This is a genomic window from Reyranella sp., from assembly GCF_004297405.1.
GTDB lineage: Bacteria > Pseudomonadota > Alphaproteobacteria > Reyranellales > Reyranellaceae > Reyranella.
Genome location: NZ_SCVC01000032.1, coordinates 112758 through 167984, shown reverse-complemented (window position 1 = coordinate 167984; position 55227 = coordinate 112758). Strand labels below are relative to the sequence as shown.

Here is a 55227-nt window from a genome sequence, read left to right as displayed (position 1 = left end):
CGAATGGGGTCGCAATGGCGGAGTGTTTCAAGGTCCTGCACCAGAGCCATGCTGGCAAGCTCTCGCTCTGCCGCGTCTGGTCGGGCACGCTCACCGAAGGCCAGTCGCTGGGCGGCCAGCGGATCGGCACCCTGCTGCGGCCCTTCGGACAGCGCCTCGACAAGACGACAGAAGCGAAGGCCGGCGAGATCGTAGCGCTGGCCAAGGTCGAGGCGATCTCGGCCGGACAGACATTGTCCGCGAGCGGCATCGCTGCATCGGCTGACTTCCCGGTCGCCGATCCGCCGGTTTTCACCTTGTCGCTCGCCGCCAAGAACCGCAACGACGAGGTCAAGCTCTCGGGCGCGCTACATAAAATCGTCGAGGAGGATCCCTCGCTCTCCTTTGAAGCACGCGGCGAGACGCACGAGCTGCTGATCAAGGGCCAGGGCGAGATGCATCTCAAGGTCGCGGTCGACAAGCTCGCGGGCCGCTACAATGTCGCGGTCGAAACGACGACACCGCGCGTCGCCTATCGCGAAACCATCCAGGCTGGCGCGCAGCAACATGCCCGCTACAAGCGCCAGACTGGTGGTCACGGCCAGTTCGCCGACATCAAGGTCGAGATCAAGCCGCTGCCGCGCGGCTCGGGCTTCCGCTTCGTTGACAAGATCGTGGGTGGCGTCGTGCCGCGCAACTTCATCCCGGCCGTCGAGGACGGGCTGATCGATTATCTGAAGGAAGGACCGCTCGGCCAGCCGGTCGTCGATCTCGAGGTGACGCTGTTCGACGGCCAGTATCACTCCGTCGACAGCTCCGAAATGTCGTTCAAGATGGCCGCGCGCATCGCCATGAGCGAGGCCATGCCCAAGTGCAAACCGGTATTGCTGGAGCCAATCCTGAAAGTCACGGTGGTTGGGCCGAGTGAATCGACACCGCGGCTGCAGCGGCTGATCTCCGGACGGCGCGGCCAGCTTCTCGGCTACGATACACGGTCGGGCTGGACCGGCTGGGACGAGGTTTCGGCGCTGATGCCCGAGGCAGAAATCGCCGACATGATCGTGGAGATCCGTTCGGTCACGCAGGGCATCGGCAGTTTCCGCACGGAATTCGACCATCTTCAGGAGTTGGTCGGGCGTGCCGCTGAACGCATTGTCGAGGAGACCAAGAAGCGCGCGGCGTGACGCGCTGGCGCCGTCACAAGCCGGTGAAGCCACCTCCTGGTGGCTTCACTGTCTGTCCGTGGCTCACCATAGTCCTCCTGTTCACGAGACAACGGGAGAAGTTTGCAATGTTCAACAGACGGTCTCTGATGGCGGGTGGCCTGGCGATGGCTACCGCGTCGTCACTGGCCCGCGTCGCGAATGCCCAGGCTGGGCGTCCGACGCTGGTGTTCGTCGGCCACGAACTCTGAGGTGGCTGCAAGATCTGGCGTGCCCAGTCCGAGCCTGAACTCCTCAAGTCCGACGCCTTCAAGAAACTCGACTATCAAGTCGTTCACCCGGCCAATGCCGACCTGGTCATGGTCGAGGCAAGCTGGCCTGCCGCGGCGCGCCCTGTCCGGGAGGTGTTCCTGGCAAGCGACGAAGGCAAGAGCCGGCCAAACGCCACGCCGCGCTTCATTCTCTACAAGGACGGCAAGATCCTCCTGACCGTGACCGGCAATGCCGGCTGGAAGGACAAGATGTGGCCCGCCCTGCAGGAAGTGACGGGCACCAAGGCCTGATTTGGTTGTATAATCTCCCCGGGGAGTTGTTCTCGGGGAGATTCTGTTGATGCTGAAGAGACGCAAGCTGGTCGCGGGCGGTGTGATGCTCGCGGCCCTACCGTCGTTTGCGCGTGTTGCGTCGGCGCAGGCGGCCGGCAAGCCGATCCTGATCTTCGCCGGCGACGAGACGTCGGAAGCCTGCAAGGTCTGGCGCACGCAATGGGAACCCCTCTTCAAGCAGGCCCCCGTTTTCCAGAAAGTGGACTACCGGGTCGTCTTCACCCGAACCCCCGCCCTGCTGATGAAACCCGCGAACTGGCCGTCGGACCTGCGCTGGGTGCTCGACGCCTTCCTGATGAGCCAGGTCGGCGTGGAACAGGGCGCCGAGACGCCGCGTTTCTTCCTGATCCAGGGCGGGCAGATCACCATGACCGCGGTCGGCAACAATGCCTGGCGCGACATCATGTGGCCGACCCTGCTGGATGTGACCAACTCGAAGCCGTAGACTCCGGAGGGCAAGATCGGAGGCTCTCGATGGCCAATGACCTCTTCCGCCGCCAGCTCCGCGCCTATGCCTCGGTCCATCGCGACTGGCGCAACAAGGCAACGCACTTCGTCGGCATTCCTCTCATCGTCTTCTCGCTGCTGCTGATCCTGTCGCTGTGGCGCTTTGAGTTGGGTGGCCGCGTATGGACACTGTCGCTCGCCATCGCGATTCTAGCGGTGCTGGGCTGGATGGCGCTCGATCTCGGTGTCGGCGTCCTTATGGGCATCATCATGGCGCCAGCCTGGTACGCTGCCGAAGCACTCGCCGGCGCATTGGGTTCGACGTCAGCCGTGTGGGCAGCCTTCGCCGTTCTGTTCGTTGGCGGTTGGATACTGCAGTTCCTCGGTCATCACTATGAAGGCAAGCGGCCGGCACTGATCGACAATATCTTCCAGGGCTTCATCGGGCCGATGTTCCTGGTTGCCGAAACGTTGGTGGTGTTGGGCCAGCGCAGTGATCTCGCAGAGGCCATGGGAGAAGGTAACGTCACGGCGCGGTGAGCAGGGTTGATTTGCGGCTTCTGTGTCTCGCGGCCATGACAGCAGGGCCGATACGAGACCAGGCGATGCAGGAGTGAGTCGAATGTTGATCAAGCGCAAGCAAGGCTGGGAACTGCCGGAAGCCGCGGTGACACCCGAAGGTCGCTATCTGCAGCGCCGCGAACTGGTGCGCGCCATGGGACTCGGCGCGGCAGCACTGGCGTTGCCGGGCGCCGCTTTCGCCCAGGGCAAGGCAGCCGATCCGTCGGCTGGCCTTTATCCCGCGAAGCGCAACGACAAGTACGGCGTGCCGACGCCGATGACGGCCGAGAAGCAAGCCACCACCTACAATAATTTCTACGAGTTCGGCACCGACAAGAGCATCTGGCGCGACGCCCAGAAGCTCGAGGTCAGGCCCTGGACGATCAAGGTCGGTGGCATGGTCGAGAAGCCGTTCGAGATCGGCATCGACGATCTTCTGGCCAAAGTGCAGCTCGAGGAGCGCGTCTATCGCCATCGCTGCGTCGAGACCTGGTCGATGATCGTGCCGTGGAGCGGCTTCCCAGTGCGCTCGCTGGTCGACGTCTGCAAGCCGCTCGGCAGTGCCAAGTTCATTGTCATGAAGACGCTCAGCAAGCCGTCGGTAATGCCCGAGCAACGCGATCTTCTTTATCCTTGGCCTTACACTGAAGGGCTGGCGATGGACGAGGCGATGAACGATCTCGCCTTCATCGCGACGGGGCTCTACGGCAAGCCGATCCACAAGCAGAATGGCGCGCCGCTGCGCCTCGTGGCGCCGTGGAAGTATGGCTTCAAGAACGTGAAGTCGATCGTCAGCGTCGACTTTACCGACAAGAAGCCCGTTTCGTTCTGGGAGAAGCTGCAGTCCAGCGAGTATGGCTTCTGGGCGAACGTGAACCCGCAGGTCCCGCATCCGCGCTGGAGCCAGGCCACCGAGAAGCCGCTCGGCAGCAACGAGCGCATCCCGACCCTGCTCTACAACGGCTACGCCGAGTTCGTGGCCGGCCTCTACACCGACCGCAAGGCGGAAAAGCTCTTCATGTAGCCACCTCCCCGGGGTGAGGGTTACCCTCACCTTTGCCTGGGCGTGTCGGGCCGGTAAAACGGAGATCGACCCGTCAGGGCTGGTGGAGGAAACGTGAAAATCAATCGTCGTACGACCCTCGCCGGTGCAGCCGCACTGGCGACCGCGCCACTTTCCAAAGTGGCTTTCGCCCAGGCGTTTCCCAACAAGCCGATCAAGATCGTGGTGCCCTTCGCGGCCGGCAGCGCCACCGACCTCACGGCGCGCGGGCTCGGTGCCAAGCTGCAGGACATCCTCAAGCAGCCGATCGTGATCGACAACAAGCCCGGGGCCAGCGGCCAGCTCGGCGCCGCCGCCGTCGCGACCGCCCCGGCCGACGGCTACACGCTGTTGATGGGCACCAACACCACGAACGCCGCCAACGGCGCGCTGTTCAAGAAGCTCAGCTACGACATCGAGAAGGACTTCGCGCCGATCATACGCTGCGTGATGGGCGTCAACGCGCTGGTCGTGAACAACGACCTGCCTGTGAAGACCGTCGCCGAGCTGATCGACTATGCCAAGAAGAACCCCGGCAAGCTCAACTACGCCGAGGCCAGCGCCTCGCAGCGCCTTTCCGGCGAGATGTTCAACAAGCTGGCCGGCGTGAAGATCGAGCGCGTGCCCTACAAGGCGAGCCCGCAGGCGCTGGGCGATGTTGCAGCGGGCCAGGTGCAGGTCATGTTCCCCGACCTGCCGCAGGCGCTGACGCAGATCGAAGCCGGCCGCGTGCGCGGCTTGGCCACCACCGGCCCCAAGCGTACCTCGGTCACGCCCAACCTGCCGGCGATCGCCGAGACAGTGCCGGGCTATTCGCTGGTCTATTGGCTGGCCGTCTTCGCGCCGGCGGCCACCCCCAAGGATGTACAGAAGGCTCTGGCCGATGCCATCGGCGAGGCGCTGAAGGACCCTGCCACGGCCAAGGCCATGACCCAGGGCCGCATGGAAATAGCGCCGCTCGCGCTCGACCAGTTCGCCGACTACGTGAAGAGCGAGACGGCTTGGTGGACCAAGGAGATCAAGGCGGCAGGCATCGAACCAGAGTAACGGGCCGGAGTGAGCGTCATGAGCAAGGTCATCATCGAGAAGAACGGCCCGGTCAAAACCATCTGGATGAACCGGCCAGAGAAGCGCAATGCCCTCGATAGCGAGCTGCTGCAGGCCATGATCGATGCATTCCGTGCACCGGTGGCGCCTGAGGATCGCGTCGTCATGATTCGCGGCAAGGGCGATGTGTTCTGCGCCGGCCTCGACATGGCCGAGCGCCGCGAGACGATCGGCTCGGGCAGCGCCAGCGGCATCGAAGTCATGCTGCGGGCCATCGAGCTTTGCCCGCTGCCCGTCGTGGCCGTGGTGCAGGGCGACGCCATCGCCGGCGGCAACGAGCTTGCGCTCCACTGCGACCTCGTCGTGGCGAGCCAGAAGGCGCGCTTCGGCATGTCGCTGGCGCAGGTCGGCCTCGCGCCCAACTGGTTCCTGGCCAAGAAGCTGATGGAAGTGCTGGGCCCGGTCACGACCCGCGAGATGCTGCTGCTGGGCGATCCCCTGCCCTCGACCAAGCTGCACGCGCTGGGCCTGATCGCGCGTTGCGTCCCGGCCGCCGAGCTCGAAGCGGAGGCCAAGAAGGTGATCGACCGCCTGGCCGCCAATGCACCGCTGTCGCTGAAAGCCATGAAGGCGTTGACGGTGAAGCAGCTCGAATTCCGCGACGGCATCAAGCACGACGACGTCGATGCGCTGGTGCAGGCGGCGATGAAGAGCCAGGACGCGCAGGAAGGCATGAAGGCGCGGCTCGAGAAGCGCACCGCGAAGTTCCAGGGCCGCTAAGCCCGTGTCGATCCGGCTTCGCCTCGACAAGCCCTGGCGGCCACTCGTCGCCGAGGAGATCGCCCGCCTGCCCGGCCAGCTCGGCATCTACCAGATCGCCGATGCCAAGGGTGAGATCCTCTATATTGGTCAGGCCGGTGCGCGCTCACCCTTCGGCCTGCGCAGCGAGTTGCAGCGCGAGCTGACCGAGCGCGGCGCCGGCTGCCAGTTCCGCGTCGAAGTGAACATGCAATACCGCTCGCGCTGGTTCGAACTGCTGATGGTCCACAAGGCCGACCACGGCACCCTGCCGCCCGACAACGCCAAGAACCCGCCGCCCAATCTCGGACGGCTCAGTCCTGCCTGAAGAGGCCACCCAAAGAGGCCAGTAGATGGATTTCGAACCGAACTCCGAACAGCAGATGCTGATCGACCAGGTCAGGCGCTATGTGCGGGAAGAGATCATCCCGCTCGAAGCCAAGCTCGACCCGGATGCATCGGAGCTGGCGCCGGAAGATCACGCGAGGCTGGTCGAGAAGACCAAGGCGATGGGCCTGTTCGGTATCGACATTCCCAAGGAGTTCGGCGGGCCAGATATCGATATCGTGACGCGCACGCTGCTCGCCATCGAGATGGCGCAGCATCGTGCCGGTCTCTACGTGCCTTGCTACGGCACGTTCGGCGGCGCCGGCCTCGCCCAGATCTTCGAAGCCAACGACGACCAGAAGGAGCGTTACCTCTACCCGACCTTGCGTGGCGAGAAGAAAGCCTTCTTTGGCCTGACCGAGCCATCGGGCGGCAGCGATCCGGCGCGCGCCATCCAGACCAAGGCCGAGCGCAAGGACAATGGCTGGGTGCTGAACGGCGCCAAGATCTTCATCTCCAACGCCGATCGGGCGCAGTACGGCATCGTCTTTGCCCGCACCGACGCCTCGAAGGGCCGCGCCGGCATTACCTGCTTCATTGTCGATTCCGACACGCCGGGCTTCCATGTGCGAAGGGTGGTGCACACGCTGCGCTCCTCGCACTACGCCACCGAGCTCGAATTCAAGGATTGCTGGGTCTCCGATCATCAGGTGCTGGGCGAGGTCAACAAGGGTTTCGCCGTCGCCAACGACCGGCTGACCCGCCAGCGCATCCCCTACGCCGCGGGCTGCATTGGCGTCGCCATCGCCGCCCACGAGATGGCCATCGAATGGGCGAAGATGCGCACGACCTTCGGCGAGAAGCTCGCCAATCGCCAGGCCGTGCAGTGGATGCTGGTCGACAACGAGATCGACATCCGAACGGCCCGTCACTTCACGCTCGAAGCCGCCGAGAAGGCGCGGCAGGGCGTGCCGTTCCGCACGGAAGCCGCCATCGCCAAGCTGACCGCGTCGGAAGGCGGCGGTCGCGTCGTCGACCGCGCGATGCAGATCCATGGCGGCATGGGCATGACCAAAGATCTGCCACTCGAACGCTGGTATCGTGAAATGCGCATCCGTCGCGTCGGCGAGGGGCCGAGCGAAGTGCAACGCATGGTGATCGCGCGCGAAATCCTGGGAAGCAATCTGCGATGAGCACACCTCAAGGCCCGCTGGCTGGCATCACGGTCGTCGAATTCGGCCAGAACCTCGCCGGTCCCTACTGCGGCCAGATCCTGGCCTTCCTCGGCGCCGAGGTGATCAAGGTCGAACGGCCCGAAGGCGACGATGCGCGCAAATGGGGCCCTCCGTTCATCGAGGGAGACGCGACGGGTTTCATCGCGCTCAATCGCGGCAAGAAGTCGATCACCTGCGATCTCGCCGATCCCAAGCAGCGCGAGGCGTTGATCGAACGCATCGGCTCGGCCGATGTCTTCGTGCACAATCTACGGGCCGACGTGCCGGCCAAGTTCGGCTTCGACGGGGCCACCCTCACCAAGCGCTTTCCACGTCTGATCTACGCCGATCTCGGCGCGTTCGGTCACGCCGGTCCATGGAAAGAGCGGCCCGGCTACGAGCCGATCATCCAGGCGGTCGCGGGTCTCATCTCCTTGAACGGCGATCCGACCGGACCCGAGGCGCGCATTGGCGTGTCGATCATCGACCTCTCGACCGGCATGTGGACGGCGATCGGTGTGCTGGCGGCGCTGGCCAAGCGCACCGCGACCGGCCAGGGCAGCCTGGTCAACACCTCGCTGTTCGAGAGCGGCCTGATGTGGGCCTCGAACCATGTCGCCGGTTGGTCGGTGACCGGCCGGATGCCGCCTCGTCAGGGAACCGGCCATCCCTCACTGACACCCTACCAGGCGTTCGAGTGCAGCGACGGGCCGCTGATGATCTGTCCCGGCAACGACCGGCTGTGGCGCAAGTTCGCCGAGGCGCTGGGCCATCCCGAATGGCCGGACGAAGAGCGATTCAAGACCAATGTGCAGCGCTCGGAGCGACGTGAGCTGCTGCTCGGCCTGATCGCCGACATCATGAAGACGGAAAGCCGCGCCCACTGGTCGGCCAAGCTCGACGCCCTGGGAGTCCCCAATGGGCCGTTGAATTCGGTGCCGCAGGTGATGGAGCTGGCGCAGGTCGCCGCTCTCGGCATGTTCGCCCAGCCCTACGCCGGCTCGAATGCCCTCTTCCACGGCCTGCCGCTCAGCATCGATGGCGAGCGCGCCGGCGGCACCGAGAAGGCGCCCAAGATCGGCGAGCACAACGGGAAAATCTAGCCGGCGAAGCTCAGGCAGTAATCCCGCACCTGATCGAGCGGGATACGGGCGTGGCTCTGGACGATAATGAACTTACCGCCAGGGTCGTTGCCGTTGGGCAGCCGCACGAGACGCTCGAAATCGTCGGCGCCCCAGACGCAGGACCGTTCGGAGAAGAGGTGAACGTCTGACGAATAGCAGGTGTCCCACTCGGCGTGATAGTCGAACAGCGTGCCGTTGATCTCGGCCGCACTGGTGTAGAGCGAGTACTCTGTCCAGGCGGTGTTGAAGGGCGACCGCAGCTTCCACCAGACCAGCGCCGACAGCGGGTCGAGATAGCGGCCACGAAGGCGCTCCAGCGTCTGCGCCGCCAGATCTCCGTGCAGGATGTTCGGCGTCACCGACAGTCCATGCGACTTGGGATCGTAGGGAACACCGATGACCTTGGACGCCTGCTGCCACCAGCCGTGATGGCGCTTGGGTTCCCAGCGCGACAGTGCGCGATTGTGCTCCAGAAAGGTCTGGGAATCGAAGTCGCCGACGCAGCAGACGTCGGAATCGAGCGTCAGGTAGCCGCCGAAGCCCAGCAAGGTCGGCACGTGCAGCTTCAGGACTTGCTGACGGTACCAGCCGGTCAACAGGTAGAACGGACTGAAAACCGGGAAGAAGTCGCTTTCGGGCCGGACCGACACTTCGATGTTGGGGAACCGCGGCAGGTTCTGGCGCAGGAGGCTGGCGTCGCGCTTCGGGGAAATGATCAGCAGTTCGAACGGCTTGCTGTCGCGCCAATGTTTGGCGAGCGATTCGATGAGAAGGCCGGCACGCTCCAAATCGCCCCGGCGCTGGATATTGCGCAGGGCCAAAGGAAGGATGCCTTGGCGAATCTCAGAGAACATTGGTTCGTTTCGTGCCTGAAGCTACATATGGTTAGCGGTCGCAGCCACATCAATTGGTGGCTTTTGCCTTAAACACCCCCAATCAGCGGCACTTCGCCCCACGATAAACTTGGCTGAATCGCAGGTGCCGTGACCCAAAAAAGACGCCGGGCACGAAGGCCCGGCGAGTCAAACAGGGAGGCTTCACGTCTGGGAGACGTGGGATCATGAGGATCCCGAGTTTCGAACGCGATCAGCCGAAACCTTTCGTGTCGAAGACCTGCCTCTAAAGTAGGCTTCGGTAGTGAGATTGGTAGAGGTGAAGTATTGGACACTGGCATGCGAGAGACGCATGCCTTTCACTTGATCTGCATTCCTGCAGATCTCGCCTCTCAAAATCGTGTCTCTGCGACCTTTCGCAGAAGGAAATCGCGGAACACGGCGATGCGCTTGGAATGCCGCAGCTCCTCCGGGTAGGTGAAATACACATCGGTCGTACGGACATTGAGGTCCGGCAGCAGCATTTCGAGCTTGGTCGACTCGCGGGCGAGATAGTCCGGCAGCGAGGCGATCCCCAGCCCGGATTCGACGGCGCGGAAGATGCCGTAAACGTTGTTCACCCGCAGCACGACGGTGCGGCCCGTCTGGTCGAGATTGCCCTCGCGCAGCAGCCAGTTCACGTCCTGCACCGGCGAACGCGCATCCTCGCCGAAAATGATCAGGCGGTGCTGATCGAGCTCCTCGATGGTCGCGGGCTTGCCGTACTTCTGCACATACCCGTGCGAGGCATAGACGTGGCTTCGCACGGTGAGCAGATGGCGCTGCACGAGACCCGGCTGGCGCGGCATGACCATGCGGATCGCCACATCGGCCTCGCGCATACCGAGGTCGAGCTCGTTGTCCGAGAGCACGAGGCTGACGTCGATCTCGGGATAGAGCGCGATGAACTCGTGCATCTGGGCGGTGAGCCAGGTCGAGCCGAAGCCGATCGTCGTGGTGATCTTGAGCCGGCCGGCCGGCTTGTCCTGATTGGCGCGCAGCAACGCCTCGGCCGTGTTGACCTTGGCAGCCATGTCACGCGCCGTGCGGTAGAGCAGCTCGCCCTGCTCCGTGAGGATCAGACCACGGGCATGGCGATGGAACAGCATGACGCCGAGCTGCTCCTCGAGCGCGCCGATCTGGCGCGAGATCGCCGACTGGCTGAGCTTCAATGCCTCGCCGGCATGCGTGAAGCTGCCGGCATCTGCCACGGCCTGGAAGATCCGCAGCTTGTCCCAGTCCATTTCCATGCCTCCCCTGCCTCTCCGCGCGGCCTATTCGGCGGCCTGCGCGAGCCGTGCCTCCTGTGTTGCCAGCCATTTCTCGGCTTCGAGCGCTGCCATGCAGCCCGTACCGGCGGCTGTCACGGCCTGACGGAAAATCTTGTCCTGCACGTCACCGGCCGCGTAGACGCCTTCCACATCAGTCGCCGTCGAATCGGGCCTGGTGATCAGATAACCTTCGCTGTCCATCGCGAGCTTGCCCTTGAACAGCTCCGTGTTGGGCGAGTGCCCAATGGCGATGAACACGCCGTCGGTGGCAAGTTCGCGCTCCGCGCCTGTCTTCACGTTGCGCACACGCACGCCCTTGACCAGCGGCGCTGGCGACGCCTCGCCGGTGATTTCCTCGACCGTGTGATCCCACAGCACCGTCACCTTGGGATTCTTGAACAGGCGGTCCTGCAGGATCTTCTCGGCACGGAAGCTGTCGCGGCGATGGATCAAGGTCACCTTCGACGCATGGTGCGTCAGGTAAAGCGCTTCCTCGACCGCCGTATTGCCGCCGCCGACCACCACCACTTCCTTGCCGCGGAAGAAGAAGCCGTCGCAGGTCGCGCACGCCGAGACGCCGCCGCCGCGGAAGGTCTGTTCGCTGGGCAGGCCGAGCCACTTGGCAGTCGCACCGGTGGCAATGACCAGCGCCTCCGCCTCGTAGCGATCACCCGAATCGCCGGTGCACACGAACGGCCGGCGCGACAGGTCGACCTCGACGATGGTGTCAAAGAAAAGCTGCGTGCCGACATGCTCAGCCTGCTTCTGCATCTGTTCCATCAACCAGGGACCCTGGATGACGTCGGCAAAGCCCGGATAGTTCTCAACATCGGTCGTGATGGTGAGCTGACCGCCGGGCTGAATGCCCTGGACGAGCATCGGCTTCAGGCTGGCGCGCGCGGCATAAATCGCCGCCGTATAGCCCGCCGGCCCGGAACCCAGGATCATTACCTTACTATGATGAGTTGCTGCCATGTGCGCCCCGCATCCCGCCAACCGCATATCTTCGACATATATGCAAACCTCGCCAGGGATGCACGGGTTGATGTCACTTTTGGGCGCAATTGTTCACAGAAGCCGAGCGAAATCTCGCAACTTTATTGCGCGCATGGCATGGTTCTGGCATAGACCGCGGCCAACGGAGGAAAACGATGGCTCGCGCAAAGCTCGATCGAATCGACCGGCGCATTTTAAGTGACCTGCAGTCCAACGGCCGCATGACCAACGTGGAGTTGGCGGAGCGCGCGGGAATTTCCGCACCTCCCTGTCTGCGTCGCGTCCGCGCCCTGGAACGGGCCGGCATCATCAAGGGCTACCATGCCGATCTCAGCCCCGAGGCGCTGGGCTATAGCGTGTCGGTGTTCGCCTTGGTGGGGTTGAGCAGCCAGGCCGAGACCGACCTCAAGGCCTTCGAAGAACTGATCGCCCACTGGGACGAGGTGCGCGAGTGCCACATGCTGGCCGGCGAGGCCGACTTCCTGCTGAAGATCGTGGCCGAGACATGGGACGAGTATCAGAAATTCCTGACCACGCGACTGACCTCGGCGCCCAATGTCAGCCACGTCAAAACCATGATGGTTTTCCGCACGGCCAAGCAGGTGCCGGGAGTGCCGATCTCGACCGAGTGAGCCGACGGGCAAACAGGACAGGCAACAGGAGGATGGGCCATGGATGGTAGCACGGCAGCCGATGTCACTCTGGACCGCCTGCACGAAATCGCCGACGCCTTCGCCCGCCGCGACGTCGACGGCATCGTCAATTCCTTCGCCGACGATGGCGAGTTCCGCAACGCCAAGGGCCCCGACTATTGGGGCCAGAGCTTCAAGGGCAAGGCGGCAATCCGCAGCTACTTCGAACCGCTGTTCGCCAACGCGGGCGACGTGAGGTGGCTCCACACCAGCGAGTTCATCTGCGGTAACCGCGCCGTCACCGAATGGCACCGCACGGCGACGCTGAAGAGTGGCGAGCGCCAGGAGTGGCTGGGCTGCGACCTCTATACCTTCCGCCGCGGCCTGATCGTCATGAAGGACACCTACATCAAGGTGGTCGCCTAACCGCCGCAAGGCCCTTGCGGCGAGCGGCGCGTACGCATAGCCTGCGTTAAATACACAGTGTTGTCACTAAGATAACACGGAGACCGCAGGTATGAAGAACCTCTTCCAAGCATCGCGCGTCCTGTTGCTCGACATGGCGTCGACGCTGTTGTTCCTCGGCGTCTACCTCGCGACCGACAACCTCTTCCTCGCGGTCGGGCTGGGCATGGCACTGGGGCTCGCCCAGATCGCCTGGCACCTCTTCCATCGGGAGCCCGTCGAAGCCCTGCAATGGCTGAGCGTGGTGATCATCCTAGCCTCGGGCACGGCGACCTTCTTCACCAGCGATCCGCTGTTCATCATGCTGAAGCCCACCATCATCTATGTCGTGGTCGGCGTAGTGATGCTGAAGCGCGGCTGGATGAACCGCTACCTGCCGCCGATCGCACAGGCGACCGTGCCCGATCTCGGCATCCGGTTCGGCTATATCTGGGCCGGGCTGATGTTCTTCTCGGCCGTGCTGAACATCGTTCTGGCGCTCGCCCTCGAACCCGCGAGCTGGGCCGCCGTCAAATCAGCATGGGCGATCGGTAGCAAGATCGCCCTGTTCCTGATCCAGTATGCCGTGATGAAGTCGACCGGCATCCGCCGCGCCAGGGCGGCGATGGCCGCCGCGGCCTGACCGGCGGCTCCGTCCGCTCTACTTGAACTGAACTGTGACGACTTCGTAGGACTTGGCACCCCGCGGCGTCTGAACCTCGACCGTATCGCCCACGGTCTTGCCGATCAGCGCCTTGCCGATGGGCGAGGTGACGGAGATGCGCCCCTTCGTCAGGTCGGCCTCGTAGGGCCCAACGATCTGGTACTTCACCTTCTCGTCGGTATCTTCGTCGGCCAGCCGGACGGTAGCGCCGAACTTCACGACCTTCCCCGTCAGCTTGGAGAAGTCGATCACTTCGGTACGCGAAATGATGTCCTCGAGCTCGGCAATGCGACCTTCGATAAAACCCTGCTTTTCGCGCGCAGACGTATACTCGGCATTCTCAGAGAGATCGCCGTGTTCGCGCGCCGCCGCGATCGCCTTGATGATCGCCGGGCGCTCCACGCTCTTCAGCACTTTCAGTTCGTCCTCGAGGCTCTTCAGCCCCTCGGCCGTCATCGGAACCCTTTCCATTGCCAAATCGTCCTTGATCAATCGTACGGCGTCAACGCCGAACGCAACCCGAACTGGGCTGCATTCTGCAAGTTGTCCGGAGGTTGAGAGGTCTAGAAAGTGGTCTTGAAGTAGGATTGCAGGGGTGCCACGTCGAGAGCCCCCTCCTTCAATGCGGCGATGCCTTCGACCGATGCCTTGGCGCCGGCGACGGTCGTGTAGTAGGCGATCTTGTGCATCAGCGCGGTGCGCCGCAGGGTGAAGCTGTCGGTCAAGGCACTCGCGCCGTCGACCGTGTTGAACACGAGCTGCACCTTGCCGTCCTTCATCAGATCGACGATGTGCGGCCGGCCCTCCAGCACTTTGTTCACGCGCTGGGCTTCGACGCCGTGCTTGCGCAGGAACTCAGCCGTCCCGCCGGTCGCCACCACCTTAAAGCCAAGCTCGGCCAGCCGCTTCATCGGCTTGACCATCGCCTGCTTGTCCTGGTCCTTGACCGAGACGAACACCACACCCTCGACCGGCACCTTGCTGCCGGCGCCGAGCTGCGACTTGGCGAATGCGCGGCCGAAATCCATGTCGAGGCCCATCACCTCACCGGTCGAACGCATCTCCGGCCCGAGCACGACGTCGACGCCGGGGAAACGCGCGAAGGGGAACACCGCTTCCTTCACCGCGATGTGCTTGCCCTTGGCCTTCTTGATGCCGAGCGACTTCAGCGGCTCGCCGGCCATCAGGCGGGCGGCGTACTTGGCGATAGGCTGGCCGGTCGCCTTGGCGACGAAGGGCACGGTGCGGCTGGCGCGCGGATTGACCTCGAGCACGTAGACGTCGCCGTCTTTGACAGCGTACTGCACGTTCATCAGGCCGACGACGCGAAGCGCCTTGGCCATCGCCTCGGTCTGGCGCTCGATTTCGGCCATGATCTTGGACGGCAGCGAGTAAGGCGGCAGCGAGCAGGCCGAATCGCCGGAGTGAATCCCGGCCTCCTCGATATGCTCCATGATGCCGGCGACGAAGACGTTCTGGTCCTTGTCGGCCAGCGCATCGACATCGACCTCGATGGCGTCACGCAGATAGGAGTCGATCAGCACCGGATTGGAGCCCGACACCTGCACGGCTTCGCGCATGTAGCGCTGCAACGCGGCGAGATCGTAGACGATCTGCATGGCACGGCCGCCCAGCACATAGGATGGCCGGATGACCACCGGATAGCCGATCCGTTCGGCGACAGCGATCGCCTGCTCCTGCGAGGTCGCGGTGCCGTTGTCGGGCTGGCGCAACTTCAGTTCGTGGATCAGCTTCTGGAAACGATCGCGATCCTCGGCAAGGTCGATCGCGTCGGGCGACGTGCCGAGGATCGGGATGCCGGCGGCCTCCAACGGCTTCGCCAGCTTGAGCGGCGTCTGGCCACCGAACTGAACGATCAGGCCCAGCAGCTCGCCGTTCCTGCGCTCGACTTCGACCAGCTCGATCACGTCCTCGGCCGTCAGCGGCTCGAAATAGAGGCGGTCGGCCGTGTCGTAGTCGGTCGAGACGGTTTCCGGGTTGCAGTTGACCATGATGGTCTCGTACCCGGCATCGCGCAGCGCATAGACGGCGTGCACGCAGCAATAGTCGAACTCGATACCCTGGCCGATACGGTTCGGCCCGCCGCCCAGGATGATGACCTTCTTACGGTCGGTCGGCTGTGCCTCGCACTCCGCAGGCCTCAGCCCGTCACCCTCGTAGCAGGAGTACAGATAGGGCGTGCGCGATTCGAACTCGGCGGCGCAGGTGTCGATGCGCTTGAACACCGGACGGACGTCGAGCGCGCGGCGCTTCTTCGCCACCTCGGCGGCGCTCTGCCCCGTCAGCTCGGCCAGCCGCTCGTCGGAGAAGCCCTTCTTCTTGAGGTCGAAGAACGCCTTGGCGTCGGTCGGCAGACCGTTCTTGCGGACGGCGGCTTCGACCTTCACGAGCTGTTCGATCTGGCGCAGGAACCACGGCTCGAACTTGGAGGCCTGGGCGATCTCCTCGACCGTGAGGCCATGGCGGAACGCCTGGGCGATCACCAGCACGCGGTCGGGCGTCGGCGTCGCCAGCGCGCCCACGATGGCGGACTTGTCGGGCGCACCCTTGATCTGGATCTCGTTGAGGCCGGTCAGGCCGGTTTCCATCGAGCGCAGCGCCTTTTGCAGCGACTCCTGGAAGGTCCGCCCGATCGACATCGCCTCGCCCACGCTCTTCATCGAGGTGGTGAGCAGCGCCTCGGCGCCCGGGAACTTCTCGAAGGCGAAGCGCGGGATCTTAGTGACGACATAGTCGATCGTCGGCTCGAACGAAGCGGGCGTCGTGCCGGTGATGTCGTTCAAAAGCTCGTCGAGCGTGTAGCCGACGGCCAGCCGCGCCGCGACCTTGGCGATCGGAAATCCGGTCGCCTTCGAAGCCAGCGCCGAGGACCGCGACACGCGCGGGTTCATCTCGATGACGACCATGCGGCCAGTCTGCGGGTCGACCGCGAACTGCACGTTCGAACCGCCGGTATCGACGCCGATCTCGCGCAGGCACGCGATCGAGGCGTCGCGCATGATCTGGTATTCTTTGTCGGTCAGCGTGAGCGCCGGCGCCACCGTGACCGAGTCGCCGGTGTGGATGCCCATCGGATCGACGTTCTCGATTGAGCAGATGATGATGCAGTTGTCGCGGCGGTCGCGCACGACCTCCATCTCGTATTCTTTCCAGCCGAGCACCGACTCCTCGACCAGCACCTCGCCGACCGGCGAGGCGTCGATACCGCCCTGCACGATGTCGAAATATTCGTCGCGGTTGTAGGCGATGCCGCCGCCGGTACCGCCGAGCGTGAAGGACGGGCGAATGATCGCCGGCAGGCCGACATGGTCGAGCGCGTTGACCGCTTCCTCGCGATTGTGCACGACCTCGCTCTTCGGGCATGTCAGCCCGATCTTGGTCATGGCCTCGCGGAACAGTAGCCGGTCCTCGGCCTTGTCGATGGCCTCGGCATTCGCGCCGATCAGCTCGACCTTGTACTTCTTCAGCCGGCCATCGCGATGCAGCGACATTGCGGTGTTGAGCGCCGTCTGGCCGCCCATGGTCGGCAGGATGGCGTCCGGCTTCTCCTTCTCGATGATCTTCGCCACCATGTCGGGCGTGATCGGCTCGATATAGGTCGCATCCGCCAGACCCGGATCGGTCATGATCGTGGCCGGGTTGGAGTTCACCAGGATGACGCGGTAGCCCTCGTCCTTCAGCGCCTTGCAGGCCTGCACGCCCGAATAGTCGAACTCGCAGGCTTGTCCGATCACGATCGGACCGGCGCCGATGACCAGGATGCTCTTGATGTCTGTGCGCTTGGGCATGATGTCTCTACTTGCCCTTGCTCTTGTCGATCATCTCGACGAAGCGGTCGAAGAGATAGTGACTGTCGGTCGGGCCGGGCGACGCCTCGGGATGGTACTGCACGGAGAAGGCTGGCTTGTCAGTGCAGCGAATGCCTTCGTTGATGCCGTCGAACAGCGAGACGTGAGTCACCTCGACGTTCTTGGGCAGCGATTCGGGGATCACGCAGAAGCCGTGGTTCTGCGAGGTGATCTCGACCTTGCCTGTCGTCAGGTCCTTGACCGGCTGGTTGGCGCCGCGATGGCCGCGCTCCATTTTGCGGGTCTTGCCGCCGAGCGTCAGCGCCAGGATCTGATGGCCGAGGCAGATGCCGAACAGCGGCACCTTCTTGTCGAGCACCGCCTGGATGGCCGGCGAGGCGTAGACGGCCGTGGCCGCCGGATCGCCCGGACCGTTGGACAGGAAAACACCGTCCGGCTTGTGGCGCAGGATGTCCTCCGCCGTCGCGGTCGCCGGCACCACCGTGACCTTGCAGCCGGTGTTGGCCAGGCAACGCAGGATGTTGCGCTTGGCGCCGTAGTCGACGGCAACGACATGGTACTTGGGCTTGTCGAGCTTGCCGTAGCCCTTGCCCAGCGCCCACTTGGTCTCGTTCCAATTGTAGGACTGCTTCGAGGTGACCTCGATGGCGAGGTCCATGCCGTCGAGTCCGGGCCAATCCTGGGCGATCTTGCGCATCGCCGGAATGTCGAACTTGCCGTCGGGGGCGTGGACCACGACGCCGTTGGGCGGGCCGCCGTCCCGGATGCGCCGCGTGATGGCGCGGGTGTCGACGTCGCACACACCGGGCAGATTGTGGCTCTTCAGCCAGTCCTCGAGCGGCTTGACCGAGCGCCAGTTCGCCGGCTCGGTGATGTCGCCCCGAATGACCACACCTCGAGCAGCCGGCGTGATCGTCTCAATATCCTCGAGATTGGTGCCGACATTTCCGATATGCGGAAATGTAAAGGTGATGATCTGCCCAGCGTAAGACGGATCGGTGATGATCTCCTGGTAGCCGGTCATCGAGGTATTGAAGCAGACTTCGCCGACCGCATGGCCGGCGGCCCCGACGCCCTTGCCCCAGAAAACCGTGCCGTCAGCCAGCACCAGCGCGGCCGTGGCCCAGCGCGGCACGGCGTCGGTCGCGCCTGCGGTCTTTGGAGGTGTCATGATGAATTTTTGCCCGTTCGTGAGGGCTCGCGCTTCGCCTTGGCCCTCCGTGGCCTTGGCGTCTGCGAACCGCGCGGGTTGTAACCAAGCGGTCGCAGAGGGTCAAGGTGTGGCCTGCTGCTAATTCACAAGCATTTTCAATAGCTTATTTGCTTTGCCAATAGCGTCGCAGGCGATTAGTTTCCGCTCTTCGACCCAATGGAACCGAAACAATGCTGCGCGACAAGCTGAACGACGCGATGAAGGATGCCATGCGCGCCCGCGACACCGCGGCGCTGGGCACGATTCGCCTGATCCTGGCCAAGCTCAAGGAAGTGGACATCGCCGCCCGCACCGAGGCGAACCGCGAGGGCGTCGCCGACGACCGGATCCTGTCGATGCTGCAGGGCATGATCAAACAGCGCAACGAATCGGTCGCACTGTACGAGAAGGGCAACCGCGCCGACCTGGCTGACAAGGAAAAAGCCGAGATCACTGTCATCGAGCGCTTCCTGCCACAGCAAATGGACGAAGCCGCTGTCGAGGCCGCCATCCGCGAAGCCATCGCGGCAACCGGCGCCGCGTCGATCAAGGACATGGGCAAGGTCGTAGGCCAGCTCAAAGCCAAGTATGCCGGCCAGATCGATTTCTCCAAGGCATCGGCTGCGGTGAAAAAGGCGCTGGGCGGCTGAACTGACGACAACCGGAGCTTCTCAGCCCCGGTAATGATCCCCGTTATCCCTTCTGGCGCGGCCGCCGACCGAGGGCCATCTTAGATGATGGCCTTCCCTCCAGGCTTCCTCGATGAATTGCGCGCGCGCCTCAGCATGTCCGACATCGTCGGACGCAAGGTCGTGCTGAAGCGCCGCTCGGGGTCGGAGTATGCTGGCCTCTGCCCGTTCCACAACGAGAAGACGCCGTCCTTCACGGTCAACGACAAGAAGGGCTTCTTCCACTGCTTCGGCTGCGGCGCGCATGGCGATGCCGTGGGCTTCGTGATGAAGACCGAAGGTCTTTCCTTCCCTGAGTCGGTCGAGAAGCTGGCCCGTGAGGTCGGCATGCCGGTGCCGCGCGCCACACCGGCTGAGCGCGAGCGGGTCGAGCGGGCGGCAACCCTGCAGCAGGTCGTCGAGCTGGCGGCACGCTGGTTCCAGACACAGCTGCGCCTACCGGTCGGACGCCACGGGCTCGACTATCTGCGCGGTCGTGGCCTCAGCGACCAGACGATCGACGACTTCCGGCTGGGCTTTGCGCCGGACTCGCGCGACGGGCTGATCGCGGCGCTGAAGCGCGAGAACGTGCCGATCGAAAAGATCGTCGAAGCGGGTCTTGCCATCCAACCGGACGATAACCGCGAGCCTTACGACCGCTTCCGCGGCCGCGTGATGTTCGTCATCAACGACCGCCGTGGCCGCGCCATCGCCTTCGGTGGTCGCGTCATGGGGACGGGCGAGCCCAAGTACCTCAATTCGCCGGAGACTCCGCTCTTCCACAAGGGCGCCAACCTCTATTGCCTTGACCGCGCACGCGAAGCGGCCACCAAGGATCAGCCGGTCATCGTGGCCGAAGGCTATATGGACGTGATCGCCCTGCACGGCGCGGGCTTTACGGGTTCGGTGGCGCCACTCGGCACGGCCTTGACCGAAGGCCAGCTCGGCGAGCTGTGGAAACTGGCCGACGAGCCCTACCTCTGCTTCGATGGCGACAATGCCGGCCGTCGCGCCGCCGCCCGCGCCGCCGAGCGGGCACTGCCGCTGCTGCGCGCTGGCAAGAGCCTGCGCTTTCTCGCGCTCCCGGCCGGCGAGGATCCCGACAGCCTGATCCGCTCGCGCGGCCCCGAGGCGGTGCGTCGCGTGCTCGATCTGGCGCGGCCGCTCTCCGATGTCGTCTGGGACATGGCGACAGAGAACAAGCCGATCGACACGCCCGAGCGCCGCGCCAGCTTGCAGCGCACCGTCGAGCAGCAGGTCGCCGAGATCGCCGACCCGGTCGTGCGGGACTTTTATCGCAACGAGATGCGCAGCCGGCTGAACCGCCTGCGCCGGCCGGATGCTCCCGCCTGGCAGCCGGGAGGCGGGCGCCGGCCCTTCCGCCGCCCAGGCGACCCACCACCACCACCCTTTGCCGCTGGCTCCGCCGCCCGGCGCTCGGGTAGCGACCTCGACGGTTCCCGCCAGGAGCGCGCACTCCTGGGCGCCCTGATCGAACGGCCGGCGATGTTGCACATCCTAGCGGAGGACTTGGCCCACCTGCCCATTGCCAGCCCGGAGCTGGCCCGCCTGCGCAGCGGCCTCCTCGATGCCCTGTCGCTGGTGCCGTCGGGCGTCGATCCGGCAGCAGATGAAGCTGTGGCCGGCGACCTCCCCCTTGAAGCGCAGCTGATCGAGGATCATTTGAAGCGTTCCGGGTTGGGGCGCGTGGCCGAAACGGCACAGGCCAAGGCCCGGGAAGTCTTCCGGGACGATCCGGCCGATGCCGACGGCTGGGTCAACCAATGGCGCCGAGCTGCCCGCCACCTGACCCAGCTCACGGCCGATCCGGAGGAACTGAAGCGGGCTGAGGAAGCCCTGGCGGAGGATCTGAGTGAGGAGAATTTGCGGCGGTTGCAGGCCATATTGGACCGCATGCGACGGGAAAGCGCAGACCACGGGCCAGGCTAGGCTGGATAGCTGGCTTGCGGCGGAATAAGGGACTTCCCCCTATCGCTGCTTGCGCTTAAGTCCCATATAGTAGAAGGGTAGTTTTGCGGGGTCGCCCTCCCCGCCTCCCCTTCTTGCAGCCAAATTCACGGCCAGACCGGCCGTTCTATCTGTTTGTCGCATCCAAGGATTAGTAATGGCGACCAAAACCGCAACCGTAGCCCAGCCTGAAGCCACTGACGCCCGCGAAGAGGGTCCCGACGCTCCCCTGCTCGATACGCTCGGAGCCGAACTCAAGAAGCTGGTTCAGAAAGGCAAGGAGCGAGGTTACATCACCTACGACGAGCTGAACGCCGCGCTGCCGCCAGACGAAGTGTCCTCTGAGCAGATCGAGGACACGATGGCGATGCTGTCCGAGGCAGGCGTCAATGTCGTCGAAGCCGAAGAGCAGGAAGACACCACCACCGCGCCGACCGAGCCCGCGAAGACCGCCGTGGTCGCCGCCGAGGCGACCGGCGAGGATGAAGAGCTCGGCCGCACCGACGATCCCGTCCGCATGTACCTGCGTGAGATGGGAAGCGTCGAGCTTCTGAGCCGCGAAGGCGAAATCGAGATCGCCAAGCGCATCGAGGCTGGCCAGGACAAGATGATCGGCGGCATCTGCGAAAGCCCCATGACGATCACGGCGCTGCTGCACTGGCGCGACGCGATCAACGAGGGCCGCATCCTGCTGCGCGACGTGATCGACCTCGAGGCGACGCAGGGCGGCGGCGCCCCCGGCGAGGGCAAGGGTATCATGCCGCCGGCAGCGGGCGCGCCGGGAGTACCGGGCGTTCCCATGGCTGCGCCGATGCCGCGTCCGGCAATGCCGAAGCTTGTGCGCCCGGCTGCGCCGCCACCGGCGGCGAACGGCGAGGGTGGCGGCGAGGCTGCCGCTCCGGCCGAAGGCGGTGAGGAAGACGATGAGAACGCGCTGTCGCTCTCGGCGCTCGAGGAGAAGCTCAAGCCCGAGGTCCTGCGCACCCTCACCAAGATCTATAAAGTCTACATGGAGATGTCGAAGGTCCAGAACCGGCGCCTGTCGACTCTCGCCCGCGGCCAGAAGCCGAGCACGGAATTCGAGAAGAGCTACGAGAAGCACCGCAAGAAGATCGTCGAGCTGGTGCGGACGGTGCATATCAATGCCAACCGCATCGAGCAGCTCAAGCTTTCGCTCTACGACCTCAACCGCAAGCTGATGCTGCTCGAAGGCAAGCTGCTGCGCCAAGCGGAGACCTTCCGCATCCCGCGCCAGGACTTCCTCGACAACTATCTCACTCACGAGATTGACCCCAACTGGCTCGAGAAGGTCGGCAAGTTGTCGGGCCGGGGCTGGAAGGACTTCGCCAAGAAGCGTGGCCCCGAAATCGAGAAGATCCGGGCCGAGATCAGGGAGATCTCGGATCACGCCGGCGCACCGATCTTCGAGTTCCGCCGCATGTGCAAGACCGTCCAGGACGGCGAGCGCGAGATGATGCGGGCGAAGAAGGAGATGATCGAGGCCAACCTGCGTCTCGTGATCTCGATCGCCAAGAAGTACACCAACCGCGGCCTGCAGTTCCTGGATCTCATCCAGGAAGGCAACATCGGTCTCATGAAGGCGGTCGACAAGTTCGAGTACCGCCGCGGCTACAAGTTCTCGACCTACGCCACTTGGTGGATTCGTCAGGCCATCACCCGCTCGATCGCCGACCAGGCACGCACCATCCGTATCCCGGTGCACATGATCGAGACGATCAACAAGCTGGTCCGCACCAGCCGCCAGATGCTGCACGAGATCGGCCGCGAGCCGCAGCCCGAGGAGCTGGCCGAGAAGCTCGGCATGCCGCTCGAGAAGGTGCGCAAGGTCCTGAAGATCGCCAAGGAGCCGATCAGCCTCGAGACGCCAATCGGCGACGAGGAGGATTCCCATCTCGGCGACTTCATCGAGGATAAGAACGCCGTGATCCCGCTCGAGGCGGCGATCCAGGGCAACCTGCGTGAGAGCACGACGCGGGTGCTGGCGACGCTGACGCCGCGCGAGGAGCGCGTGCTGCGCATGCGCTTCGGCATCGGCATGAACACCGACCACACGCTGGAAGAAGTCGGCCAGCAATTCTCGGTGACCCGCGAGCGTATCCGCCAGATCGAGGCCAAGGCACTGCGCAAGCTGAAGCATCCCAGCCGTTCGCGGATGCTGCGCTCCTTCCTCGACCAGGGCTGAGGATCGGCGTGGCGGGAGGCCTTCGTGAGTTCGCTGCGCGCGAACTCGCGGCAGACCGTATTGTCCACTTGGTCGGCGTCGCGCTCGGCGTCACCGGCGCCATAGCCATAATCGTCATCGCCGCCGTGATGCGGCGGCTGGATGACCTGCCGCCGATCCTGATCTACGCCATCGGCCTGCTCGCGATGCTGGGCTGTTCGGCAGCCTACAACATGTTTCACACCAGCCGCTGGCGGGACTGGCTACGCCGCTTCGACCATGCCGCGATCTTCGCCATGATCGCCGGGACCTATACGCCCTTCACCCTGCTCGGTCTCAAAGGCGCCTGGTCGATCGGTCTGACGGCAGTGATCTGGGCCGTAGCGGCGGCGGGAATTGCGATCAAGCTCTTGAAGCCAGACCGCATCGAGACAGTCTCGATCGGGCTTTATCTTGCTCTGGGCTGGATTGGCGTCGTGGCGGCCGGACCGTTCGTGGCGGCCTTCGATCCCGTCATTCTCAGCCTGCTGGCGGCCGGCGGCGTCCTCTATTCCTCAGGGGTCGTGTTTCACCTCTGGCATCGCCTGCCCTACCACAACGCGATCTGGCACGGCTTCGTGCTAGCCGCCGCAGCGGTCCACTACGCGGCCGTAGTCGGCGTTGTCGTGGAAGCCTGACGGCTCACTCGCGATCGGCGATCCGGACCAGTGACGGCAGCAATTCACTCACCGTAAGGTGGAGCTGGCGGACCTCCTCCAGCACCGCTGCGAGATTTTCCTGCACGGCTGCGCAGTGACGCGACGCTTCGTTGCGCACGTCATCCAGGCCGGGATCGATGCCATAGGGATGGCCGAGAGTCCGGCTGCATTCGGTCAGGACATGCAGGAGTGCCGTCGGCGCATCGGGCTTGCCGGCTGGATGCATGAAGTCGCGGGCGGCGTGTTCGATCCGTTCCAACGCCGTGACAAGGCCATCCACCTCCATAGGCGTCTCCTCGGTCATCAACGATATACAGTGATCAGGAAGATGCTGGCACCGCGCGGCGTCCAGCACAAGCCGCCTTCGGGGAAAAAGCGCGCTCTCATCCCATCCGGCTCGCGAGCCACGACGACTGGCTGCGCAGAAAGGCTTCCAGCCTCGCTTCATAGTCAGTGACGACAGCGTTCTTCACCGAGGGCCGCGCCGCCAGCGCTCGCCGCCAGACCTGGACTTTGGCAAGACCATTGAAGACGCCGAGATCGATGAAACGATCGAACACGTCGAAGTAGCGAAAGGCTGGCGCGAACACCGCGTCGACCAGGCCGAAATGCTGGCCGCCGAAATAGGGGCCGTCACCGAGCTCGGCTTCCAGGCGCTGGAACTTGTCGCGCAGCGCAACGATCTTGGCGTCGAAGGCCGCGCGATCGGGCGTCGTCTCGATCGTCCAGATATCGGCAAGGATCGAGGAGCCGACCTCCATCCAGGCGCGATGGCGGGCGCGAGCCAGCGGGTCGGCCGGATGCAGTGGCGGCGCCTGGGTATCTTCCAGGTACTCGACGATGACGGTGCTTTCGAACAGCACCTCATTGCCGACCTGCAGGAGCGGTACCATGCCCAGCGGCGACATTGCCTTGAACCAATCAGGCTTGAGGTCGAGATCGACGTCACGACGCTCGAACGGCACGCCCTTCTCGGCGAGCGCAATCGCTGCACGCTGCACATAGGGACAGAGATCGAAAGAAACCAGGGTCAGCATGGCGGTCTCCATAAATATGCAGTTGCATCTAAATAGGTTCGACATCTTCGTCCGTCAATGTTGATGCACCTGCATTTATCTATAATCTGTGCTCATGCCTCCCCCTTCCTCCTCGCCGTCCGAGTCGGTAGTACGCGCCTGGGCTCGCCTGGAGCGCGCCCATCGAGCCGCGCAAACCACCGTCGAAGCGCGCCTCAAGGAGGCAGGGCTGCCTGCGCTTGCCTGGTACGACGCCCTGCTCGAGCTGGAGCGCGCCGGGCCGGCCGGGTTGCGTCCCTTCGAACTGCAGCGCGAGATGCTCTTCGCCCAATACAATCTCTCGCGCCTGATCGATCGCCTGGCGGCAGCGGGCTATGTCACCCGCGCAGCAAGCGCGGAAGATGGCCGCGGCCAGGTCCTGACGATCACCCGGGAAGGCAAAGCGATACGGAAACGGATGTGGCCCGTATATGCCGCCGCCATCGAGGATGCGGTCGGCCGGCATCTCTCTTCGGTGGAAGCGGCGACGCTGGCCGATCTGCTTGGTCGGCTCTACAGTCGGCAGGCTTCGTGATGAACGGGGATATCGGGCGAAGATGAAGGACATCGTCGAAGAGCTGCGGGCGCAATGCCACGAACACGAAAGCGATGCGAGATGGCAGGCCGCGGCCGAAATCGAGCGCTTGCGGCAGGCCCTGGCCGCCACGTGGCAGCCGATGGCCAGCGCGCCGAAGGACGAAGGTCCCCTGCTGCTCTTCTGCCCCGGACTCGCTGGGCATGTCGCCGATGAGATCGTCGTCGGCACCTGGCGCTTCGACGAAAACCGGCGCTCGCTCGGCTACTGGGTGAGCGACGTCGGCCGGCTCGATCCCGGCTTTGCCGAGACCGGCCCCTGGATCGAGTATCGCGAACTGCAGCCCGAGCGTTGGGCGCGGCTCCCCGCGCGGCCCTCCAAGGCAGAATAGTGCACATCAAAAAAAGGCGGCCACCAGGGCCGCCTTTTATCGAATGCGTGGCGAATTCAGGCGCGCGGCGGCAGCGGAACCCTGGCGTCCGTCAATAGCTTCACCAGCGTCGGAATACCCGCCGCATAGTCACCGGCATCGCACTTGGCGATCGCCTGCGGGCCCGGGCCAGAAGCGTCCGTGCGGTCGTAGCTACGCCACTTGGCAGCCAGCGCCCTGCAATAGGCGGCATCATCCATGGGGCTTGCCGCCATTGACGGCCCGTCGATGACGATTTCGACGCGGCGGTTCTGCGGCTCGCGAACATTGTCACCGGTCTGCACCAGCAGCCCCCGTTCGCCACGGCCGACCACGGAGATCGCCGCCGCCGGCACACCTTCCTTTACCAACGCAGCCTTCACGCTGTTGGCGCGGCGCAGCGACAGCGCCATGTTGTACTGCTCCGAACCTGATGTATCCGTGTGGCCGGTTGCCGTGATGCGTGCACTCGACCTCGACTTGTAGGTCGTGGCTGCTTGCTGGATCGTATTCAATGCCTGCGCCGACAGGTTCGAGCGATCCCAATCGAAGAATACCATGTACGATGGCGGCGCGACGGCCGCTGGCGGCGGCACCGTCGTGGCAGTCTGGGGCTCGTCACAGGCACTCAGCAGGAAGGCAGCCGTGGCAACTGCCATCAGTTTTCTCAGCATCGTCCTTCTCCCCTTGGCTACGATAGCCAAGGAGATCATGGGTGATGCGCATGGTGCCTGCAACTACAAGTCGTTGTTGCAGGTATTTGTTCGCATTTAGTGAAATTTCATACGCTCAGAACACAACGTTGTTTTGAGCGCAGGGATCTTATGCCGTGAGCTTGTAGAGTTCAGCGACGTTGTCCCGGAGAATCCGCTTCTTCAGCTCCGGCGTCAGGTGGGATGTCTGCTCGGCAATGACGTCCTGACTCCACGGCCAAGTCGAATCGCTGTGCGGGAAGTCGTTCGCCCACATGAGCTGGTTGGGCGCCATGTGATCGGCAAACTGGAACGCCGTCCAATCGTCCTGGAAGGTGAGCGCGATGTGGTCGCGGAAATATTCCGACGGCAGACGTGCCAGTTCCTTGCCCTTCATCCAGTAGCGGTGCCGCTTGTAGGCGTGGTCCATGCGATACATGAAGTGTGGCGCCCAGCCGGCATCGGCCTCGACGCAAACCACGCGCAGCTTAGGATGACGTTCGAAGACTCCGCTGTAGACCAGCATTCCCATGATGTCCTGGCAGCCGCGGATGATCGAGAGGAAGCCGTTGATCTTGGGGCCGCGTGGTTTCACCAGCGAGTTGTCGCCGCTCGATGTCAGGATGTGGAACGACAGCGGCATCTCGAGCGCGACAGCAGCCTCCCAGAACGGATCGTAGGCATCGTGGTCATAGTCGTGCTCACCGGGGTTGCCCGGCATCATGACGCCGCGAAATCCCATCGCCTTGATGCGCTCCAGATCGGCGATGCCTTCCTTGACCGTTCGCATTGCCGTCTGGCCGAGCCCCACCAGGCGATCGGGGGCATGCGCACAATAGGTCTGGAGCCAGCGGTTGTAGGCGTCGAAGCAGGCTTTCTTGTAATCGAAGTCGGGATGGTTGCAGATCAACATGCCGACCGTTGGATAGATGATCTCGGCGGCAACGCCGTCGCGCTCCTGGTCGGCAATACGTGTGCTGGGATCCCAGCCGCTGCGATGGAGATCGTCGAATTTCGCACCGCCGATCCGGATGTCCTTGGGCTCCACGCCAGCCGCTGCGACAAGTCCCATCGGCACGGGCGTTTTCATGCCGTCGACGATGTAAATATCACCCATGCCTTCCTTGTGGATGATGCGCGGCGCCCTCTCGCGCCAGGCCGGGTCGATGTGGTCGATATAACAATTGGGCGGTTCTGTGATGTGCGAATCAGCAGAAATAGGGCGCCATTCCATGGGGGGTTCCTCCTGTGTTCGTTGGCAAAATGGTAGGCAGAGGCCGAGCGGCGCGGCAAGCCGCCGCGCGACGCCCGTTTCGGTCGGCGGCAGCGGTTGAATGGCCTTCAGTGCTGTGGCATACCCCGCCCCGCACGCTGCCGTAGCTCAGTGGTAGAGCACTCCCTTGGTAAGGGAGAGGTCGACAGTTCAATCCTGTCCGGCAGCACCAGCGCACCCTTGCCCTAGTCGAGGGAAGCGGGCTTTCTAAGGGTGTGGAAAGCAAATCCGAGATGGCGCAGACCAACAAATTCGCATGGGTCGGGGTGGTAGCGATTCTCGCCGCCGCGATTGGCGCCGTCGTGCTGACGGGGCTGTCCGAAGGCCAGATCGGCAACGCCCAGAACAAGGCTGAGGTGATCGGCCCGCTGATTTCGCGTGGTTATACCGAAGCGCCTGCCGGAACGGCGGTGATCGCCGGCGATCCGATGGGCGGCGACGTGGTGGTCGAGCTCAAGATCGTCGAAAGCCAGGAGGTCAAACGCGACCAGATCGTCGCCGTGCTCAACAACTACGCCACGGCCGACATCGATGTACGGCGGCGCGAAGCCGAACTCACCAAGGCTAAGCAGCAGCGCGAGACGATGGTTTCGGGGTATCGCACCTCGGAGATCGCCCAGCAGGAAGTGTCGGTGAAGGCCGCCTCGGAAGAGAGCCGCCTCAAGGACCTCGAGCTGTCGCGGTCGAGCGCGCCGCCCGACCAGAAGCAGCTCCAGTCGACGATCGCCCAGCAGGGCCTCGAACGCGAGCAGGCCAAGCTCAAGTTCCTGAAGGACGTGCTGGCCGCCGACTTGGCCCAGATCGAATCGGAAATCACCATCATCAAGGCGCGGCTCGATGCAGCGAAGCTCGAGCGTGAATCCTCGCTGGTGCGGTCACCGCTCGACGGCGTCGTGGTCGATATCTACACGCGCGCCGGTGAGCGCATCTTCCCCTACAAGGGCATCGCCAAGATCGTCGACCTCAGCCAGATCCGCATCTTCGCCGACGTCGACGAGATCCACCTTCGTAGCCTCAAGCTGGGCGGCAAGGTCGAGTTCACCTTCCAGGGCAGCCGGACCGCGCATATCGGAACGATCGTCCGCACGCCGCTCACGATCAAGCGGAGCAAGCGCTCCGAAGCCGACCTCGGTGAGCAGAACACCCGCCTGGTCGAGGTCGAGATCAAACCCGACAATCCGTCGGGCATGCCGCTGATGCTCGGCCGCGAAGCTCGTGTCACCTTCGAGTAGAGGCGATGCCCCGGCGTGAGCCGGCATATTCGTAGGCGATAACGCCCGCCAGAACGATCAGACCGAGCAGGCGGGCGATGACCATACCGCCGACCCAATCGTCGACAATCTCCGGAAATGTCAGCGCAATTCCCGCCAGAGCCGCGACCACGCGTGTTCCGAGGCTGAGCGGCCGCCACAGATGGCCTTGGGCCGCGATCGCGAGCGCCAGGATGCCACCGGCGGCGCCCACAGTGACCCAGGGAATCCAGGCCCAGCTCATGTCCTTCGGTACTTCCAGCAGGAGGCCGATACCGATCGGGTCGAGCACGAAGATGAACGGTACCAGGAAGGCCGGCAGTGCGTATTTCCAGCTCTGCAGAGTGGTGACGTAGGGGTCGGCGCGGGTGAGCGTGGCGGCCGCGAACGGTGCCAGCGCCGTCGGCGGCGACACTTCCGAAAGGACCGCGTAGTAGAAAATAAACATGTGCGCGGCATAATCCGGGATGCCGAGCTTGATCAGCGCCGGCGCCGCGATCACGGCGCACATGATGTAGGACGCCGTCACAGGCACGGCGAGGCCGACGACCCAGACGATCAGTGCCGTGTAGAGCGCCGTCCAGAAGACCGAACCGCCGGCGAGATCGATCACGATCGACGAGAACTTGAGCGCCAGACCGGTCTTGGTGATGACGCCGACGATGATGCCGGCGCAAGCGCAAGTGGCCGCGACGCCCAGCGCCTGGATGGAACCGTCGGCAAGGGCGCGGAACAGCTTGCCCGGCCACAGTGCCGTATCGCTGCGCAGGTAGCTCACCAGGATGGCCAGCAGGATCGACCAGAACACCGCATAGGTCGCCGAGAAGCCCCATATCATCAGGACGACGACGGAGATCAGCGACGTGAAATGGAAGCCGTAGCGGGTCAGAAGCTGGCCCATGGTCATGTCGATGGCCGGATCGACGGCGCGCAGGCCATACTTGCGTGCATCGATCTCGGTCATCACCAGCAGACCGAAGTAGTAGAGGCAGGTCGGGATGAGGGCCATCCGAACGATGTCGAGGTACGACATCTTCAGATACTCAGCGATCAGGAAGGCAGCAGCGCCCAACACCGGCGGCGACAGGATGGCGCCGAGGCCGCCCGCGGCCAACAGGCCGCCCGCCGCCGATTTTCCGTAGCCCGCCTCTTTCATGATCGGCCACGCCACCGTGCCGATGGTGACCGTGGTGGCGACACCAGAGCCCGAGGGGCCGCCCAGCAGGAAGGAGGAAAGCACGACCGCGCGGCCTGCCGCGTTCGGCTGGCCTTTCATGGCACGCAGCGAAAAGTCGATGAAGAAGCGCCCGGCGCCGGACGCCTGCAGGATCGCGCCGAAGATGGTGAACAGCACGATCAGCGTCGCCGAAACGTCGATCGCCGAACCGAAGATGCCGTTCAGCGTCATGTAGAGCTCGGCGATCATGTCGGACAGCGGATAGCCCTTGTGCGTCCACGGAGCCGGCAGGTAGTTGCCCCACAGCGCATAGGCCAGGAACAGCATCGACAGTATCGGCATGATCCAGCCGGTGGCGCGCCGCGTCGATTCCAGCACCAGCAGGATCAGCAGGCCGCCGATGATCAGGTCGGTGGGCGTGGGCGAGACATAACGGTCGAGGAAGTCGTCGGACGCGCTGAGATCGGTCCAGGTGCCGCCCGTCATCATGTACCAGATGACGACGATCACCAGGCCGGCAGCCACGATATCCCAGGGAGCGATCCTGTTGCGCCAGCTCTTCACCGCCGGGAACAGCAAGAAGACTAGCGACAGCGCAAAGGCGACATGGATCTCACGCAGAGACTGCGTGTCGACGGTCGAAGCTGCCGCATAAAGGTGGAACAGGGTCATCAGGAAGGCGATGAAGGTGAGGACCTTGCCCCACCAGCCCACGAACTTGTGGATTGCCCCATCTTCCTGCTCGATGAGTTCCTCGACTTTGCGTCGTTCCTCGTCGCTCAGCAGCTCGGCCTGGACCGTCATGTCGCCCCCACCCCAAATGGAAACGGGGCTCCCATGGCATCGGGAGCCCCGTTCATTGTCGATCGCGTTACGAGAGCTTGATGCCCTTCTCGTTGAAGAACTTGATCGCGCCCGGATGGAACGGCACCGACGAATTGGCCGTCTTCTGATTCTCGGGCGTCATGTCGGTCGACGCCTTGTGGGTGGCCACGAGGTCGCCGTGGTTGTCCCACAGGGTCTTGATGATCGTGTAGGCCTGATCGTCCTTCATCGAGGCCGGCACGATCAGGATGTTCCAGATGGCGATGACGGGCACCGCGGCATCCTGATGGGGATAGGCCTTGGCCTTGATCTCGCTCGCGGCGAAGACCGGGCCGTACTTTTTGTTCAGGGCGGGCACCAGGTCGGCCGTCGGGATCAGCTTGATCTTGATGCCCTGCGTGGCCGCCAAGTCGGTGATCGCCGCGACCGGCGGGCCGCCGTTGAAGAAGTAGCCGTCGAGCTTACCGTCCTTCATGGCGTTGGTGCTCTCGGCCGGCGACAGGCGCTCACGCTTGATGTCGGAGAGCTTGAGGCCGAGTTCCTCGATGATGCGCAACGCCATGACTTCGGAGCCGCTGACCGGCGCGCTGGTCGAGATGCGCTTGCCCTTGATGTCGGAGAGCTTGTTGATGCCGGTACCCTCCATGGTCACGAAGTGCACCAGGTTCGGGTAGACGACGCAGAGCGTCCGCGAGTCGACGGGCTTGTCCTTGAACTTGTCGAGGCCCTTGATGGCATCGTAGGCGGTATCGCACTGGGTCAGCGCCATCTGCGCCTTGCCGTCGCGAATCATGTGCATGTTGGCGACCGAGCCCGCCGTCGCTTCGGCGGTAACCGCCCAGCCTGGCACCTTCTTGCTCAGGATGTTCGCCATCGCCCCGCCTAGCGGATAGTAGACGGCGCCCGTGGTGCCGGTGGCGATCGAGAACTGCGCCTGCGCCGCGGCGGGAAGTGCCCATCCAGCGGTAAGGCCCAGCGCGCCGGCGGTCGTGCCGGCGGCGATGAATTGGCGTCGTTTCACTATTTCCTCCTGTTTGCCCAACTCCCCAATGGGGGCGGACCAAACCACGACTGTGGCAACGAGGCAACATTCAGTCGTTGCGCCAGAAAGCCATGCCGTCGCAGGATCGCCGGCAGATCGCGGGGGAGATCATGAGAATCGCTGCAATTCTGTTGGCTTTGGCGGCCTTGGGCGGTGCAACCGAGGCAGCCGCACAGCAACGCCGGCCCGGACCGCCCGGCTTCCAGGTCTGCAACCAGACCGCCAGCGAAATCGAAGTGGCCAAAGCCGTGAACACCGGTGCCACCGAAAACGGCCAGCGGATCATCATTTCGGAGGGGTGGTACAAGCTCCCGCCCGGCGCTTGCACGATGCTATGGCAAGCCCCTCTCAGATACCTCTCCTACCTTGTCTATGCGCGAGACAAACGGTCCGGCCGGGAATGGAACGGTACGGTACCGCTCTGCATCAGCCCCCAGGCCTTCACCATCCGCTCCGATACATGCGGGTCGGGCTACGAGCGCCGCATGTTCACGCAGGTAAACATGGGCAACGAACGGACGTCTTGGACGCACGTCTTCCACCCCTGACTATGCCCGGGATGGATTGACGAGCTGGCTCAGGGCTTCGACCACTTCCGCAGACTGAAATGGCTTGTCGAAGAAAGGCCGGTCGCTGTGCTTGAGCGGCATCAGAGCTGCCGAGCGTCCGGAGGCGAAGACAAAAGGGATGCGAAGGGCTGCCAGGGCATCGGCCACGGCAAAGACCAGCTCATTGTTCTTCAGGCGGATGTCGAGAATGGCGGCGTCCACCGCCTGGTCGGCCAAGGCGGCGAAGGCTGCCGCCACTGAACCCGCCGGCCCGACGATGACGGCGCCGACACGGGTCAATGCCATCCGCAGGTCCAGGCCAATTGCCGGATCGTCTTCGACGACCAGCACGGTACGTCCTTCCAAACTACTCAATCCCCTACCTTTCCAGGGTTTTGTGGCAACGACACCCCTATAACGGGCATAGTGGGATAGTGGCTGCATGGTGGATTCAACGAGTCTTCTTCGTGGCCGCCGGAGTCGCCGCCGGCGGCTTGATGACACTCGCCGCTGCGGTCGCGTTCAGCTCACCCCAGCAGCTCAGTCCCGCCAGCGCCCGGGCTCCGGCACCCCCGGATTTCCCGTTGGCTTGGGTACCAACGCTCAACATCGTAACAGCGCGCGACGGTGCGCCGCTCGCTTATCGTCTCTATCCCGGCCAGGAAGGGCGAATCGTCGTCCTGATCCATGGCTCGACGGGCACCAGTTACGATGTGCACGACGAGGCCGAAACGCTGCGTCGCGCCGGCGCGACGGTCTACTCCCTGGATCTGCGCGGCCATGGCGGCAGCGGCACGCGCAACGGTGATGTCTCCTATGTCGGGCAGCTCGACGACGATCTGAAAGACTTTCTACAGGCCACTGGCCTCCAAGGACCCGGCACGCACCTGACGCTGGCCGGTTTTTCGGTTGGCGGAGGATTCGCGCTACGTATCGCCAGCGGTCCAAACCGCGATCTGTTCGACTCCTATCTCGCGCTGACGCCGTTTATTCCCCGCGACACGGCTCTGTCGCCCAGTAGCGGCAACGCGTGGGTGGCCATCGCCAAGCCGCGCATTCTCGCTTTACGCACCCTCGAATGGCTCGGCCTGCCTTGGTTCCAAGATTTGGTGGTTGCTCGATACGCACGGCCCTGCCAGCCCGATGCACGCTGTTCGCCAGCTTACACGTATCGGATGCGCATGAGCCTCCACGTCGACGGGACATGGCCGGAAGCGGCGGCACGAATCAATCGTCCGACCACTATCGTGGCTCTGCCGGATGACGAGGTGTCGCCGGCACATCCGCGCGCCCGAAAGATGGCTACCGCCAACCCACAAGTCGTTATCATGGCTGTGGACGGCGTTCAGCATTTCGCCCTCGTTCAGGACGCCCGTGGCCAGAAAGTCGTTACCGACGCCTGGCGAGCCATCGCAGGCGATTAGAGCCCCAAAACGCTTCTTCCGGAAGGGAACTCGGCTTCAAAGGGCACGTTGTTTTGGCTGAACCACTACCGAGGAGCCAAGACGAATGCCGACCGCACAGATGCGGATCAGCGGAGAGGAGCAGCGTCTCCTGCGGGCTCTGTCCGTAGGACAGGCCGTGAAGCTGCCTTCTGCCCATCGGTTGCGCCTGGAGTTGCTCGGCCTGCTGCATGATGGCCCAGCCGGTCCCAGGCTCACTGCGTTGGGACGACGCCATGCACAGGCTGCCCTGACCGGTAACGACACCAGGGAGAAGGTTGCGGAAGCATCGCCAGTTGCTCCCGTGAAACGGGATCGGCTGGGGCGCCGGCTACCGCATGGACGTTCTCTGCCGTTCTGATCCTCCCTCCTTTTTGTTCCGACTGACGATGGACCGTCCCAATGAACCCAAGACATGCCCCTCGCCCAGTGTTCGCTACGGAACCGACCAAGCCTCGATCAACGACATACAGTCGCGTGGTTGCAAAAGTTGTCCAACAGAGTACGCGCGAGAGTCACTGCGGTGCCCCAGCGAACGAGGAAACTGCCGTAGTGACGTCTGTCCTTGATTCTAAGAACCTTTTCCTCGCGGCATTACCGGCGACTGAGCAGACAATGCTCAAAGGTCTGCTCTCCTTCCATCGCTTGCCCCACGGATTGGTGCTGCAGGAGCCGGAGCAGCGTGTTGAACATGTCTATTTCGTCGAAAGCGGCATGATCTCTCTCGTCGCCGCCATGCAGGATGGCGCGGCCATCGAGACAGTTACATTGGGGCGCGAAGCCATTCTCGGCGCCCTAGCGGCATTCGGCCCTCACCGCGCCACGGCACGGGCAATTGTCCAAATCGATGCGACGGCATGGCGCCTGTCGGTCGCTGACTTCCGCAGCGTCATCGAACAGAGCGCGATCCTGCGCAAGACAGCGCTACTCGGCGGCGAGCTGATGTTGGCGCAGATGCAGCAGACCGCGGCCTGCAACGCTCTTCACACGGCGGAGCGCCGTCTGTGCCGCTGGATCGTGCAGGTGCAGGATCGCGTTGGCGAGGACGTCATCCGGCTAACGCATGATTTTCTGGCCCAGATGCTCGCCGTTCGCCGCCCGACGGTGAGCCTGATTGCCTACGAACTACAGCAGACTGGTCTGATCCGGTATCAGCGCGGCAAGATCGCCATTCTCGATCGTGCCGGGCTCGAGCGCAGCGCCTGCGAATGCGTCGGTGTACTGCGCGAGAAGACGCAGCGAATCGTCAGCGAGGCCGGCTTCTAACCCGAAGGCTCACTCTTTCGGCCGGTTGGTAAAGCGCGCATTGCCGAGGCCGGTGCCGATCGTGAGGACTCCCCACCGCTCGACATCCTCCATGTTCGGCACTTCGCTCAAGCCCTGGACCACGGCATCGTTGTGCAACAGCACCGTCGGTTGGTGACTGTCTATGCGTGGCAGTTTCCCCGCCAAAGCGGCGTCGAGCCGGAAGCCCTCCTCCTCCCAATTCCCAGGCAGATTCTGTCCGCCGTTCAGGATTATGCCACGCTCGTCGATCAGGCCTGGACAGCCGATACCGACAAAGGGCGCGACCTTGAGCTTTGCGTCGATCGCGCGCTCCATCAGATCGGTCACCATCTCCGCCAACCGCTGGATGGCTTCCTCGCGACTCGGTTCGTCGTCACGGTGTCGCCAATGCTGCGATTTCCATACGGCGGCTTTAGAGACGTCGCCCTTGCGCATCTTGAGTTCGACGATACCAACTCTGATGTTCGTGCCGCCGATGTCGACGGCGGCGATGGCATCGTGGCCGGCAAGCATCCAACTCGGCGCGAGCTGGACAGCGCCGATCAGGCCCGCCTCGTCAGGATGATTGGAGATGGGACGCAGTTCGACGGTGGCGCTTTCGCCGGCGAGGATGATCTGTGCTCGGCCCATGGCGAGCTGGCCGATGTGGCTTGAGCTCAAGCCACCGCCGATCACGATGCGCTCCGTGCCGTGCCAATCCTTGAGGCGCAGGAAGCGGCGCACCACCGTGGCCAACTCGTGGGCGAATTCCTCGACGGCGGTGTGCACGAGACCCGCCGCAACGGTTTCGTCGCCGCTCAAAGCCTTGTCGAGCTTGGATTTCGAGATCTCGTCGGTCGGCGTATCGCCGAACGGGTCTTCACCCAGCGCGCTCACGACGCGGTCGCGCCAGTCGTCGAGGATTGCCCGGAAGGCGCGCCCACTGGCGCGATCACCGACAAAGCCTTCCGAATCGCGCAGTTCCTCGTTGTAGGTATCGACCGTCACAGCCGGCAAAACACGTGCGCCATGGCCGAGTACGGCACCAACCTCTGAGTCATTTTCCTGGTCGTCAAGCTGCCGGCTGTCCACGTGATCACCTTCCCTCGCGGCGATGCAGGCCGCAGCAGGATAAGAACGAAACACGGCCGCCGGAGTTCCTTGGCAACGATCTCTGGTACAATGCCGGTGTGATCAGCACCTTCCTCCGAACGATCCTGCTGTCGCTCGCCGTCGCCTCGTCAGCCGCGGCGCAGAACTCTCGCCCGGCCCCGGAAATCGGCATTCCCGGCAGCACTTTGCCGCCGCGTACCTTTCCCGGTGCGCCGCCCGCGCCGGGCACGTCCGGTGCCAGCGACGAGATCAAGGATCCGACGACCGGCTGTGCCGTGGTGAACATGAACGCCGAACCGAATGTTGGCATCACCTGGTCGGGCGAATGCGAGCATGGCCTGGCGCAAGGCAAGGGCGTGCTGCAATGGCTTCGGGACGGCAAACCGACAGAGCGTTACGAAGGCGAGATGAAGGACGGGCTCTACGAAGGCACCGGCAAGATCACTTACGCCAATCGTGCGCGCTATGAGGGCGAGTTCAAGGCTGGAGAACGGGACGGCCGCGGAACCTACGTCTTTCCCGGCGGCGGTCGCTATACTGGCCCCTTCCGCGAGGGCCGCCCAAACGGCCAGGGCGCCTATGTGTGGCCTAACGGCAACCGCTACATCGGCGAGTTTCGCGACAACCAGCGGACCGGCCGTGGCACACTGCTGTTTGCCGACGGTGGACGTTACGAAGGCGATTTCGTCAACGGCAAGATGCAGGGCCGCGGCCTGCGCGTCTGGAACAACGGCACGCGCTACGATGGCGATTGGTCGAACGATGTCGCCAACGGATACGGCAAATGGGTAGGCGCCGACGGCCAGGTCTTCACGGGAGCTTGGCTGAACGGTTGCCATCGCGAGGGCAGCCGGTGGGCGACGGTCGGCGTCAGCGCGCAGAGCTGCGGCTTTCAGTGAAAGCGGCCCCTGTTTTCCAGCTCCGCCAACGGCGATAGAATGGCGCCATGCCTGCCACGTCGATCGCTCCAAGCCTGATCATGGTGCAGTTCCTCGAATGGGTGGCCGCCCGGCCACGAAGCCGTGAGGACGTGCTGGAGGCTTGGCAAAGCTCCTGCCCGCGCTTTCCGGTCTGGGAAGATGCACGTGCCGAGGGCTTCGTTTGCCAGAAGGGCGGCGACTGGGGCGAGCATAATGTCGAGCTGACGCCGCTCGGCCAGGCGGCCCTTGCTTCCGTGCGCGGCTAGAACGGCCGCCACCTCCCAAGATTCATCTCCGATGCCTATAGTGCACTCATGACGCTGCAACGTGCTGCCCTGTGGGCGATTGTGGTCGCTGCAACCATCTTCCTGTTGGTCTCGGGCCGCGGCTTGCTGCTGCCGATCGTGCTGGGAATTGTGCTCTGGTACATGATCGACGCCCTGGCCGACACTTTCAGCCAGCCGCGCTTTGGCCGCTTTCGCCTGCCGCAACCGCTGGCGCTGCTCGCCGCGGTGCTGATCATCGGCGGCCTGTTCGGGATCGTCGGGCGCACCATCGGCCGCAACGTCAGCGCCGTCGTGGAAGCTGTCCCGAATTACGAGAGCCGGTTGACGCACCTGATCGAGCAGGGCGCGCAATTGATTGGCCTGGAGCAGACGCCGACCCTTTCAGAGCTGTTCGCCCGCGTGAGCCTTGCCGATACGTTGGGCAGCGTCGCCGCTGCCGCCGCTTCGGTCGTGAGTGTCGCCGGTCTGATCCTGATCTACACGCTGTTCCTGTTCGTCGAGCAGATGTACTTCCGGCGCAAGCTTGCCGCTGTCTTCCACGGCGACGGCCAGGAAGCGCGTGTGCGGGCCGTGCTCGACCGCATTGACCGCGAGATTCGCATCTACATCCGTATCAAGACGACGCTCGCGACGGTGACCTCGGCGTTGGCCTATGTCGTGATGTCGTCGGTCGGCGTCGACTTCGCGGGCTTCTGGGCGGTGATGGTGTTCTTTTTCTACTACATCCCCACCGTCGGCTCGATCCTGGCGATCATCGCGCCCGCTCTGTTGACCCTGGTGCAGTTCGACCATCTGACGCCGTTCCTGATCGTGCTGTTCGTGTTCGGCACCATCCAGGTGGTAACGGCCAACGTCATCGAACCGGCGATCATGGGCCGTTCGCTCAACCTTTCGCCGCTGGTCGTGATCGTCTCCCTCGTCTTGTGGGGCACCATCTGGGGCGTTGTTGGCATGTTCCTGTGTGTCCCCATCATGGTGGTGGCGTTGATCGTCCTGGCGCAATTCGAAACCACACGACCTGTCGCCGTGCTATTGTCGGCCGACGGTCGCATCCCGGAGTCGAGCCAATGAAGGCCCTGGCACTCCTCCTTCTGCTGGTTGCCGCCCCTGCCTTGGCGCAAACAGGCACGACGCCTCCGGCGCCACAGCCCTTTCCGAGCCCACCACCCGGCCTGGATGTGATGTATATCTGCCCGGGCGGCCCCGATTTTGCCGCCCATTTCACCAACGATGGCGATCTCGCCACCTTGCGCATGCCGGGTCAGCCCGACATCGAGCTGCCGCGTCAAAACACCAACACCGGCTTCCTCTACACCGACGGCTATTATGAGCTGCGCGGTCGCGCGCGAGAGGCGACCCTCACGGCGGCCGGCCGTTCGATGCGCTGCCATGCCGCCGGCCGGCCCGGCGAGCCGCCGCGCACGTTCGCAGGCCCGAACACCACGCTTACCCTGTTTCCCGACGGCACGTTCCGCCTGCGCGAAAAGCGCGAAAATACAGCCGAACCGGTCCTCGACCTCGGACAATGGGCGCAGGAGGTGGATGGCGGCGTTCGCCTCGTACTTCGCGGCAGCGACGCCACACGGCGCGCTTTCCGGGAAGTCGGGGGAGGCAAGCTGATCGACGACAAGGGGGTCGAACTCACACAGGCCACGACGCCGGACCTGATCGACGGCAAGTTCCGTTTGAGCGGCATGTATCGCGATGCTCAGGACGGTGGCCTGTTCGCCGAATGCTTCACCGGCCGCACCTACGGTGTGGTTCCAGGTGGCGCCGAGCCTGATCTCGAGCGGGCCTGGGTGCAGGCGACGCCGTCGCGCGAGGCGTCCCTCTATGTCGAGGTGGTCGGCAAGTTCATCGATCGCAACGGAGTCGAGATCGAAGAGTTTCTGAGTTTGAAGCCCGATGGCGCGTGCCCGTCCCCTGCACCACGGGGTGCTGCCTTGCGTGACACCGAATGGCGCCTGATCGAGATCGACGGCGAGAAGGTGAGCTTCGACGACTGGCGGCGGCGTCCCCAGTTGCGCCTCGATGACGAGGGTCGTTTCTCAGGGTCGACCGGCTGCAATAGCCTCGGTGGTACCTATGAACTCAATCCCGACGGACTGCGCTTCGTTCCCGGCCCGATGACCCTGATGGCCTGCCCGCCTCCCGCCCTGACTATGGAGAGGCGTTTCATCGACGCACTCGACGCCGTGCGCTCAGCCCAAATCGCGAGCACGGTGCTCGATCTCAACGATGCGACCGGCAAGCGCCGCCTGCGCTTCGAGGCGCGCAGCCGCTAGCTAGGGACCCGCCGTCGGATCGGCCTGCAGGACCAGCATGCGGCCATCATCCTCGATCGTGATGCGCAGGAAGGGGATTCCGGACGGCGGCGCCCCGGCATCCGCCTTGCCGCCGTACTCGCGGTCTATCTCGTCGAGCAGGCGGAGGTAGAGTTTCCATTCCGTCATGCCAGGCTCGATCGCGAGGCGCGCGGGTTCGTGCCAGTCCAGTGCACGAATCCCGCTCTGGACGACACTCTCGACCGGCTTGTCGCGCACGAGGGTGGTTTCGAAGCGGCCGATCGTGGCGGTACGCGCTTCCTTGTTGACCGGCCGGGCGATCACGGCGAGGCAGATCTGGTCGGGCGACTCCGGCGTGACGAACTCCACGGCGCCGGCGTTCATGGTCTCGTCGGGCGTATCGTCCACCCACCCCAGCCGCTCGACGATGACGACGCGCCGCTTCTCGCTGTCGAAACGCCACCCTGGTGGCGGATCGAAGCAACGCCGCACGGTCCGCGTCTCTCCCGCCGGTGCACGCGCCAGAATCTCCGGTGAGACCTGCGTGTTGGTCTCGAGTTCGGTCGTGCGGATCCTCTGGTCGAACGCGAAGGAACCGGGCCGGTCGGGCAGCACCGTGAAGAGAAGCTGGAACGTCACCGCGCGCGATGCATGGCGGAGCGCCAGCGAGCCTGTCGTGAAGCGCGTTCGCGCGGCATCGGTCGGAAAGACACTCCGCGGCACGGAAAAGCGCAAACGCTCCGGCGTGACGGTCGCCTCACCGCGCCAAGCGCCGATCGTCAGTATCGGTGCCGCGCTGCGGCCTGTCGCCAGATGCAGCCCGACGACTTCGACCTCGACCGGTGGATCCTCGCCACCGGGTGCTGCGAACGGCGGCACATAGCGGGGCACCGTTGGCTGCGTGCTGCCCTCGCCCCGACCCCGGGATTGATCGAGGCGCAGCGTGCCATCTGTCAGCGGCGGCACCGACTGACCCGGCGGCAGGCTGAGCTCGGCCGTGGCATGGCGTGGCGGCACGAAGCGTGGAGTATAGGAAAGCACGACAGGACCATCGCCGGCCGCGGCGAAACGCTCGATCTCACTCATGGCCTGTACAGCCACCTGCCCGACAGCCAAGCGTGCACCCTCGCCCGGTCGCTCCAAAGCGTCACGCAGGGCTGCATTCAGCGCATCGAGTTCGGCGAAGGACTGACGCCGGCGCTCCGGCAGTCGCTCGAAGGCGCGCTCTCGATGGCCCTCGTCACGGGCGATGAGCGTGTCGGTGAGCTGGCTGGCGACACGAAGGGCGTGGAGAAGCTCGACCCGCGCAACACCATCCGCGCGCGCCTGCAGAGCGGCGCGATCTGTACGCAAGGCGATCAACTTCTCACCGACCGTCGGTCCGGCCGTCGTCGCGCTTTCATACAGCGGCCAGAGGAGGCCGACGGCGAACACTGCTCCCAGGATCACGGCGGCAGCGATCGCGCGCCAGTTGCGCTTCAAATCGGTCCTGGTCGGGCCTGCCGTCATGCGGCGGTTTCTAGCATGGCCGCCGGGCAAGGCACCGGCGGCGGATTGTCAGTAGGAAAAGAGCACCGGTAATGGCGACGTCAGGATGAGATCGCGGGTGACGCCGCCAAAGATCATCTGGCGGAGACGGCTCTGGGTATAGGCACCCTTCACGATCAGGTCCGCACCCAGCGCCTGGGCCCGGTCGATGATCGTCTGACCGGCCGATTTCGCACCGGGCTTCACATGCTGGCTCGTGACGTTCAGGCCGTGGCTCTTCAGCGACTCTGCGATTTCCGCCGAGGTCGGTCCCGGCACCATCGCCCCCTCGACGCTCAGCACCTCGATCGCCTCGGCGCCGGCCATGACCGGCATGGCGAGCGAGATCGCCCGCGCACTTTCCGTCGAGCCGTTCCAGGCGAAGAGGATTCGCTTGCCGACCATGCCGGTGACGCCCGGCGGCACCACGAGGATCGGCCTGCCTGAGTCGAACAACGCCGTCTCGAACACGCTCTCCGGCATCTTGGGCAAGGCGCCGGGCTGCGGCAGGACGATCAGGTCGTAAGCACGGCCGATCGTACCGATCGCCGTCGGACCACTGTCGTCGGCTGTCCGCCATTCAGACGTAAGGCCAGCCGCACGCTGGTCGAACGCCTGTTTCACCGCGGCGACGCGCTGACGTTCCTCGGCGTCTTCGGCGAGACCACCGCCGATCGGCGCCCCCATGCCTGCATCCGCCCAGGCCATACTCATCACGCCATAGGACGGCGGTTCGAGACCAATCAGACGCGCCCCGAAGGTACGCGCAATCTTGGCAGCCAGATCAAAAGCGGACGGATCTTCGGCCGTCCAGGCCATTGTCAGAATTGATTTCATGACACGCCTCCCTGTTGAGGAACGATAGCACGAGCTACGCCGCCGCGCGCGCGGCGATGAAGTTGTTACAATTCCTGCGTTGAAACAGGGTTTGGCGTCAATATCCTGTCGTCGACAGCCTATTCATCGAAGTAGGGCGCATATCGGCCCTTCCCGCGTTCGGCACGATCGCGCCCGACGCGGGACAAAGAAAACTTTCTTCCCGTGGAGATTCGCTTGTTGCGCATTTTCAGCCGCCTGGTGAAGAGCGAAGAGGGCGTTAGCGCCGTCGAATATACGCTCATCGCCTCGCTGATTGCCGTCGCCGCCATCGTCGCCATGAGCCACGTCGGCAACAAGGTCGATCAGCCCAGGACCACAGCCATCCCTCAGTCGATCAGCGCGACCTGATCGACTTGCGGCGCCGGCAGCCTGCCGACGCCGCCTCTTTCGCGTCAGACGATCTTCGTGGCCGCCGGAACGATCCAGGCAAAGCGGTCGGACAGCGCCGCGAGCGTGATCTTGTTGAGCGCGTCAGCCGTCACCGTGCCGTTGCCCATGGCATCGGGCAGGTCGCGCGTCGCGACCGTGTCGGCGGCAATAGTGCACATGTATCCATGGTCAGTCGCGGACCGTACCGTCGCGGAAACGCACATGTGGGTCATGAAGCCACCCACCAGCAGGTTCTTGCGACCGAGCGCCGTCAGATGCTTGGCGAGATCGGTGCCAGCGAAAGAATTGGGCAATCCCTTGTCGATGATTGTTTCTCCGGTCCGCGGTGTCAGTTCCTTCACGATCTCGTAGCCGGTCGACGACGGGTTGAACGCCTTGCCCTTCGATTGGTGACGAACATGGACCACCGGAGTGCCTGCTGCTCGGGCCTTTTCCAATAGAACGGCCAATGCCTCGACGGCTGGCTGGACACCGGCGAGCGGCAGTAGGCCGTCCGTATATTCTCTTTGCGCATCGATAATCAGCAGAACGCCATCGGCCGTCGTGGCCGGCGCAGGTTGCACACCCGACATTTGCAGCATGGTCATTGCCATGTTTACCCCCTCTACTACTCTACGGTTGTGTAAACCTCGACGACATCAACGCCTAAGGCAATACAATTTTCAAATTGGGAAGGCAGACCTGAACGTCATTTCGTGCAAATTTGGCCAATGTTGGATGCTAGAGGTCGTCGGCGAGCTTATCCGCTAACGGTGATCGACAGGACTCTATACGCATCCCAATCCTATTTGGTTCAGGCGTTATGAAAACGATCATTGTCGGCGGCGGTATCATGGGCCTCAGCACTGCCTGGGGTCTGGCTCGTGAAGGGCATGAAGTCGACCTGTTCGAGCAGGGACCGTTACCCAATCCACTCGCATCGTCGGTGGATCAGCATCGGCTCATCCGCCATCCCTACGGCGATCACGCCGGCTACGCGCGCATGATCGACGAGGCATTCGCGGCCTGGGATCTGCTCTGGGGTGACCTTGGCCAACGTTTCTACGCACCGACCGGAACCTTGGCGCTGAACGGCAATGGCGCGAACTGGGCCGAACGTTCTGCCACGGTGCTGGCCGGTATTGGCAGGTCGATGACCGAGATACCGGTCGGCGATCTGCCGCGCCGCTTTCCCCTGCTCGATACCAAAGGGGTCGAACGCGCCTTCTGGCTGGATACCGGAGGTGTGCTGTTCGCCCAGGACATCGTGGCCGGCCTCGTCCGCCACCTCAGCGGCCAGCCCCGTGTGCGACTCCATGCGAACACCGCAGTGCGCGATGTCGATCTCGAACGCGGCAGCGTGACCACGGCCACAGGCGCCAAGCATACGGCCGATACCGTCGTGGTCGCCGCTGGAGCCTGGTTGCCGCGTTTGCTGCCGACCCTGGCTGGCCGTGTCGTACCCTCCCGTCAGATCGTGATCTATTTCGACCTGCCGGACGACCAGCGTGCCGCATGGGCCAAGGGACCGATGGTCATCGAGAAGACCGGCGATGTCGGCCTCTATCTCGTACCCCCTGCCGAGGGCCGCGGCATGAAGATCGGCGATCACGAGTTCAGCCGCGCGGGCGATCCCGATGCGCCGCGGGAGGCCAGCGAAGGCGAGATGCGGCCTCTGCTCGAGCGCTGTCGCAGTCTGTTGAAGGGCTTCGAGCGCTGGCGCATCGAGCAGCTCAAGGTCTGCTTCTACAGCGTCACCGATGACGAGCGCTTCGTCGTCGAGAAGCATGGCGCGCGCGGCTGGGTGATGTCGCCCTGCTCGGGCCACGGTTTCAAGTTCGGCGCCGTGATGGGCCTCGAACTTGCCCGCACGATTGCTGGTGGTCGCGACGCCGCGGCGCATGCCAAATGGGCCGCCGGTCTGGTGGGTGATGGGCCGACCTGACAAAATAGGCTGAACGAGGGAGACAGATCGAAATGGCCACCGCCAAGCGACGCGCGCCGAAGCGCGGAAACGGTTCCGCACGCGCCGCCTCGAAGAAGCCGACCGGGTTGCGGCAAGGCTTGGCGACCTACGGCGATGCAGGCTTTTCGCTGTTTCTGCGCAAGGCTTTCATCAAGGCAGGCGGCTATTCCGACGATGCGCTGGACCGGCCGATCGTCGGCATCACCAACACGTTCAGCGACTACAATCCCTGCCATGGCAACGTGCCCGACCTGATCGAGGCGGTGAAGCGCGGCGTCATGCTGGCCGGCGCCCTGCCCATGGTCTTTCCGACCGTGTCGATCCACGAGAGTTTCTCGCATCCGACGAGCATGTTTCTACGCAACCTCATGGCGATGGACACAGAGGAGATGATCCGCGCGCAGCCGATGGATTCGGTGGTGCTGATCGGCGGCTGCGACAAGACCTTGCCAGCCCAGCTCATGGCCGCCGCCAGTGCCGACCGGCCGGCCGTCGTGCTGCCGGTCGGGCCGATGCTGGTCGGCCACTTCAAGGGCGAGGTGCTAGGCGCCTGTACTGACTGCCGCCGCCTGTGGGGCCAGTACCGCGCGGGCACCTTCTCCGAACAGGATATCGAGCAGGTAAGCGAGCGGCTGGCGCCGACCAAAGGCACCTGCATGGTGATGGGCACGGCCAGCACCATGGGCTGCATCGTCGAAACCCTCGGCATGGGTCTGCCGGGCAGCGGCTCGATCCCCGCCACCCACTCCGACCGTTTGAGGGTCGCCGAAGCGAGCGGAAAGCTCGCTGCCGAAATGGCGATCAAGCAGGGACCCAAACCCAGCGAGATCATGACCAAGGGGGCTTTTCGCAACGCCTTGACCGTGCTGCAGGCCATCGGCGGTTCGACCAATGCTCTCGTCCACCTCACCGCGGTCGCGCGGCGGCTGGGCATCGAGATCGAGCTGGAGGAATTCGACGCGATCGGCCGCAAGGTGCCGGTGCTGGTCGACCTGAAGCCCTCCGGCGATCACTACATGGAGCATTTTCACTGGGCCGGCGGCAATTCGCGGCTGATGCGCGAGATTCGCACGCATCTCGACGAGAAGTGCCGCACGGTCGCCAGCGAGACGCTGAAGCAGGTGATCGACGCTGCCGAAATGGTGCCTGGTCAGACCGTGATCCGGACTCCGAAGGACCCGATCAAGCCGACAGGCGGGATGGCCGTGCTGCGTGGCAACCTCGCGCCCCGCGGCGCCGTCATCAAACACGCGGCAGCTTCGCCCGCTTTGATGACCCATACCGGCCGCGCCGTCGTGTTCGACTCGCTCGAAGACCTCGCCGCTCGCGGTGACGATCCCAAGCTCGACGTAAAGGCCGACGATATTTTGGTCCTGCGCAATGCTGGTCCGAAGGGTGCCCCTGGCATGCCCGAGGCAGGCTCCTTCCCCATTCCGATGAAGCTCGCCCGCGCCGGCGTGAAGGACATGATCCGCATTTCCGATGCCCGCATGAGCGGCACAGCTTTCGGCACGATCGTGCTGCACATCGCGCCGGAGGCCGCCGTCGGTGGTCCGCTGGCGCTGGTGAAGACCGGTGACCGCATCACGCTCGACGTGCCGAAGCGCAAGATCGAGTTGCTGGTCAGCGCCAAGGAGCTGGCGGCAAGACGCAGGACCTGGAAGGCGCCCCCGCCGCATCCCGGCAGTGAGCGCGGGTACACCGGCCTGTTCCACAGGACCGTGTTGCAGGCGGACGAAGGCGTCGATTTCGACTTCCTCGGGCCAGCGCCCTCTTCCACGGCAGCCAAGTGATCGGTTTCACGTGAGCGACGTCAAGCTCCCCCGCATCTCCGTCGTCGTCACCTGCTACAACTGCCGTGACTATATCGGCGATGCTGTCCGTTCGGTGGCGCGCCAGACGTTGCGCGACTTCGAGTGCGTCATCGTCGACGATGCTTCGACCGACGACTCCGCCGCGGTCGTGCAGCAGACGCTCGACGAGCTTGCCGATTCACGCTTCCGGCTCGTTCGCCTGGAGAAGAATGTAGGCCAGACCGGCGCTACGCGGCGCGGGCTTGCAGAGACCCGCGCGACCTTCGTCTGCTTTCTCGACTCGGACGATCTGTGGAACGAGGATTTCCTCGAACGCCATCTCGCGGCGCATCTGAATGAGACCTTTGCCACCGGTTTCACAGCCTGCAACGCGCGGCTGATCGACGGACAGGGGGCGCTGATCGCGGGCTGCGTCTATTGGTTCGGCCATGAGCGTTCCTGGGTTGATCGCGACCAGTCCTTTGCGCCGATCGACCCTGCCCGGGTGCCGCGCATCGACACGGCGAACGGAACCGCCAACTGGCAGAAGCAGACGCCCTACCGGCTATACACCAAGCGTGTCGTGCACTGGGTATGGGTTAGCACGTCGTCGATGATGTTCCGGCGCTCGCTGATCGATCTGGTCTTCCCCGACGACGACGAAACGTTCCGCCTGCATATGGATTTCTACATCGTCGTCATGGCCCAGATGGTGGCGGGCTCGCTGCTGATCGATGAACCGCTCTATTCCTATCGTCTGCATGGCCGCAACGGCGCGGCCGACAACCCCGTGCTGGGCGGGCGCCTGCATCTGTCGAGCCGCAACTGGGGCAATACCCATGCGGTGATGCTCGACCGCATGCTGGCCGCGATGGAGCGCGACCGCGAGCGCTTCATCTCCGCGCTGGGTGACCGGCAGTATCGGCGCATGCTGCTCCGCATGCAGGCGGCACGTGCCAAGGCGCCGATGTCGTGGCTCCTGTTACTGCGAAGCCTATTGGTCTGATATCCGGCCGGCAATGAAATCGGCGATGGCGGCAATGTCGTCGCGCCGGAACCAGGGCAAGCCTGTGCCATCCGATGGCTGGCTGTCGGCAGCGATGGCCACAATGTTCGGATCGGCCGGCGCCATGGGCTTCGTATGATCGGCGCGCACCTCGATCTTGAGATGCGGCTCGCGCTTGTAGCCTTCGATGATCACGAGGTCGCAGGGCTGGAGCCGCCCCAGTACTTCCTGGAGGGTTGGTTCTGCTGTTTCGCGCATGATGGCGTAGCGCAAGCCGCCGACGACAGCGACTTCGGCGGCGCCGGCCGCGCGATGCCGCCAGGAATCGGTGCCGCGCTGGTCGATATCGACGTCGTGATGGGCGTGCTTGATGGTGGCGATGCGCCACCCCCGGCGCACGAATTCGGCGACCAGCCGTTCGACCAGTGTCGTCTTGCCGGCGTTCTTCCATCCGGTAACGCCGAAGACAGGATGGCCGGTCATGCGCCGATTCGGTCGGCGTGGACGTAGGCAGTGAGCCGGCCCTCGCGCACGAAGGCGACCAGCGCGATCCCCGCCTGCTCGGCCGTCTCGATGGCGAGCGAGGTTGGCGCTGAAACCGCGGCGATTGCCGACGCGCCGAGCGCCGCCGCCTTCTGCACCATCTCGTAGGAGCAGCGGCTGGTGACGACGACGAAGCCACCCGGCTCCGGCGCAGCTCCAGCCGAAGCTCGGGCCATCAACGCCCCCGCCAGCTTGTCGAGGGCATTGTGCCGGCCGACATCCTCGCGCACCGCGATCAGCTTGCCAGTGGCGCTGGCCCAGCCGGCAGCGTGGGTCGCGCCGTTCAAACGGTTGAGCCGCTGCTCGCCCGGCAGATCCGCCATGGCCTGCTCGATCGCCTGGCGTCGCACGGTTGCGGGGGCCAGCACGGCCGGCACGGGCCGCAGCGCCGCCTCCAGGCTGTCGACGCCGCACAGGCCACAGCCGGTGCGCCCGGCCAGGCTGCGCCGCCGCTCCTGGAGGCCCGCCATGCGTTGTGCAGCGATCTCCAGCCGTACCTCGATGCCGCGGGCACCGGCGCCGTCGCGCATGTCCTCGACATCGATGTCGAAGATCTCCGATGCCTTCTCGATGATCCGTTCGGTGAAGGAGAAGCCGCGAGCGAAATCTTCGAGGTCGCAGGGCGTGGCCATCATCACGGCATGGCTGATGCCGTTGTAGACCAGCGCCACGGCAACCTCTTCCGCCACGATCTCGTCCAGCGCTTCGCTACCCGTCGCGGTGAGGCGGCGCGCCAGGCGATGGATCGAGCCCGGATTGGAAGTGGCCGCCGTCATGCCGCGGTCTCGTCGATCTGGAGGTGCCGCCCCTCGCGGTCGAAGAACCGTCCGCGGTTGAGCGTGAGCGGATCGGCTTTCACATCGGCTTCGACGTCGCGCAACCTGCGCCGCGCGGTCTCATCGACCAACGGCCCACCGGCGTGGCCCAATCCGACGAAGAAGGCCACGCCATCCCAGGCTGTCCCCGCGCTGTCGAGCAAGCGGCGCATCTCTGCCCAGGTCATGTCGTCGCCGATCAGGTGCGCATAACTCGACTTCAACGGAACGGCGTCATCCGCGCCGATCTTCATCAACAGGATGAAAAGGGTGAAGGGTCCGGTCTCTCCGAACTGAGCGGCCAGCCAATGTTCGAAGTCGGTCTTCATGAGCCGCTCCCGAACCTAAAACTCGACCACAGGCGTAGGTGGCACGTAGCGCTCGAAGACCTGCAGGAAGGGTTGCCCGCGCTCGGCGGCGTACCAGGCCTCAAAGGCGCGGAATGCCGCAATGGGATCGGCGATGACCGGTGGCTCCGCTGGTTCACCACTTTCGGACGGCTCGGGATGCGCAGCCGCATGCAGGGCTTCGGCAATGGGGCGTAGCCAGTCGAGCAAGGGCCGTGCGCCCTCGCCCAGTTCAGCCAGGCCCCCTTCGATCCAACCGATATCGCGGAACAAGGCTTCGAGCTGGCGCTCGACCGCAGCTTCCCGATCAGGCTCGAGAGCGGCGATCCGCGCCATGTCGGAAAGTGCGCTCAACCGGCGCCACGCGAAGGCGCGGGCCTGCTCGACCTCTTTGATCTGGGCCTCGACGGCGGCCCGCACGGAGCGCTCCGCGGTTTCGGCCGCGGTGCACTCCGCTTGAAGGCGGGCGATCAGAGTATCGGCGGCACTCGGCATGCTTGAAGTTGAGCCCAGCTTCGGGCAGCCGGCAAGTGCGCGGTTTGCGGTACCGCTACTTCGCGGCCTTCAGCACGACCTCGGCGACACCTGCCGCCACGTTCACACCCGTGCTGCCCTCGACGCTGACCGGCTGCAGGGTGATCTGGCCGCTGCCGCCACCTAGCAGAACGTTGGCGCCGACGCCGACGCCAGCGGTAGCCTGCGCCGTCGCGCCAGCATAGGTGCCCGCCAGGGCGCCCTTGGCGATGTTGCCCGGCGCGAAGACCAGCCAGACGATCTGCGAGTCCTTGGTGAAGCCGATATCGACGCCGTAGCGGTTGATGGAGCCGGTATAGCGCTCACCGACACCGTCGGTGCGGGCAAACAGGCAATTGAGGTCCTTCGACGAGCCGAAGATGAAGCCCATGCCGCCGGCCACATTGCAGGTCAGTGAACCGACATTTGCGCCGCTCTTGCCAGCGGCGCTCGGCGTACCGGGCGCGGCCGGAGACTGCGCCTGGGTGACCATCGCCGTCCCGGCCAGCAATCCCGCCACGCCGGCTGCCGCCCATATCGATCTGACCATGTTCAACTCCTTGCGTTGTGAATCGCTATTCCTGTTTCTTCGCGCGCTCGATCGCTTCCAGGATTTCCGTGAGGCCAGCCCAGTAGACGACCCCTTGCTTTTGCATTTCATGCCGGATCGTGCGGATCAGCCCCGCCTTCCGGATCATGAGATTGGCAAGCGCAATCTTCGCGTCGTCCTCGTTGGGCACAATTACCTCTACGCTGGGGTCTTCAAACGGGTTGCCGTCGCCACCGGGATGCTCGGAGAGCTAGTCCGTCGTGCCGGCGTTTCGCGCCCTCAATACGAAGCCCGTCGCACGAAACTGGGTATCCCGCTCGATCGCCGCACTGATCCTCGGGTCGTTGTTCGGATTGCTGAGCGCGATCAGCATATCGGTTTCGGGTTGGCAGGTCAGCGTTATCGTGCGCGCGATCTCGGACGCGCTCGAACTGCTGTTGAGGCTGGACGCGGCGTTCTTCGCCAGGCACGCGTCCCGAAGGGCATACTGGTCGTTGATCTTGGTGGCGAGGCGCGGATCCGAATAATTCGGGTACGCCCCGCAGCCGGCGAGCGATAGCAACATAATGGCAATCAGGGCACGCATCGCGGGCTCGGCTCCTGCACGGATAAGGCAACAAGGCCGCCGGACAGCGTCGGCCACAAGCCGATTTTACGCGGTCCACCCAAGCCAGCTCAAGCACCTAACGCGCGCTGCTCCATCCCCATGACCGATGAATGGCGGGCAGCCCCCACCTACGCCCAAAGTTATCCTGCCGGCGTCGTACGATGGCGCCATGGGGGCTCCTACTGACGCACTGCGCGTCAAATCCAATCAGAGGCTTTCGGCCCGAGAAGCCCTGGAAGTTTTCCCTTCAACAGCAGCCGCTCCACTGCCTGCAGCGCAAGCAGACTGATTGCGTCTCTGATCTCTCCCGCCTCGGCCATCTGAAACACCTGCTTCAGCGGCACCTTGCGGACCACCAGTTCTTCCGAGGGCTCCGGCGAGGCCTCGCCTTGAGACAGGTCCCAGGCCAGGAACACCATCGCACGTTCATCGGACACCGAATTGGAGAGATCGCACTCCAACAGCTTGTGCCAGCGCTCAGCCCGAAGGCCGGTTTCTTCCCGAAGTTCGCGTGCAATCGATTGCAGAGGATCGCCATCGAGCGAGCCACCACCTTCGGGAATTTCCCAACTGTATTCCTGGAGAGCGAACCGGTATTGGCCAACCAGGTAAGTGTTCCCCTCACGGTCGATCGGCAGCACCCCAAGCGCCAGGTTCTTGTACTGGACCGTTCCATAGATGCCGGGCGTGCCCGAAGGGGTGGTGACCTCGTGATGTGTGACCTTTATCCATCGGTTGTCATACACCTCGCGCTTCGACGCGACGCTCCAAGGACCTCTTCGCTCGATCAATTGCATCTCCTTCGTAACCCCCTCTTCGCACGAGCGAAGGCTGAAGGCAGCAATCAACGCAACGTCCTCGCGGCATTTGGAACGGGTCCATCAAAAGCTTCAGGATCGCGTATCGGCCTTGGTCGCGCGCAAGGACCTAGCGGCGGCATTTCGCCGTCTCAATGCCAACACGTCGTTGTCTGGACGACTTCGTATGAGAATTGGCGGAAGAGAGCGGGAGTCGAACCCACCCAGGACCGGCTAACGGCCCTCTCTGGCTTTGAAGGCCAGCCGCCCCACCGGGAGCGATTCTCCTCCAAGACCGATAATTCCCCATAATATGCGGACTGTCACGCGTCGACCGAAGGAAGTGTGTTTATGTCCATCGAACTGAAGTACGTCATTGCCAACGTGTCCGATCTTGCCGCCGCGGTCGCCTTCTGGCGCGACACTGTCGGCTTGAAGCTCAAGTTCCAGACGCCTGAATGGGCGGAATTCGATACCGGCACGACGCGATTGGCGCTGCAGCCCGCCTCCCCCGCCAATCCCGCCGGCACCTGGCAGCCCGGCCTGCGCGTGCCTGACCTTGCTGCCAAACGGGCCGAGCTCGCCGCGCACGGCATCGACATCGGCGCCGAGCCGCACGAGGAGCACGGGTTTCTCCTGTCGCTGTTCACCGGGCCCGACGGCGCCAAGGCCAGCCTCAGTGGCCCCGTGCTGAAGCCGCAGACCTAAGCAGTCGTCTCTGGGGCCGTCGTCGCTGGAGCTGTCGTCACTGGCCCGTAGCGACCGAGCTTCTGCGGCACAGTGCGCCTGAGATCGCCACGGCGGACAGTGATGCCCTGGCGGTCGAAGAATTCGAGAATCTGGATCGCGACCTTGCGGCCGTTGTCGAGCTTGTCGCGAAACTCCGCGGCGGTGAAGTCATGGTCGAAGGCGGCTGCGATGCCGATCATCTCGGCCACGGTCGGCCGCAGGAAATAATGATCCGGCGCCAGTTCGACGACCCGGCCGAGCTTGCCCAGTCGCTGCAGCAGCTTTCGGACATCCGGTTCCGACGCCCCATAGGCCTGGGCGAAATCGCGCACGCGAGGCGGCTTGAAGCGATCGCGCGTCATCTCAGCCGAGATCTTTTTCCAAAGCGCCTCGTCGCGCACACCCAGGACCAGCGAGTGGCCGGGTAGCCGCAGGAAGGGACCATCGACCACGACCGTCTTGGCGCGAACTTCCTGGTCGAGCAGAGCCTGAAAAACCGGGGCTGGCCAACGCTGTTTCAGGCCGACACGCAAGCGCTCCGCCTGAAGGCCCGGCGCATCGGGCTTGCTTTCGTGAAAGGCTTTCAACGTGTCGACGATATCCTGTCGGGCCTGGGCCAGCGTCGTGGCTAGAAAGCCGAAGCCCGCGAGGCCAACACCTTCGGCGGCCTGCAGCAGCTTCTCGACCTCGGCTGGACGCAGGTTGCGCGACTGGCCGAAGCGCGCGAGGTCGACATGGCCGGTATCCAGTCGCAGCAGCCGGGCAAGCGCTTCGCCATCGGCTTCGGCAAGAGCGCCAAGCTGGGCCAGACGACGCTCGGCACGCCGGTTGCGCGGTGGGCCGAAAGGATCGATCACCATCGCACCGGCAATCGTGCGCGTGGCCGAGGGATCTCTCAGAATCACGCGATCGCCAGCCAGCGCGCCCACCTTCTCCTCAAGAACGAGCTGCGCAAGCGACGTATCGGCTGGCGCGAGCTTGTCGCCTTCGAGCAGAGCAACACGCCCCATGACATGGGCGGCACCCATATGGACATGGACCGGCGACCAATGCTTCAGCGGATGCGCCTCCGAAGCCAGCAGGCTGAGCCGCACGTCGATTCGATCGGTCGGCGCATGCAGGTCGGGGCTCACCACCCAGTCACCGCGCCGGATCGCCTCCTTGGACAGCCGCGCACCCGTGAGGTTGAGGGCGCAGCGTTCGCCGGCCCGGCCGATCTCGGCAGGCCGGTTCTGCGCATGCAGCGAGCGCACGCGCGCCTCCAATCCCGACGGTGTCAGCAGCAAGCGGTCGTCGACCTTGATCTCGCCGGCATGGACGGTGCCCGTCACCACGACACCCGCGCCCGAGAGCACGAAGCAGCGATCGACGGCCAGGCGCGCAAAGCCCGAGGCGCCCTTGCCGCTTTCGCCCAAGGCCAGGAGCTTTGCCTTCAGTTCGTCGACGCCCTGCCCCGTCAGCGCCGAAACCGGGATGATCTCTGCGCCAGCCAGCGACGTCGATGACAGCAATGTCTCGACCTCGGCCATACGGTCGAGGATCTGATCGTCGTCGGCGAGATCGGCCTTGGTGAGGGCGACGATGCCGCGATCGAGGCCGAGCAGGTCGACGATCTGCAGATGTTCGACAGTCTGCGGCTTGATACCTTCGACCGCGGACACGACCAGCAAGGCAGCATCGATACCAGTGGCACCGGCCAGCATGTTGTGCACGAAGCGCTCGTGGCCCGGCACGTCGACGAAGCCGAGTTGATGGCCGCCGCCGAGATCGCTGTAGGCGTAGCCGAGATCGATGGTGATGCCGCGCGCCTTCTCTTCCTTGAGGCGATCGGCATCCACGCCGGTCAACGCCTTCACCAGCGCCGTCTTGCCGTGATCGATATGGCCTGCAGTCCCGACGATCATGGCAGCTTCTCCGCGGCGCGGCGTTCGGCTTCGGTACGTTGTGCCGGACGGGCGTGGCTCCGCGCCTCCCGCAGGAAGCCCACCGCCAACTCCCCTGCACCTCCGGCTTCTGCGCGCAGCAGCCAGTGCAAGGCTTCCACGACATCGCGCGGTACGCCTTTGCCGGCGAGATAGGCCGCCCCCAGCATCGCCTGTGCTTCGGCATGGCCCAGCCGAGCCGCGTCGCCCCACCAGCGCGCTGCGGCATCCGCATCGCGCTCGACGCCCAGCGCGTTGTGGTGAATGTCGCCCAGACGCGCCATCGCGGCAGCCCGTCCATGGGCCGCGGCTCTTTCCGCCCAATGGCGAGCGCCGAGATAGTCCTGAGGACAGCCACCGCCCAGCAGCTTCATCCAGGACAGCATGTCCTGCGCATCCGCATCGTCCTGCCGGGCCGCTTTCTCGTACCAAGCGGCCGCCTCGACCTGATCCTGCGGCACACCCCAGCCTTCGTAGTAGCAAAGCGCCAGGTTGCGCTGGCCGCCGACGTCACCCTGTTCGGCGGCGAGACGCAGCCACGCCGCCGCCTTGGCCGGATCGCGTTCGACACCACGGCCTTCGAGGAAGGCCGCGCCCATGTTGCTTTGGGCGCGCGCATGACCTGCCTGTGCCAGTGGCGCCCAGAGATCGAGCGCCATGCCATAGTCACCGCTCTTCCAAGCGGCGAGCGCATCGGTCATCTGGCGTTCCTGCGGCGGCGCGCGATCGAGGAGTTTAGCCAGCCACGCCATCGAACGTGTCCAGTTGCGCGGCAAAAGCTGCTTCATCGTCCAAAGTGCGCAGATCGAAGAAGAGCGTGCCGTCGGCGATGCGACCGATCACCGGGATGGGCAGCGCCCGAAAGGCATTGGCAATCTTGTCGAGGCCCTTGCCGCGGACGGCGAGCGCAAACGATGGCAGCAAGTCGACGGGCAGTGCGCCGGAGCCGATCTGCCCGCGCACCTCTTCGATTGAAGTCTGCAAACCTGCGAGCGCACGCGCGAAGGCGGGCAGCAGGCGC

61 protein-coding genes and 2 tRNA genes (2 of these 63 running past the window's edge) are annotated in these 55227 nt (G+C 64.3%); 34 read left to right on the top strand and 29 right to left on the bottom strand.

The features are described from left to right. From EPO50_RS20875 to EPO50_RS20825, 11 genes are all read left to right on the top strand, one after another. Window positions 1–1163 carry the 3' portion of an elongation factor G gene (locus EPO50_RS20875; protein ID WP_296347079.1) on the top strand. It extends 910 nt beyond the left edge of the window, so only the last 1163 of its 2073 coding nucleotides appear in the window; its start codon lies off the left edge, out of view; the stop codon is at window positions 1161–1163. Window positions 1164–1270: 107 nt separating this feature from the next. Next, window positions 1271–1393, top strand: a complete 123-nt coding sequence (locus tag EPO50_RS20870) for a hypothetical protein (RefSeq protein WP_296347077.1) — start codon at window positions 1271–1273, stop codon at window positions 1391–1393. A gap of 108 nt (window positions 1394–1501) precedes the next feature. Further along, window positions 1502–1705, top strand: coding sequence for a hypothetical protein (locus EPO50_RS20865; protein WP_296347076.1), 204 nt, complete (start codon window positions 1502–1504; stop codon window positions 1703–1705). Between the two features lie 49 nt (window positions 1706–1754). Further along, entirely contained in the window at window positions 1755–2192 is a 438-nt protein-coding gene (locus tag EPO50_RS20860) for a hypothetical protein (protein WP_296347074.1), read from the top strand. 29 nt (window positions 2193–2221) lie between these two features. After that, complete coding sequence (locus EPO50_RS20855) at window positions 2222–2734, top strand: DUF962 domain-containing protein (protein WP_296347072.1); 513 nt, start codon at window positions 2222–2224, stop codon at window positions 2732–2734. Window positions 2735–2816: 82 nt separating this feature from the next. After that, window positions 2817–3779: a protein-methionine-sulfoxide reductase catalytic subunit MsrP gene (gene msrP / locus EPO50_RS20850; RefSeq protein WP_296347070.1), complete on the top strand. Its 963-nt coding sequence runs from the start codon at window positions 2817–2819 to the stop codon at window positions 3777–3779. Between the two features lie 93 nt (window positions 3780–3872). Next, window positions 3873–4844: a tripartite tricarboxylate transporter substrate binding protein gene (locus tag EPO50_RS20845; RefSeq protein ID WP_296347068.1), complete on the top strand. Its 972-nt coding sequence runs from the start codon at window positions 3873–3875 to the stop codon at window positions 4842–4844. Between the two features lie 18 nt (window positions 4845–4862). Beyond that, window positions 4863–5624 carry an enoyl-CoA hydratase-related protein gene (locus EPO50_RS20840; RefSeq protein WP_296347066.1) on the top strand — a complete coding sequence of 254 codons (762 nt, stop codon included), beginning with the start codon at window positions 4863–4865 and terminating at the stop codon, window positions 5622–5624. A gap of 4 nt (window positions 5625–5628) precedes the next feature. Further along, the gene (locus tag EPO50_RS20835) at window positions 5629–5970 is read left to right on the top strand and encodes a hypothetical protein (RefSeq protein WP_296347065.1); all 342 of its coding nucleotides are present in this window, start codon (window positions 5629–5631) and stop codon (window positions 5968–5970) included. A gap of 25 nt (window positions 5971–5995) precedes the next feature. Further along, window positions 5996–7162 (top strand): acyl-CoA dehydrogenase family protein, encoded by a 1167-nt coding sequence (locus tag EPO50_RS20830; RefSeq protein ID WP_296347062.1) that lies wholly within the window; start codon window positions 5996–5998, stop codon window positions 7160–7162. Next, window positions 7159–8286 (top strand): CaiB/BaiF CoA-transferase family protein, encoded by a 1128-nt coding sequence (locus EPO50_RS20825; RefSeq protein WP_296347060.1) that lies wholly within the window; start codon window positions 7159–7161, stop codon window positions 8284–8286. Before EPO50_RS20830 ends, EPO50_RS20825 begins: the two co-directional genes overlap by 4 nt. Here EPO50_RS20825 and EPO50_RS20820 read toward each other — a convergent pair. The 3 genes from EPO50_RS20820 to trxB form a co-directional block, all read right to left on the bottom strand. Further along, the gene (locus EPO50_RS20820; RefSeq protein ID WP_296347058.1) at window positions 8283–9161 is read right to left on the bottom strand and encodes a DUF6492 family protein; all 879 of its coding nucleotides are present in this window, start codon (window positions 9159–9161) and stop codon (window positions 8283–8285) included. The genes EPO50_RS20825 and EPO50_RS20820 overlap by 4 nt on opposite strands. Window positions 9162–9532: 371 nt before the next feature. After that, on the bottom strand, window positions 9533–10423 hold the full coding sequence (locus EPO50_RS20815) for a LysR family transcriptional regulator (protein WP_296347056.1): 891 nt from the start codon (window positions 10421–10423) through the stop codon (window positions 9533–9535). 30 nt (window positions 10424–10453) lie between these two features. After that, window positions 10454–11425, bottom strand: a complete 972-nt coding sequence (gene trxB, locus EPO50_RS20810) for a thioredoxin-disulfide reductase (RefSeq protein ID WP_296347054.1) — start codon at window positions 11423–11425, stop codon at window positions 10454–10456. Between the two features lie 176 nt (window positions 11426–11601). Between trxB and EPO50_RS20805 the strand changes: the two genes are divergently transcribed. The 3 genes from EPO50_RS20805 (at window position 11602) to EPO50_RS20795 (ending at window position 13165) form a co-directional block, all read left to right on the top strand. Then, window positions 11602–12078, top strand: coding sequence for an Lrp/AsnC family transcriptional regulator (locus EPO50_RS20805; protein WP_296347052.1), 477 nt, complete (start codon window positions 11602–11604; stop codon window positions 12076–12078). Window positions 12079–12117: 39 nt separating this feature from the next. Further along, window positions 12118–12504, top strand: a complete 387-nt coding sequence (locus EPO50_RS20800; RefSeq protein WP_296347051.1) for a nuclear transport factor 2 family protein — start codon at window positions 12118–12120, stop codon at window positions 12502–12504. Between the two features lie 91 nt (window positions 12505–12595). After that, on the top strand, window positions 12596–13165 hold the full coding sequence (locus EPO50_RS20795) for a septation protein IspZ (protein WP_296347049.1): 570 nt from the start codon (window positions 12596–12598) through the stop codon (window positions 13163–13165). A gap of 18 nt (window positions 13166–13183) precedes the next feature. On the opposite strand, the gene greA is transcribed toward EPO50_RS20795, so the two are convergent. The 3 genes from greA to carA all read right to left on the bottom strand — a co-directional run bounded on the left by greA (window position 13184) and on the right by carA (window position 18187). Further along, a complete protein-coding gene (gene greA, locus EPO50_RS20790; protein ID WP_296347047.1) occupies window positions 13184–13657 on the bottom strand; it encodes a transcription elongation factor GreA in 474 nt (157 codons plus the stop codon). A gap of 92 nt (window positions 13658–13749) precedes the next feature. Then, window positions 13750–16995, bottom strand: a complete 3246-nt coding sequence (carB, locus tag EPO50_RS20785) for a carbamoyl-phosphate synthase large subunit (protein WP_296347045.1) — start codon at window positions 16993–16995, stop codon at window positions 13750–13752. 7 nt (window positions 16996–17002) lie between these two features. Further along, window positions 17003–18187 carry a glutamine-hydrolyzing carbamoyl-phosphate synthase small subunit gene (carA, locus tag EPO50_RS20780; protein WP_296347042.1) on the bottom strand — a complete coding sequence of 395 codons (1185 nt, stop codon included), beginning with the start codon at window positions 18185–18187 and terminating at the stop codon, window positions 17003–17005. Between the two features lie 212 nt (window positions 18188–18399). Between carA and EPO50_RS20775 the strand changes: the two genes are divergently transcribed. The 4 genes from EPO50_RS20775 (at window position 18400) to EPO50_RS20760 (ending at window position 23703) form a co-directional block, all read left to right on the top strand. Beyond that, entirely contained in the window at window positions 18400–18858 is a 459-nt protein-coding gene (locus tag EPO50_RS20775; protein ID WP_296347040.1) for a GatB/YqeY domain-containing protein, read from the top strand. Window positions 18859–18942: 84 nt separating this feature from the next. Then, window positions 18943–20826, top strand: coding sequence for a DNA primase (gene dnaG / locus EPO50_RS20770; protein WP_296347039.1), 1884 nt, complete (start codon window positions 18943–18945; stop codon window positions 20824–20826). Window positions 20827–21001: 175 nt separating this feature from the next. Beyond that, a complete protein-coding gene (rpoD, locus tag EPO50_RS20765) occupies window positions 21002–23047 on the top strand; it encodes an RNA polymerase sigma factor RpoD (protein WP_296347037.1) in 2046 nt (681 codons plus the stop codon). A gap of 8 nt (window positions 23048–23055) precedes the next feature. Then, window positions 23056–23703 carry a hemolysin III family protein gene (locus EPO50_RS20760; RefSeq protein WP_296347035.1) on the top strand — a complete coding sequence of 216 codons (648 nt, stop codon included), beginning with the start codon at window positions 23056–23058 and terminating at the stop codon, window positions 23701–23703. A gap of 4 nt (window positions 23704–23707) precedes the next feature. Here the strand turns inward: EPO50_RS20760 and EPO50_RS20755 are convergent, their stop codons facing one another. Continuing rightward, window positions 23708–24010, bottom strand: coding sequence for a hypothetical protein (locus EPO50_RS20755; RefSeq protein ID WP_296347033.1), 303 nt, complete (start codon window positions 24008–24010; stop codon window positions 23708–23710). Window positions 24011–24107: 97 nt separating this feature from the next. Beyond that, on the bottom strand, window positions 24108–24773 hold the full coding sequence (locus tag EPO50_RS20750) for a glutathione S-transferase family protein (RefSeq protein ID WP_296347031.1): 666 nt from the start codon (window positions 24771–24773) through the stop codon (window positions 24108–24110). A gap of 82 nt (window positions 24774–24855) precedes the next feature. On the opposite strand from EPO50_RS20750, the gene EPO50_RS20745 reads away from it, so the two are divergent. Both EPO50_RS20745 and EPO50_RS20740 read left to right on the top strand, forming a co-directional pair. Further along, window positions 24856–25314 (top strand): MarR family transcriptional regulator, encoded by a 459-nt coding sequence (locus EPO50_RS20745; RefSeq protein ID WP_296347029.1) that lies wholly within the window; start codon window positions 24856–24858, stop codon window positions 25312–25314. 22 nt (window positions 25315–25336) lie between these two features. Then, window positions 25337–25705 carry a hypothetical protein gene (locus EPO50_RS20740; RefSeq protein ID WP_296347027.1) on the top strand — a complete coding sequence of 123 codons (369 nt, stop codon included), beginning with the start codon at window positions 25337–25339 and terminating at the stop codon, window positions 25703–25705. 56 nt (window positions 25706–25761) lie between these two features. On the opposite strand, the gene EPO50_RS20735 is transcribed toward EPO50_RS20740, so the two are convergent. Together EPO50_RS20735 and EPO50_RS20730 are read right to left on the bottom strand one after the other, a co-directional pair. Then, window positions 25762–26397, bottom strand: a complete 636-nt coding sequence (locus tag EPO50_RS20735; protein WP_296347026.1) for an OmpA family protein — start codon at window positions 26395–26397, stop codon at window positions 25762–25764. 148 nt (window positions 26398–26545) lie between these two features. Further along, window positions 26546–27649 (bottom strand): amidohydrolase family protein, encoded by a 1104-nt coding sequence (locus EPO50_RS20730; protein WP_296347024.1) that lies wholly within the window; start codon window positions 27647–27649, stop codon window positions 26546–26548. Window positions 27650–27785: 136 nt separating this feature from the next. On the opposite strand from EPO50_RS20730, the gene EPO50_RS20725 reads away from it, so the two are divergent. Both EPO50_RS20725 and EPO50_RS20720 read left to right on the top strand, forming a co-directional pair. Further along, window positions 27786–27860 (top strand) — tRNA-Thr (locus EPO50_RS20725). A gap of 61 nt (window positions 27861–27921) precedes the next feature. Continuing rightward, entirely contained in the window at window positions 27922–28920 is a 999-nt protein-coding gene (locus EPO50_RS20720) for an HlyD family efflux transporter periplasmic adaptor subunit (RefSeq protein WP_296347022.1), read from the top strand. Here EPO50_RS20720 and EPO50_RS20715 read toward each other — a convergent pair. Both EPO50_RS20715 and EPO50_RS20710 read right to left on the bottom strand, forming a co-directional pair. After that, window positions 28907–30919: a TRAP transporter fused permease subunit gene (locus EPO50_RS20715; protein WP_296347020.1), complete on the bottom strand. Its 2013-nt coding sequence runs from the start codon at window positions 30917–30919 to the stop codon at window positions 28907–28909. The two genes, EPO50_RS20720 and EPO50_RS20715, sit on opposite strands and share 14 nt — an antisense overlap. Window positions 30920–30986: 67 nt before the next feature. Further along, window positions 30987–31961: a TAXI family TRAP transporter solute-binding subunit gene (locus tag EPO50_RS20710; protein ID WP_296347018.1), complete on the bottom strand. Its 975-nt coding sequence runs from the start codon at window positions 31959–31961 to the stop codon at window positions 30987–30989. Window positions 31962–32038: 77 nt separating this feature from the next. On the opposite strand from EPO50_RS20710, the gene EPO50_RS20705 reads away from it, so the two are divergent. Further along, on the top strand, window positions 32039–32530 hold the full coding sequence (locus tag EPO50_RS20705; protein ID WP_296347015.1) for a DUF1036 domain-containing protein: 492 nt from the start codon (window positions 32039–32041) through the stop codon (window positions 32528–32530). Here EPO50_RS20705 and EPO50_RS20700 read toward each other — a convergent pair whose 3' ends face one another. Continuing rightward, complete coding sequence (locus EPO50_RS20700; RefSeq protein WP_296347013.1) at window positions 32531–32881, bottom strand: response regulator; 351 nt, start codon at window positions 32879–32881, stop codon at window positions 32531–32533. It abuts the gene before it with no gap. Between the two features lie 83 nt (window positions 32882–32964). On the opposite strand from EPO50_RS20700, the gene EPO50_RS20695 reads away from it, so the two are divergent. Then, entirely contained in the window at window positions 32965–33954 is a 990-nt protein-coding gene (locus EPO50_RS20695) for an alpha/beta fold hydrolase (RefSeq protein ID WP_296347011.1), read from the top strand. A 633-nt stretch (window positions 33955–34587) separates the two neighbouring features. After that, window positions 34588–35238 (top strand): Crp/Fnr family transcriptional regulator, encoded by a 651-nt coding sequence (locus tag EPO50_RS20690; RefSeq protein ID WP_296347009.1) that lies wholly within the window; start codon window positions 34588–34590, stop codon window positions 35236–35238. Between the two features lie 9 nt (window positions 35239–35247). Here EPO50_RS20690 and EPO50_RS20685 read toward each other — a convergent pair whose 3' ends face one another. Then, a complete protein-coding gene (locus EPO50_RS20685) occupies window positions 35248–36330 on the bottom strand; it encodes an ROK family protein (RefSeq protein ID WP_296347007.1) in 1083 nt (360 codons plus the stop codon). A 98-nt stretch (window positions 36331–36428) separates the two neighbouring features. Here EPO50_RS20685 and EPO50_RS20680 point away from each other — a divergent pair, with 98 nt between their 5' ends. The 4 genes from EPO50_RS20680 to EPO50_RS20665 are packed head-to-tail and all read left to right on the top strand — an operon-like array spanning window position 36429 to window position 39843. Beyond that, window positions 36429–37250: a hypothetical protein gene (locus EPO50_RS20680; protein WP_296347005.1), complete on the top strand. Its 822-nt coding sequence runs from the start codon at window positions 36429–36431 to the stop codon at window positions 37248–37250. Window positions 37251–37297: 47 nt separating this feature from the next. Further along, on the top strand, window positions 37298–37537 hold the full coding sequence (locus EPO50_RS20675) for a hypothetical protein (protein ID WP_296347003.1): 240 nt from the start codon (window positions 37298–37300) through the stop codon (window positions 37535–37537). Between the two features lie 48 nt (window positions 37538–37585). Beyond that, entirely contained in the window at window positions 37586–38629 is a 1044-nt protein-coding gene (locus EPO50_RS20670; RefSeq protein ID WP_296347002.1) for an AI-2E family transporter, read from the top strand. Further along, window positions 38626–39843, top strand: coding sequence for an META domain-containing protein (locus EPO50_RS20665; RefSeq protein ID WP_296347000.1), 1218 nt, complete (start codon window positions 38626–38628; stop codon window positions 39841–39843). Before EPO50_RS20670 ends, EPO50_RS20665 begins: the two co-directional genes overlap by 4 nt. Here EPO50_RS20665 and EPO50_RS20660 read toward each other — a convergent pair whose 3' ends face one another. Together EPO50_RS20660 and EPO50_RS20655 are read right to left on the bottom strand one after the other, a co-directional pair. Continuing rightward, on the bottom strand, window positions 39844–41352 hold the full coding sequence (locus EPO50_RS20660) for a hypothetical protein (RefSeq protein WP_296346998.1): 1509 nt from the start codon (window positions 41350–41352) through the stop codon (window positions 39844–39846). It lies immediately after the preceding gene. A gap of 48 nt (window positions 41353–41400) precedes the next feature. After that, window positions 41401–42207, bottom strand: a complete 807-nt coding sequence (locus EPO50_RS20655; RefSeq protein WP_296346996.1) for a universal stress protein — start codon at window positions 42205–42207, stop codon at window positions 41401–41403. A 216-nt stretch (window positions 42208–42423) separates the two neighbouring features. Between EPO50_RS20655 and EPO50_RS20650 the strand changes: the two genes are divergently transcribed. After that, window positions 42424–42597 carry a Flp family type IVb pilin gene (locus tag EPO50_RS20650; protein WP_296346994.1) on the top strand — a complete coding sequence of 58 codons (174 nt, stop codon included), beginning with the start codon at window positions 42424–42426 and terminating at the stop codon, window positions 42595–42597. Window positions 42598–42641: 44 nt separating this feature from the next. Here the strand turns inward: EPO50_RS20650 and EPO50_RS20645 are convergent, their stop codons facing one another. Continuing rightward, the gene (locus tag EPO50_RS20645) at window positions 42642–43232 is read right to left on the bottom strand and encodes a cysteine hydrolase family protein (RefSeq protein WP_296346992.1); all 591 of its coding nucleotides are present in this window, start codon (window positions 43230–43232) and stop codon (window positions 42642–42644) included. Window positions 43233–43441: 209 nt separating this feature from the next. Here EPO50_RS20645 and EPO50_RS20640 point away from each other — a divergent pair, with 209 nt between their 5' ends. From EPO50_RS20640 to EPO50_RS20630, 3 genes are read left to right on the top strand one after another with little or no spacing between them, the layout of a single operon-like run. After that, window positions 43442–44563: an FAD-binding oxidoreductase gene (locus EPO50_RS20640; protein ID WP_296346990.1), complete on the top strand. Its 1122-nt coding sequence runs from the start codon at window positions 43442–43444 to the stop codon at window positions 44561–44563. 32 nt (window positions 44564–44595) lie between these two features. Beyond that, a complete protein-coding gene (locus EPO50_RS20635) occupies window positions 44596–46377 on the top strand; it encodes an IlvD/Edd family dehydratase (protein WP_296346988.1) in 1782 nt (593 codons plus the stop codon). Between the two features lie 10 nt (window positions 46378–46387). Beyond that, window positions 46388–47383, top strand: a complete 996-nt coding sequence (locus EPO50_RS20630) for a glycosyltransferase (RefSeq protein ID WP_296346986.1) — start codon at window positions 46388–46390, stop codon at window positions 47381–47383. Here the strand turns inward: EPO50_RS20630 and mobB are convergent. The 9 genes from mobB to EPO50_RS20585 form a co-directional block, all read right to left on the bottom strand. Beyond that, window positions 47372–47866: a molybdopterin-guanine dinucleotide biosynthesis protein B gene (mobB, locus tag EPO50_RS20625; protein WP_296346984.1), complete on the bottom strand. Its 495-nt coding sequence runs from the start codon at window positions 47864–47866 to the stop codon at window positions 47372–47374. The two genes, EPO50_RS20630 and mobB, sit on opposite strands and share 12 nt — an antisense overlap. Beyond that, a complete protein-coding gene (fdhD, locus tag EPO50_RS20620) occupies window positions 47863–48702 on the bottom strand; it encodes a formate dehydrogenase accessory sulfurtransferase FdhD (RefSeq protein WP_296346983.1) in 840 nt (279 codons plus the stop codon). Before fdhD ends, mobB begins: the two co-directional genes overlap by 4 nt. Next, the gene (locus EPO50_RS20615; RefSeq protein WP_296346982.1) at window positions 48699–49070 is read right to left on the bottom strand and encodes a hypothetical protein; all 372 of its coding nucleotides are present in this window, start codon (window positions 49068–49070) and stop codon (window positions 48699–48701) included. The genes fdhD and EPO50_RS20615 overlap by 4 nt, the downstream gene beginning before the upstream one ends. A gap of 15 nt (window positions 49071–49085) precedes the next feature. After that, window positions 49086–49583: a hypothetical protein gene (locus tag EPO50_RS20610; RefSeq protein WP_296346981.1), complete on the bottom strand. Its 498-nt coding sequence runs from the start codon at window positions 49581–49583 to the stop codon at window positions 49086–49088. 55 nt (window positions 49584–49638) lie between these two features. Further along, window positions 49639–50151: a DUF992 domain-containing protein gene (locus EPO50_RS20605; protein WP_296346980.1), complete on the bottom strand. Its 513-nt coding sequence runs from the start codon at window positions 50149–50151 to the stop codon at window positions 49639–49641. A gap of 25 nt (window positions 50152–50176) precedes the next feature. Next, a complete protein-coding gene (locus tag EPO50_RS20600) occupies window positions 50177–50341 on the bottom strand; it encodes a hypothetical protein (RefSeq protein WP_296346979.1) in 165 nt (54 codons plus the stop codon). A 60-nt stretch (window positions 50342–50401) separates the two neighbouring features. Continuing rightward, window positions 50402–50737, bottom strand: a complete 336-nt coding sequence (locus EPO50_RS20595; protein ID WP_296346976.1) for a hypothetical protein — start codon at window positions 50735–50737, stop codon at window positions 50402–50404. Window positions 50738–50955: 218 nt separating this feature from the next. Then, the gene (locus EPO50_RS20590; RefSeq protein WP_296346974.1) at window positions 50956–51555 is read right to left on the bottom strand and encodes an NUDIX hydrolase; all 600 of its coding nucleotides are present in this window, start codon (window positions 51553–51555) and stop codon (window positions 50956–50958) included. 195 nt (window positions 51556–51750) lie between these two features. Further along, window positions 51751–51846 (bottom strand) — tRNA-Sec (locus EPO50_RS20585). A gap of 60 nt (window positions 51847–51906) precedes the next feature. Between EPO50_RS20585 and EPO50_RS20580 the strand changes: the two genes are divergently transcribed. Next, a complete protein-coding gene (locus tag EPO50_RS20580; RefSeq protein ID WP_296346972.1) occupies window positions 51907–52263 on the top strand; it encodes a VOC family protein in 357 nt (118 codons plus the stop codon). Here EPO50_RS20580 and selB read toward each other — a convergent pair. The 3 genes in view from selB to selA are tightly spaced (each overlapping or abutting the next) and all read right to left on the bottom strand, a layout consistent with a single transcriptional unit that may run on beyond the window. Next, window positions 52260–54188, bottom strand: coding sequence for a selenocysteine-specific translation elongation factor (selB, locus tag EPO50_RS20575; protein ID WP_296346971.1), 1929 nt, complete (start codon window positions 54186–54188; stop codon window positions 52260–52262). The genes EPO50_RS20580 and selB overlap by 4 nt on opposite strands. After that, complete coding sequence (locus EPO50_RS20570) at window positions 54185–54958, bottom strand: tetratricopeptide repeat protein (RefSeq protein ID WP_296346969.1); 774 nt, start codon at window positions 54956–54958, stop codon at window positions 54185–54187. Before EPO50_RS20570 ends, selB begins: the two co-directional genes overlap by 4 nt. Further along, a protein-coding gene (gene selA / locus EPO50_RS20565; protein WP_296346968.1) for an L-seryl-tRNA(Sec) selenium transferase crosses the window boundary here: on the bottom strand, window positions 54942–55227 show its end. 1100 nt of this gene lie beyond the right edge of the window; the window shows 286 of its 1386 coding nt (coding positions 1101–1386); its start codon lies off the right edge, out of view; its stop codon occupies window positions 54942–54944. Before selA ends, EPO50_RS20570 begins: the two co-directional genes overlap by 17 nt.

Coding starts and splice junctions, on each gene's coding strand:
- EPO50_RS20870 (WP_296347077.1), top strand. CDS start 1,271: ATGTTCAACAGACGGTCTCTGATGGCGGGTGGCCTGGCGATGGCTACC.
- EPO50_RS20865 (WP_296347076.1), top strand. CDS start 1,502: ATGGTCGAGGCAAGCTGGCCTGCCGCGGCGCGCCCTGTCCGGGAGGTG.
- EPO50_RS20860 (WP_296347074.1), top strand. CDS start 1,755: ATGCTGAAGAGACGCAAGCTGGTCGCGGGCGGTGTGATGCTCGCGGCC.
- EPO50_RS20855 (WP_296347072.1), top strand. CDS start 2,222: ATGGCCAATGACCTCTTCCGCCGCCAGCTCCGCGCCTATGCCTCGGTC.
- msrP (WP_296347070.1), top strand. CDS start 2,817: ATGTTGATCAAGCGCAAGCAAGGCTGGGAACTGCCGGAAGCCGCGGTG.
- EPO50_RS20840 (WP_296347066.1), top strand. CDS start 4,863: ATGAGCAAGGTCATCATCGAGAAGAACGGCCCGGTCAAAACCATCTGG.
- EPO50_RS20830 (WP_296347062.1), top strand. CDS start 5,996: ATGGATTTCGAACCGAACTCCGAACAGCAGATGCTGATCGACCAGGTC.
- EPO50_RS20825 (WP_296347060.1), top strand. CDS start 7,159: ATGAGCACACCTCAAGGCCCGCTGGCTGGCATCACGGTCGTCGAATTC.
- EPO50_RS20820 (WP_296347058.1), bottom strand. CDS start 9,161: ATGTTCTCTGAGATTCGCCAAGGCATCCTTCCTTTGGCCCTGCGCAAT.
- EPO50_RS20815 (WP_296347056.1), bottom strand. CDS start 10,423: ATGGACTGGGACAAGCTGCGGATCTTCCAGGCCGTGGCAGATGCCGGC.
- trxB (WP_296347054.1), bottom strand. CDS start 11,425: ATGGCAGCAACTCATCATAGTAAGGTAATGATCCTGGGTTCCGGGCCG.
- EPO50_RS20805 (WP_296347052.1), top strand. CDS start 11,602: ATGGCTCGCGCAAAGCTCGATCGAATCGACCGGCGCATTTTAAGTGAC.
- EPO50_RS20800 (WP_296347051.1), top strand. CDS start 12,118: ATGGATGGTAGCACGGCAGCCGATGTCACTCTGGACCGCCTGCACGAA.
- EPO50_RS20795 (WP_296347049.1), top strand. CDS start 12,596: ATGAAGAACCTCTTCCAAGCATCGCGCGTCCTGTTGCTCGACATGGCG.
- greA (WP_296347047.1), bottom strand. CDS start 13,657: ATGGAAAGGGTTCCGATGACGGCCGAGGGGCTGAAGAGCCTCGAGGAC.
- carB (WP_296347045.1), bottom strand. CDS start 16,995: ATGCCCAAGCGCACAGACATCAAGAGCATCCTGGTCATCGGCGCCGGT.
- carA (WP_296347042.1), bottom strand. CDS start 18,187: ATGACACCTCCAAAGACCGCAGGCGCGACCGACGCCGTGCCGCGCTGG.
- EPO50_RS20775 (WP_296347040.1), top strand. CDS start 18,400: ATGCTGCGCGACAAGCTGAACGACGCGATGAAGGATGCCATGCGCGCC.
- dnaG (WP_296347039.1), top strand. CDS start 18,943: ATGATGGCCTTCCCTCCAGGCTTCCTCGATGAATTGCGCGCGCGCCTC.
- rpoD (WP_296347037.1), top strand. CDS start 21,002: ATGGCGACCAAAACCGCAACCGTAGCCCAGCCTGAAGCCACTGACGCC.
- EPO50_RS20755 (WP_296347033.1), bottom strand. CDS start 24,010: ATGGAGGTGGATGGCCTTGTCACGGCGTTGGAACGGATCGAACACGCC.
- EPO50_RS20750 (WP_296347031.1), bottom strand. CDS start 24,773: ATGGAGACCGCCATGCTGACCCTGGTTTCTTTCGATCTCTGTCCCTAT.
- EPO50_RS20745 (WP_296347029.1), top strand. CDS start 24,856: ATGCCTCCCCCTTCCTCCTCGCCGTCCGAGTCGGTAGTACGCGCCTGG.
- EPO50_RS20740 (WP_296347027.1), top strand. CDS start 25,337: ATGAAGGACATCGTCGAAGAGCTGCGGGCGCAATGCCACGAACACGAA.
- EPO50_RS20735 (WP_296347026.1), bottom strand. CDS start 26,397: ATGCTGAGAAAACTGATGGCAGTTGCCACGGCTGCCTTCCTGCTGAGT.
- EPO50_RS20730 (WP_296347024.1), bottom strand. CDS start 27,649: ATGGAATGGCGCCCTATTTCTGCTGATTCGCACATCACAGAACCGCCC.
- EPO50_RS20720 (WP_296347022.1), top strand. CDS start 27,922: ATGGCGCAGACCAACAAATTCGCATGGGTCGGGGTGGTAGCGATTCTC.
- EPO50_RS20715 (WP_296347020.1), bottom strand. CDS start 30,919: ATGACGGTCCAGGCCGAGCTGCTGAGCGACGAGGAACGACGCAAAGTC.
- EPO50_RS20690 (WP_296347009.1), top strand. CDS start 34,588: ATGCTCAAAGGTCTGCTCTCCTTCCATCGCTTGCCCCACGGATTGGTG.
- EPO50_RS20675 (WP_296347003.1), top strand. CDS start 37,298: ATGCCTGCCACGTCGATCGCTCCAAGCCTGATCATGGTGCAGTTCCTC.
- EPO50_RS20670 (WP_296347002.1), top strand. CDS start 37,586: ATGACGCTGCAACGTGCTGCCCTGTGGGCGATTGTGGTCGCTGCAACC.
- EPO50_RS20665 (WP_296347000.1), top strand. CDS start 38,626: ATGAAGGCCCTGGCACTCCTCCTTCTGCTGGTTGCCGCCCCTGCCTTG.
- EPO50_RS20660 (WP_296346998.1), bottom strand. CDS start 41,352: ATGACGGCAGGCCCGACCAGGACCGATTTGAAGCGCAACTGGCGCGCG.
- EPO50_RS20655 (WP_296346996.1), bottom strand. CDS start 42,207: ATGAAATCAATTCTGACAATGGCCTGGACGGCCGAAGATCCGTCCGCT.
- EPO50_RS20645 (WP_296346992.1), bottom strand. CDS start 43,232: ATGGCAATGACCATGCTGCAAATGTCGGGTGTGCAACCTGCGCCGGCC.
- EPO50_RS20640 (WP_296346990.1), top strand. CDS start 43,442: ATGAAAACGATCATTGTCGGCGGCGGTATCATGGGCCTCAGCACTGCC.
- EPO50_RS20635 (WP_296346988.1), top strand. CDS start 44,596: ATGGCCACCGCCAAGCGACGCGCGCCGAAGCGCGGAAACGGTTCCGCA.
- mobB (WP_296346984.1), bottom strand. CDS start 47,866: ATGACCGGCCATCCTGTCTTCGGCGTTACCGGATGGAAGAACGCCGGC.
- fdhD (WP_296346983.1), bottom strand. CDS start 48,702: ATGACGGCGGCCACTTCCAATCCGGGCTCGATCCATCGCCTGGCGCGC.
- EPO50_RS20615 (WP_296346982.1), bottom strand. CDS start 49,070: ATGAAGACCGACTTCGAACATTGGCTGGCCGCTCAGTTCGGAGAGACC.
- EPO50_RS20610 (WP_296346981.1), bottom strand. CDS start 49,583: ATGCCGAGTGCCGCCGATACTCTGATCGCCCGCCTTCAAGCGGAGTGC.
- EPO50_RS20605 (WP_296346980.1), bottom strand. CDS start 50,151: ATGGTCAGATCGATATGGGCGGCAGCCGGCGTGGCGGGATTGCTGGCC.
- EPO50_RS20595 (WP_296346976.1), bottom strand. CDS start 50,737: ATGCGTGCCCTGATTGCCATTATGTTGCTATCGCTCGCCGGCTGCGGG.
- EPO50_RS20590 (WP_296346974.1), bottom strand. CDS start 51,555: ATGCAATTGATCGAGCGAAGAGGTCCTTGGAGCGTCGCGTCGAAGCGC.
- EPO50_RS20580 (WP_296346972.1), top strand. CDS start 51,907: ATGTCCATCGAACTGAAGTACGTCATTGCCAACGTGTCCGATCTTGCC.
- selB (WP_296346971.1), bottom strand. CDS start 54,188: ATGATCGTCGGGACTGCAGGCCATATCGATCACGGCAAGACGGCGCTG.
- EPO50_RS20570 (WP_296346969.1), bottom strand. CDS start 54,958: ATGGCGTGGCTGGCTAAACTCCTCGATCGCGCGCCGCCGCAGGAACGC.